Source organism: Ruegeria sp. AD6 (assembly GCF_056542325.1).
In genome coordinates, this window is the sequence record NZ_JBQFZQ010000004.1 from 115,344 (window position 1) to 173,014 (window position 57,671).

At 60.9% G+C, this 57,671-nt stretch carries 46 protein-coding genes, 1 pseudogene and 1 riboswitch (2 of these 48 cut by a window edge); of the genes and pseudogenes, 25 read left to right on the plus strand and 22 right to left on the minus strand.

Annotation, left to right across the window (positions count from 1 at the left end; all coding sequences use genetic code 11):
• From ACR0KJ_RS10845 to ACR0KJ_RS10855, 3 genes are all read right to left on the minus strand, one after another.
• Window positions 1–1,205, minus strand: partial view of an HlyD family type I secretion periplasmic adaptor subunit gene (locus ACR0KJ_RS10845; RefSeq protein ID WP_480626659.1) — the 5' portion only. The gene continues 166 nt to the left of window position 1, outside the view; 1,205 of the gene's 1,371 nt are visible here — the first part of the coding sequence; it begins with the start codon at window positions 1,203–1,205; the stop codon falls past the left edge of the window.
• Window positions 1,202–2,944, minus strand: a complete 1,743-nt coding sequence (locus ACR0KJ_RS10850) for a type I secretion system permease/ATPase (protein ID WP_480626660.1) — start codon at window positions 2,942–2,944, stop codon at window positions 1,202–1,204. Before ACR0KJ_RS10850 ends, ACR0KJ_RS10845 begins: the two co-directional genes overlap by 4 nt.
• 63 nt (window positions 2,945–3,007) lie before the next feature.
• Entirely contained in the window at window positions 3,008–6,745 is a 3,738-nt protein-coding gene (locus tag ACR0KJ_RS10855) for a beta strand repeat-containing protein (RefSeq protein WP_480626661.1), read from the minus strand.
• 326 nt (window positions 6,746–7,071) lie between these two features.
• Between ACR0KJ_RS10855 and ACR0KJ_RS10860 the strand changes: the two genes are divergently transcribed.
• Together ACR0KJ_RS10860 and phnY are read left to right on the plus strand one after the other, a co-directional pair.
• The gene (locus ACR0KJ_RS10860) at window positions 7,072–8,070 is read left to right on the plus strand and encodes a LysR family transcriptional regulator (RefSeq protein WP_480626662.1); all 999 of its coding nucleotides are present in this window, start codon (window positions 7,072–7,074) and stop codon (window positions 8,068–8,070) included.
• A 76-nt stretch (window positions 8,071–8,146) separates the two neighbouring features.
• Window positions 8,147–9,592 (plus strand): phosphonoacetaldehyde dehydrogenase, encoded by a 1,446-nt coding sequence (gene phnY, locus ACR0KJ_RS10865; protein WP_480626663.1) that lies wholly within the window; start codon window positions 8,147–8,149, stop codon window positions 9,590–9,592.
• Here phnY and ACR0KJ_RS10870 read toward each other — a convergent pair.
• On the minus strand, window positions 9,586–10,287 hold the full coding sequence (locus tag ACR0KJ_RS10870) for a GntR family transcriptional regulator (protein WP_480584762.1): 702 nt from the start codon (window positions 10,285–10,287) through the stop codon (window positions 9,586–9,588). The genes phnY and ACR0KJ_RS10870 overlap by 7 nt on opposite strands.
• Window positions 10,288–10,361: 74 nt before the next feature.
• Window positions 10,362–11,726, minus strand: a complete 1,365-nt coding sequence (locus ACR0KJ_RS10875; RefSeq protein ID WP_480626664.1) for a formimidoylglutamate deiminase — start codon at window positions 11,724–11,726, stop codon at window positions 10,362–10,364.
• An 80-nt stretch (window positions 11,727–11,806) separates the two neighbouring features.
• Between ACR0KJ_RS10875 and hutI the strand changes: the two genes are divergently transcribed.
• From hutI to ACR0KJ_RS10925, 10 genes are all read left to right on the plus strand, one after another.
• Window positions 11,807–13,015, plus strand: coding sequence for an imidazolonepropionase (hutI, locus tag ACR0KJ_RS10880; RefSeq protein WP_480626665.1), 1,209 nt, complete (start codon window positions 11,807–11,809; stop codon window positions 13,013–13,015).
• A complete protein-coding gene (gene hutH / locus ACR0KJ_RS10885) occupies window positions 13,012–14,550 on the plus strand; it encodes a histidine ammonia-lyase (protein ID WP_480626666.1) in 1,539 nt (512 codons plus the stop codon). Before hutI ends, hutH begins: the two co-directional genes overlap by 4 nt.
• Complete coding sequence (gene hutG / locus ACR0KJ_RS10890; RefSeq protein WP_480626667.1) at window positions 14,547–15,341, plus strand: N-formylglutamate deformylase; 795 nt, start codon at window positions 14,547–14,549, stop codon at window positions 15,339–15,341. Before hutH ends, hutG begins: the two co-directional genes overlap by 4 nt.
• Window positions 15,338–17,020 (plus strand): urocanate hydratase, encoded by a 1,683-nt coding sequence (gene hutU / locus ACR0KJ_RS10895; RefSeq protein WP_480626668.1) that lies wholly within the window; start codon window positions 15,338–15,340, stop codon window positions 17,018–17,020. The genes hutG and hutU overlap by 4 nt, the downstream gene beginning before the upstream one ends.
• A gap of 145 nt (window positions 17,021–17,165) precedes the next feature.
• On the plus strand, window positions 17,166–18,146 hold the full coding sequence (gene bioB / locus ACR0KJ_RS10900; protein ID WP_170453854.1) for a biotin synthase BioB: 981 nt from the start codon (window positions 17,166–17,168) through the stop codon (window positions 18,144–18,146).
• Complete coding sequence (locus ACR0KJ_RS10905) at window positions 18,143–19,276, plus strand: 8-amino-7-oxononanoate synthase (protein WP_480626669.1); 1,134 nt, start codon at window positions 18,143–18,145, stop codon at window positions 19,274–19,276. Before bioB ends, ACR0KJ_RS10905 begins: the two co-directional genes overlap by 4 nt.
• A complete protein-coding gene (bioD, locus tag ACR0KJ_RS10910; protein WP_170453851.1) occupies window positions 19,273–19,893 on the plus strand; it encodes a dethiobiotin synthase in 621 nt (206 codons plus the stop codon). The genes ACR0KJ_RS10905 and bioD overlap by 4 nt, the downstream gene beginning before the upstream one ends.
• Complete coding sequence (gene bioA / locus ACR0KJ_RS10915) at window positions 19,890–21,176, plus strand: adenosylmethionine--8-amino-7-oxononanoate transaminase (RefSeq protein WP_170522689.1); 1,287 nt, start codon at window positions 19,890–19,892, stop codon at window positions 21,174–21,176. The genes bioD and bioA overlap by 4 nt, the downstream gene beginning before the upstream one ends.
• Window positions 21,173–21,790 (plus strand): pimeloyl-ACP methyl esterase BioG family protein, encoded by a 618-nt coding sequence (locus ACR0KJ_RS10920; RefSeq protein ID WP_480626670.1) that lies wholly within the window; start codon window positions 21,173–21,175, stop codon window positions 21,788–21,790. The genes bioA and ACR0KJ_RS10920 overlap by 4 nt, the downstream gene beginning before the upstream one ends.
• Complete coding sequence (locus ACR0KJ_RS10925; protein WP_480626671.1) at window positions 21,787–22,548, plus strand: methyltransferase domain-containing protein; 762 nt, start codon at window positions 21,787–21,789, stop codon at window positions 22,546–22,548. Before ACR0KJ_RS10920 ends, ACR0KJ_RS10925 begins: the two co-directional genes overlap by 4 nt.
• On the opposite strand, the gene ACR0KJ_RS10930 is transcribed toward ACR0KJ_RS10925, so the two are convergent.
• Window positions 22,545–23,327, minus strand: coding sequence for a DeoR/GlpR family DNA-binding transcription regulator (locus ACR0KJ_RS10930; protein ID WP_480626752.1), 783 nt, complete (start codon window positions 23,325–23,327; stop codon window positions 22,545–22,547). The two genes, ACR0KJ_RS10925 and ACR0KJ_RS10930, sit on opposite strands and share 4 nt — an antisense overlap.
• A gap of 202 nt (window positions 23,328–23,529) precedes the next feature.
• Here ACR0KJ_RS10930 and ACR0KJ_RS10935 point away from each other — a divergent pair, with 202 nt between their 5' ends.
• The 10 genes from ACR0KJ_RS10935 to ACR0KJ_RS10980 all read left to right on the plus strand — a co-directional run bounded on the left by ACR0KJ_RS10935 (window position 23,530) and on the right by ACR0KJ_RS10980 (window position 36,438).
• Complete coding sequence (locus ACR0KJ_RS10935; protein WP_170453845.1) at window positions 23,530–24,471, plus strand: ABC transporter substrate-binding protein; 942 nt, start codon at window positions 23,530–23,532, stop codon at window positions 24,469–24,471.
• Window positions 24,472–24,547: 76 nt separating this feature from the next.
• Window positions 24,548–25,570, plus strand: coding sequence for a quaternary amine ABC transporter ATP-binding protein (locus ACR0KJ_RS10940; protein WP_480626672.1), 1,023 nt, complete (start codon window positions 24,548–24,550; stop codon window positions 25,568–25,570).
• The gene (locus ACR0KJ_RS10945) at window positions 25,567–27,558 is read left to right on the plus strand and encodes an ABC transporter permease subunit (RefSeq protein WP_170522704.1); all 1,992 of its coding nucleotides are present in this window, start codon (window positions 25,567–25,569) and stop codon (window positions 27,556–27,558) included. The genes ACR0KJ_RS10940 and ACR0KJ_RS10945 overlap by 4 nt, the downstream gene beginning before the upstream one ends.
• A 1-nt stretch (window position 27,559) precedes the next feature.
• Window positions 27,560–28,441, plus strand: a complete 882-nt coding sequence (locus ACR0KJ_RS10950) for a phosphotransferase (RefSeq protein ID WP_480626673.1) — start codon at window positions 27,560–27,562, stop codon at window positions 28,439–28,441.
• An 8-nt stretch (window positions 28,442–28,449) separates the two neighbouring features.
• Complete coding sequence (locus ACR0KJ_RS10955; RefSeq protein ID WP_480626674.1) at window positions 28,450–30,894, plus strand: GcvT family protein; 2,445 nt, start codon at window positions 28,450–28,452, stop codon at window positions 30,892–30,894.
• 27 nt (window positions 30,895–30,921) lie between these two features.
• Window positions 30,922–31,695, plus strand: coding sequence for an inositol monophosphatase family protein (locus tag ACR0KJ_RS10960; protein ID WP_480626675.1), 774 nt, complete (start codon window positions 30,922–30,924; stop codon window positions 31,693–31,695).
• 16 nt (window positions 31,696–31,711) lie between these two features.
• The gene (locus tag ACR0KJ_RS10965) at window positions 31,712–32,461 is read left to right on the plus strand and encodes an N-formylglutamate amidohydrolase (RefSeq protein ID WP_480626676.1); all 750 of its coding nucleotides are present in this window, start codon (window positions 31,712–31,714) and stop codon (window positions 32,459–32,461) included.
• Window positions 32,458–33,819 carry a glutamine synthetase family protein gene (locus tag ACR0KJ_RS10970; protein ID WP_480626677.1) on the plus strand — a complete coding sequence of 454 codons (1,362 nt, stop codon included), beginning with the start codon at window positions 32,458–32,460 and terminating at the stop codon, window positions 33,817–33,819. Before ACR0KJ_RS10965 ends, ACR0KJ_RS10970 begins: the two co-directional genes overlap by 4 nt.
• Before the next feature lie 94 nt (window positions 33,820–33,913).
• Window positions 33,914–35,296, plus strand: coding sequence for an aldehyde dehydrogenase family protein (locus tag ACR0KJ_RS10975; RefSeq protein WP_480626678.1), 1,383 nt, complete (start codon window positions 33,914–33,916; stop codon window positions 35,294–35,296).
• Window positions 35,293–36,438 (plus strand): iron-containing alcohol dehydrogenase, encoded by a 1,146-nt coding sequence (locus ACR0KJ_RS10980; protein ID WP_480626679.1) that lies wholly within the window; start codon window positions 35,293–35,295, stop codon window positions 36,436–36,438. Before ACR0KJ_RS10975 ends, ACR0KJ_RS10980 begins: the two co-directional genes overlap by 4 nt.
• A gap of 48 nt (window positions 36,439–36,486) precedes the next feature.
• Here the strand turns inward: ACR0KJ_RS10980 and ACR0KJ_RS10985 are convergent, their stop codons facing one another.
• Together ACR0KJ_RS10985 and ACR0KJ_RS10990 are read right to left on the minus strand one after the other, a co-directional pair.
• Window positions 36,487–38,898, minus strand: coding sequence for a DUF2309 domain-containing protein (locus tag ACR0KJ_RS10985; protein ID WP_170453829.1), 2,412 nt, complete (start codon window positions 38,896–38,898; stop codon window positions 36,487–36,489).
• A 14-nt stretch (window positions 38,899–38,912) separates the two neighbouring features.
• Window positions 38,913–40,463 (minus strand): proton-conducting transporter transmembrane domain-containing protein, encoded by a 1,551-nt coding sequence (locus ACR0KJ_RS10990; protein WP_170453828.1) that lies wholly within the window; start codon window positions 40,461–40,463, stop codon window positions 38,913–38,915.
• Between the two features lie 116 nt (window positions 40,464–40,579).
• On the opposite strand from ACR0KJ_RS10990, the gene ACR0KJ_RS10995 reads away from it, so the two are divergent.
• Window positions 40,580–41,494, plus strand: coding sequence for a LysR family transcriptional regulator (locus ACR0KJ_RS10995; protein WP_170622185.1), 915 nt, complete (start codon window positions 40,580–40,582; stop codon window positions 41,492–41,494).
• Window positions 41,495–41,515: 21 nt separating this feature from the next.
• Here ACR0KJ_RS10995 and ACR0KJ_RS11000 read toward each other — a convergent pair whose 3' ends face one another.
• The 5 genes from ACR0KJ_RS11000 to ACR0KJ_RS11020 form a co-directional block, all read right to left on the minus strand.
• Window positions 41,516–42,517 carry an endonuclease/exonuclease/phosphatase family protein gene (locus tag ACR0KJ_RS11000; protein ID WP_480626680.1) on the minus strand — a complete coding sequence of 334 codons (1,002 nt, stop codon included), beginning with the start codon at window positions 42,515–42,517 and terminating at the stop codon, window positions 41,516–41,518.
• A complete protein-coding gene (locus ACR0KJ_RS11005) occupies window positions 42,514–43,560 on the minus strand; it encodes a sn-glycerol-3-phosphate import ATP-binding protein UgpC (protein ID WP_170453824.1) in 1,047 nt (348 codons plus the stop codon). The genes ACR0KJ_RS11000 and ACR0KJ_RS11005 overlap by 4 nt, the downstream gene beginning before the upstream one ends.
• Window positions 43,561–43,572: 12 nt before the next feature.
• Window positions 43,573–44,466, minus strand: a complete 894-nt coding sequence (locus tag ACR0KJ_RS11010; RefSeq protein WP_480626681.1) for an ABC transporter permease subunit — start codon at window positions 44,464–44,466, stop codon at window positions 43,573–43,575.
• Between the two features lie 12 nt (window positions 44,467–44,478).
• Window positions 44,479–45,360, minus strand: coding sequence for an ABC transporter permease subunit (locus tag ACR0KJ_RS11015; protein ID WP_170453821.1), 882 nt, complete (start codon window positions 45,358–45,360; stop codon window positions 44,479–44,481).
• Between the two features lie 72 nt (window positions 45,361–45,432).
• Entirely contained in the window at window positions 45,433–46,737 is a 1,305-nt protein-coding gene (locus ACR0KJ_RS11020) for an extracellular solute-binding protein (protein WP_480626682.1), read from the minus strand.
• Between the two features lie 231 nt (window positions 46,738–46,968).
• On the opposite strand from ACR0KJ_RS11020, the gene ACR0KJ_RS11025 reads away from it, so the two are divergent.
• Window positions 46,969–47,982 (plus strand): LacI family DNA-binding transcriptional regulator, encoded by a 1,014-nt coding sequence (locus tag ACR0KJ_RS11025; RefSeq protein WP_480626683.1) that lies wholly within the window; start codon window positions 46,969–46,971, stop codon window positions 47,980–47,982.
• 2 nt (window positions 47,983–47,984) lie between these two features.
• On the opposite strand, the gene ACR0KJ_RS11030 is transcribed toward ACR0KJ_RS11025, so the two are convergent.
• The 9 genes and pseudogenes from ACR0KJ_RS11030 to ACR0KJ_RS11070 all read right to left on the minus strand — a co-directional run bounded on the left by ACR0KJ_RS11030 (window position 47,985) and on the right by ACR0KJ_RS11070 (window position 56,457).
• Window positions 47,985–48,995 carry an iron ABC transporter permease gene (locus tag ACR0KJ_RS11030; protein ID WP_170522738.1) on the minus strand — a complete coding sequence of 337 codons (1,011 nt, stop codon included), beginning with the start codon at window positions 48,993–48,995 and terminating at the stop codon, window positions 47,985–47,987.
• 1 nt (window position 48,996) lies between these two features.
• The gene (locus ACR0KJ_RS11035) at window positions 48,997–49,947 is read right to left on the minus strand and encodes an ABC transporter substrate-binding protein (protein ID WP_480626684.1); all 951 of its coding nucleotides are present in this window, start codon (window positions 49,945–49,947) and stop codon (window positions 48,997–48,999) included.
• Window positions 49,948–49,959: 12 nt separating this feature from the next.
• Complete coding sequence (locus ACR0KJ_RS11040) at window positions 49,960–50,736, minus strand: ABC transporter ATP-binding protein (protein ID WP_170522741.1); 777 nt, start codon at window positions 50,734–50,736, stop codon at window positions 49,960–49,962.
• The gene (locus ACR0KJ_RS11045; RefSeq protein ID WP_480626685.1) at window positions 50,733–51,089 is read right to left on the minus strand and encodes a DUF1636 family protein; all 357 of its coding nucleotides are present in this window, start codon (window positions 51,087–51,089) and stop codon (window positions 50,733–50,735) included. The genes ACR0KJ_RS11040 and ACR0KJ_RS11045 overlap by 4 nt, the downstream gene beginning before the upstream one ends.
• Before the next feature lie 99 nt (window positions 51,090–51,188).
• A riboswitch (cobalamin riboswitch) is annotated at window positions 51,189–51,392 on the minus strand.
• Window positions 51,393–51,451: 59 nt separating this feature from the next.
• Window positions 51,452–52,117, minus strand: coding sequence for a D-lyxose/D-mannose family sugar isomerase (locus ACR0KJ_RS11050; RefSeq protein WP_170736077.1), 666 nt, complete (start codon window positions 52,115–52,117; stop codon window positions 51,452–51,454).
• Window positions 52,118–52,135: 18 nt separating this feature from the next.
• Window positions 52,136–53,062: a carbohydrate kinase family protein gene (locus tag ACR0KJ_RS11055; RefSeq protein ID WP_170736078.1), complete on the minus strand. Its 927-nt coding sequence runs from the start codon at window positions 53,060–53,062 to the stop codon at window positions 52,136–52,138.
• A gap of 34 nt (window positions 53,063–53,096) precedes the next feature.
• Window positions 53,097–54,104 (minus strand): glucokinase, encoded by a 1,008-nt coding sequence (locus ACR0KJ_RS11060; protein WP_480626753.1) that lies wholly within the window; start codon window positions 54,102–54,104, stop codon window positions 53,097–53,099.
• A gap of 18 nt (window positions 54,105–54,122) precedes the next feature.
• Window positions 54,123–55,424 (minus strand): annotated as a pseudogene (locus tag ACR0KJ_RS11065) (GH1 family beta-glucosidase); the annotation flags it as partial.
• A gap of 4 nt (window positions 55,425–55,428) precedes the next feature.
• On the minus strand, window positions 55,429–56,457 hold the full coding sequence (locus tag ACR0KJ_RS11070) for a LacI family DNA-binding transcriptional regulator (RefSeq protein WP_480626686.1): 1,029 nt from the start codon (window positions 56,455–56,457) through the stop codon (window positions 55,429–55,431).
• Window positions 56,458–56,677: 220 nt separating this feature from the next.
• Between ACR0KJ_RS11070 and ACR0KJ_RS11075 the strand changes: the two genes are divergently transcribed.
• Window positions 56,678–57,671, plus strand: the 5' portion of a protein-coding gene (locus ACR0KJ_RS11075; protein ID WP_480626687.1) for an ABC transporter substrate-binding protein. 365 nt of this gene lie beyond the right edge of the window; only the first 994 of its 1,359 coding nucleotides appear in the window; it begins with the start codon at window positions 56,678–56,680; its stop codon lies off the right edge, out of view.

The following is a 57,671-nucleotide window of genomic DNA, read 5'->3' on the forward strand; positions in this document are numbered from 1 at the left end:
TAATAGGGCTCGCCCGTCCGTTCATCCTCCAGCACGTCCGCTGATATATCGAAGATCTGGCCATGGGCTTCGGGTACATCGGCCTGCGCAAAGGCCGACAGGCGGATGCGCGTGGATTGTCCGACATGCAGCTTGTCGATGTCAGCGGTTTTCACCCGCGCTTCGACGATCAGCGCTTGGTCGGCGGGAACAATGTCCATGATATGCTCACCCGGCCGGATCACACCGCCCGTGGTCGAGGCGGTCAGGTTCACCACGCGCCCGCTGTCCGGGGCCACAAGCTCGATCCGGCTGCGTCGTTCGGCGGTGCCTGCATATTGCGGGCGGATCAGGTCCAGTTGCGCCTCGACCACCGCAAGTTCACCGGCAATGACCTCATCGCGCAGCTTTTGCTGGCTGAGCAGGGTCAGTTGTAGCTCATGAATCTGGTTCTCAGCCTGCGCGATCTGTGTCCGAAGCGAGGCATCGACGCCCGAAAGACGCTCAAGCTCGATCTGGCGGGCGCTGACACGGGTTGCGGCAACCAGACCCTTGTCCAGCAAGCCCTGCAGGTTGTCCAATTCGACCTGCGTGATCGTGATCTGGTTTTGGGTGCTCAGGCGCTGTTCGGCCAGCCCGGCGATCTGATCGCGCAGCCCTGTGATGCGTTGGGCATTGATGTCGGCCTCGGTCCGGCGGGCGCGGGCTTCGGCGTCGAACAGTTGTTTCTGGGTCAGATAAGCCGGGAACCAGTGCAGCCGGTTCATGTTGGCAGAGAACTGGGCAAGGGCTGCGGCCTCGTCAAAGCTGTCCTCGCCCGACATCTGTGCGATCAACCGCGCGCGGCGGACCGACAGCTCTCCCAATTGGCTGCCCAGCACGTTCAGATCGACGTCGATCTCAGTGCTGTCGAGCCGGATCAAAGGTTGCCCCTGTTCGACGAAATCCCCGTCCGCGATCAGGATCGAGCGGATGATGCCGCCGTCCAGATGCTCGACCGTCTTGCGGTCGCCCTCGACCACGAAAGAGGCCGGGGCCACTACCGCCCCGTCGAGCTTCGAGGCAAAGGCCCAGTAGACGCTACCAGCCCCAAAAGCCACCATTGCCAAAAGTCCAAACAGGACATAGCGCGCAATACCGGGCGATGTGTCGGTGATGTCGATCATCTGCCCGTCATTCAGGGTCAGAGTAGTCTGCGATTGGGTGTGTGGAACAAGCTGTCTCATTGTGCGGCTCCTGTGACTTGGGGTGCGGGGGCGGGCTGGGGTGTGGATTTCGCTTGCGTCTCCAATACGTTGCGGCGGTTGACCTTCAGCACATCCTCTTTGTCACCAAACTGAGTCTGGGCCCCGTTGCGCATGACCATGACCTTGTTTGCGGCCTGAAGGGTGGCGGGGCGATGGGTCATCACGATGGCAATGGCACCGCGCGCCTGAGCGGCCAGAATAGCCTCACGCAATGCGTGTTCGCCTTCGGCATCCAGATCGGAATTGGGCTCGTCCAGGACCAGTACAAACGGATCGCCATAGAGCGCGCGGGCCAGTGCCAGACGTTGCCTCTGACCGCCGGACAGGAAGAATCCCTGACCGATGCGCGTTTCATAGCCGTCGGGCAGGGCGTTGATCATCTCGTGAATGCCCGCCTCGCGCGCGGCGCGCAGAACCTCGGCATCGTCGATGGCGACCGAGAAGCGCGCGATGTTTTCGCGGATCGTTCCGTCGAATAGCTCAACGTCTTGTGGCAGATAGCCGATCTGCTTGCCCAGATCCTCGGCATTCCATTTCGACATCGGGCTGCCATCCAGCAGAACCTCGCCCCGTTGCGGGTGCCAGATCCCGGCCAGCATCTTGCCCAGCGTGGTCTTGCCCGAGCCGCTATGGCCGATGACGGCCAGCACATCGCCCGCGTCCAGGGCGAAATCGATCGACCGGATCGTGGCGTTGATGGCGCGGGGCGGTCCGGCCTGTGCGATGCGGACGTTCAGGGATTTGAACGCGCGGGGCAGGTGCAGGTTGGGCGGGGTCTCGGCAAACTCATGGGTCAGGGCCTTGATCTTGGCATAGGACCCGCGCGCCGCCAGAAAGCCGCGCCATTGGCCGATCAACTGGTCGATGGGCGACAGGGCGCGGGCCAGAACGATGGTGGCGGCGATCATCACGCCTGCGGTGGATTCTCCGGTGATCGCAAGGGCGGCACCCAGTCCGAGAATCGCGGATTGCAGCCCCATGCGGATAGTTTTGGACATGACCGAAAAGCTGGCGATCCGGTCAGCGGCTTTGGTCTTGTGCCTGTGCGCATCGATCTGCAGCGCGGTCCAGCGGCGCACCAGATCGGATTTCATCCCCAGCGCGTGCACTAGTTCGGCATTACGGTCGCTGGTGTTGAACAACGCATCCGAGCGTCCCCGCGCCTGCGCGGCGTTTTGCATCGGCGCATGGGCGCGGGCGTTGTTGATCACCGCCATGAGGGTCAGGGTTACGGCTCCGGCCAGCCCCAACAGACCCAGCAGCGGGTGCAAGACGTAAAGGACCAGCAGATAGATCGGTATCCATGGCGCATCAAAAAAGGCGGTCAGGGTGCTGCCCGAAATGAATTCGCGAAATCCGTTGACGTCTTCGACCAGATTCTCACCGGCCTGACCGTCGCCCTGAACCCGGCGGCGCATGGCGGCACCCAGAACGGGCGCGCCGACAGACATCTCGAACCGGGCGGCAAGACGGCCAAGGATGCGCATCCGCATCAGGTCGAGACAGGCGATCACGACAAACACGCCGCCCAACAGCAGCGTCAGTGCGATCAGTGTGTCCATGTTCTGGCTGGTCAGCACACGGTCATAGACCTGAAGCATGTAAAGCGGTCCGGCCAGCATCAGCAGATTCAGAAACAGGCTGAACAGCGCGGCGGCGACAAAGCCTTTGCGCAGCGCGGCCCAAGCGGTTTCGACGGGGTTGGATTTCTTGAACATCGGATAGCCCTTTCCGGTTGATCAAAAACGGGGCGACCCGAAGGCCGCCCCGATTGAGGTTGGTTACGCGACGAAGTCGTCGTCACTCAGGTCGGTGCTGTTGACACCGGCCAGACGGACCGAGCCTTCGCCTCCGAACGAGATGACAGCGTCGTTGCCATCCTGAGCGACGCTCAGCGCGCCGCCGAAATCCGGGCCGAAGTCCCCGAACTGAAGCTGGTCGAGACCAACTTCGAAGTCCTGGATCACGTCGTTGCCGAAGTTCGAGCCGAACGAGAAGGTGTCTGAACCTGCGCCGCCGATCAGGATGTCATCGCCACCCTCACCGTTCAGCAGGTCGTCGCCTTCGCCACCGTTCAGAACGTTGGACAGATCGCTGCCAAAGATCACGTCACCATCGTCCGAGCCGATGACGTTCTCGATGGATTGCAGGATGTCTGTCTCGATCTGGTTCTCGATGACGTCCTGACCGATGACACCAATGCCACCCACGGCATTGACGTCCAGCGTCGCTCCTGCATCCACCAGCGTATCCTGTACGACCGGGCCGTTGATGCCCGCCGGTGCATTGTGCAGATGGATGGCCGAGACAACACCCGGGATCGGCGTGTTCAGGTCGGCTTCGTTCAGACCCACAACGCTGAGTTCGCTAGAATAGGTGACCTCGCCTGTCGCTAGGTTCTGGGTGATGACAACGGTTGCGTCACCGGTGGCTTCGCTGTCCGAGGTCGGCCCAGGCTCTTGCGCCGCGTCCAGACCGCCGCTCAGCGAGACTGTGCGGATGCCGTTCTCGGTCACGTCGCTATCGACCAGCAGTTGCCCGCGGATTTCACCGCCCGGGAACTCAGAGGTGTGGATGTTGTAGTACAGGTTGCCTTGAACCGCTTGTTCCACGAACTGCGCGCCGTCTTCGATGGCCGAACCGAACTGATCCGGTGCTGCGACAACCGCATCGACGACCGAGATGTTGAAGCCGGTGTCGCGCGTGGCGGTGCCGTTGCCATTGGCGTCCAGACGAACCTCGACCGCGACATCCAGATCCGAGAAGTCGGCTGTGTCGATGCCGTCGCCACCGTCGATGAAGTCATTGCCCAGACCGCCGGTCAGAACATTGTCCGCATCGCCTGCGATCAGCACGTCATCCCCTGCGCCGCCAACAATATCACCGTTGGTGGTGCCCAGATCGACAAAGATGTCGTCGCCATCGCTCAGCAAGACGTTGCCGTTGATCACACCTTCGTCGTCGTTGACAATGGTCACGCTGGCTGCGTCCGAGGCGTCGATTGCGTTGACCGTGCCGCGAATCTCACCTTCGTTCAGGATCGCGCCCAGCAGGTTCAGGCCGCCATCGATACGAATACCGGCTGCCGCGTCCGAGTCCTCGGACCCTGCGATCAGACCTTCGTTGACAACAACACCCGCGAAAGAGGCGTCATCCTGGCTGGTGAACAGGCGCAGACCGTCGCCGACCTGGTTGCCCTCGATCGCGTCGCCACGACCTTGCAGCGTGCCTTCGTTCAGGATCGCGGCCGAAACCACATCGCCCGAGACGTCACCAGTTTGCAGCGAAACGGCAGACCCGTTGTTGCCTTCACCTGCATCCACCACACCGGAGTTGTTGAAGGTGTAGTTGTCGGCGGTGCCATCAGCGTAGACAGTCCCGTTGCGCTGGTTGCCGGTGCCGAGGATGGTGCCTTCGTTGACAACCTCTAGACCTTCACCGTCGATATTCACCGCACGGCTGTCCGAGGTGACAGTCCCACGGTTCACAAACGATCCGCCCGTGTGATCACCCGTGCCAAAATACACACCGTTCTGGCCACCTTCGAACAGACCGCCTTCTTCGTTGATCAGCTGACCCTGGAAGTTGACGTTGTTCACCGCGCGGAATGCGCCGACGGTGCCGTTAGCACCTTCCGAGGCGACCACGCCCGCGTTGATGATGGTGCCCGAGAAGGTCCCGGCGTTGCCGACATTGCCAATGCGGATACCGTCACCGGCTGCGTTGGTGCCTGCGGCGGCGTTGCCCCGACCCTGGATGGTGCCGTCATTGTTCAGCTCGAAGGAATTCTCGCCTGCAATCTCGGCACCAAAGCCCGAACCTTCGTTGCCTTCGCCTGCGTCCACAACACCGGTTTCCAGGTTGTTGAAGGTGAAGTCTTGCGCGGTGCCGTCAGCGTAGACCGTGCCGTTGCGCTGGCTGTCAGTGCCGATAATTTCACCGGCGTTGTTCACCTCAAGGCCAATGCCATCGATGTTGAACGCCCGGCTGTCCGACGAAATGGTTCCGCCTTCCAGGTTGTTGAACACACCGCCGGTGTGATCTGCGCCTTCGCCTGCAACGGGGTTGCCGAAATAGACACCGTTTTGAACGCCCGAGATATCGCCCGAGTTGTTGAACTCACCCTGGAACGAAACACCGTTGACGAAACGCACACCCGCAACGGTTCCGTTTGCGCCTTCCGAGTCGATGGTGCCGGTGTTGTTGATGATCGCGTCAGTGGTGCCGACATTGCCGACGTTGCCGATCCGGACGCCATCACCCGCCGCATTGGTGCCTGCGGCTGCGTTGCCACGGCCCTGAATCGTACCGGCGTTGTCAAGGGTGAACGAGTTCGCGCCATCCTCGGCCCCGCCGATTTCGACACCAAAACCCGATCCCTGATTGTGCTCGCCCGCATCGATGGTCCCGGTGGTCAGGTTGTTGACCGAGAAGTCGTCGGCCGTACCGTCCGCATAAACGGTGCCGTTGCGCTGATCGTCAGTGCCGAGGATATCGCCGCCGTTGACCAGGTTCACACCCGTGCCGTCGATGTTGACCGCGCGGCTGTCCGACTGAATGGTGCCAAAGTTCAGAACGTCCAGATCATGCGCGCCCTGACCGATATACAGGCCGTTCGCGGCCCCTTCGATCACACCGGTCGAGGTGTTCAGGATCTCGCCTTCGGTGTTTGCACCGTCAGCGATCCGGATACCCGCGGCGGTGCCTTGGGTGCTTTCCGAAGAGATCAAACCGCTGTTAACAATCTCGGTGTCCAGAATGGTGCCTTCGGCGCCATTGTCGATGCGGATACCGTCGCCCGCCAGCGCGGTGTTCGACGCCGCCTGACCCCGGCCCTGAATGGTCGCGCCGAAGCCGTTGAATACATCGGTTTCCACACGGTCGCCGATCTCATCACCGATCTGAAGCGAAACGCCTGCGCCCTGATTGCCCTCACCGGCATCTACGGTCCCGCCCGCGAAATTCGAGATCGAGATATCCTCGGCAGTGCTGTTGGTGTAGATCGTGCCATTGCGCTGGTCGCCGGTGCCGAGGATGTCGCCGAAATTGCGCACATCGATGCCTTGGCCCTGAATGTCCACGGCACGGCTGTCGGAACTGATCACGCCGCCCCGGAAATTGTCCAGGCTGCCCGAGCTGTCTGCGCCCAGGAATTGAACACCGTTGAAGTCGCCCGAGATTGCACCAAAGTTGCGCACAGCGGCGCTGCCGGTGACCTGAACGCCGGTTGCCAGCGCATCAGGGCCGCTATTGGCGTCGATCACGCCCGAGCGGAAGTTGAAGATGTCAACATCCTGCCCCTGCGCCTGAACAGCGGCAACGGCGTTGTTGGTGACGATCTCGCCAAAGTTCAGCAGGCGCGAGAAATCATTGGCCAGAACAAAAGCGGGGGTGTCATCTACCACCGTGCTCTGGAAGAAGTTGTTGAAAAGGGTTTGGCCGTCGCGGGTCGTCTCTTGCGCCAAGGTTGACGTGGTCAAGAGACGGGCGCGCAGGCTTTCTACGAATTGGGACAGCATGGGTCACTCCGTCAGGTTTGTTGCGTGGTGCAGGCGGCCCGAATGCTTGGGCAGCCGACGCATCAAAGGAGTAGGCCCCACCCCGAGGCAGCGGAAATTCATGGTCCAAATCGGGGCTATAACCGATGCAAATAGTCACAAAACGCGTGAGGTCTGAAACCTTCAAACCCTGCAAAACAAGGCGCTTCACGAATACACGCCACGCGGTTTGCCCTATTCATTTTCGAAAGTTGACAGATTTGTTAACGGAAGTGAGCGTTTATTCCCCCGGATTTCGGGCGCAGGTCTTCTGAATCCGGCCCCTCAGGCGTATTTTGACGGCATGAATGCTCCCATTTCCAATTGTGACGTTTGCCAAAATGAATATCCGTGATCTGGAATACGTCCTTGCGATTGCCAAACACGGTCAGTTCAGTCAGGCCGCGCAGGCGTGCAACGTGTCCCAGCCAGCGATGTCCAACCAGATCAAGAAGCTTGAGAATGAGCTTGGCACGGAATTGTTCCTGCGGCTGAACAATGAGGTACGCCCTACCGCCTGCGGTGCGCGGATCGTGGACATCGCCGCACGCATTCTGGCCGACGCGCAAAAGATCCGCGATACCGCGACCGAGTTCCGCGACCCCGAGGCTGTGCCCTTCACCATCGGCATGACCCCAACGCTGGCCCCCTATCTGACGCAGTATTTCTCGGATCTGTTCAATGCACTGTTCCCACGGATGCGCGTTACCATGATCGAAGACCTGCCGCAGAACATGCTGCAAATGGTCGAAGATCATGCGCTGGACATGGCTCTGGTGGCCAAGATCAATAACAGTGCCGCGCTGGATTTCACCTCGATCTGGTCCGAGCCGCTGTTTCTGGCGCTGCGACAAGGGCATCCGCTGTGTACTTTAACATCCATCACACCGGAAGACGTGCCGCCGCATGATTTCATCCGCCTGCCACACAGTTTTGGCTATGAGCTTGAGGAGCGGTTGCCCAAACATGACCCCTCAACCCGGATCAGCAAGCGCTTTGACCTGACTGCCCTGCGGTTCGAAACGATCTGCCGCCATATCTGCCATTCGGATGACTGCACCATTGTCTCGGCTTTGGCGGCCGAGCAATTCAAGCGCGACAACTGGCCCTTGTGCTTCATCCCGTTCGACGCGCCCGGCCATCTGCGCGATCTGGGGGCTGCCACACGCCCCAATTGCCCGAGAAAACCGATGTTGGCGCGAATAGGGGAGTATATCCGGGAAAAGCCGCCGGTTGGGGTTATTCCGACCTATCGGTCTGAGCTTCCGGTCGATCAGGGGCAGCGACCCGCACTTGCCCAAGCCTGAGTTTTCTCGAAACCCATTGTTGACGCAGGGCGGAGGGCAGCTCTATCCGTTGACCCGTGGCAATTGGGGTAGGCAGATGGCAGTGGACATTCGGAACGAAGGCATGCGCATCGGCGGGCAGGTGGTGTTCTCTGAGGCCACCATTCCGGTTCATTATCCCTACACGAACGAGGTGGTCGGCACTGTTCCCGCAGGCACGGTCGATCACGTGCGGCAGGCCTTCGAGATTGCCGCCAATTACACACCCCGCCTGACCCGCTATGAGCGCAGTCAGATCTTGCAGCGTGCAGGCGACCTGATCGGTGAGCGGCGCGAGTACCTCGCGAAATGGCTGACGCTGGAGCTTGGGATTTGCCATCAGCACGCGGTTTACGAAACCAGACGCGCGCAGGATGTGTTTCAGTTCGCCGCCTCCGAGGCGCTGCGCGATGATGCCGAGGTCTTTTCCTGCGACCTGACCCCCAACGGCAAGCCCCGCAAGATTTTCACCAAGCGCGAACCCGTTCGTGCGATCAGTGCGATCACGCCGTTCAATCATCCTTTGAACATGGTCGCCCACAAGATCGCGCCGTCGATTGCGACGAATAATTGCATGGTCTGCAAGCCGACCGAACTGACCCCCCTGACCGCGCTCAGCCTTGCCGACATTCTGTATGAAGCCGGTTTGCCGCCCGAGATGTTTCAGGTTGTCACGGGCTGGCCGCAAGAGATCGGGGATGAGATGGTCACCAATGACCATATCGACATCATTACCTTCACCGGGGGCGTGCCCGTCGGCAAAAGTATCGCGGCCAAGGCGGGGTACAAACGGCAGGCCTTGGAACTGGGTGGAAACGACCCGCTGATCGTGCTGAACGATCTGGGCGACGCCGATCTGGACAGGGCCGCGGCCATCGCGGTTGCCGGGGCAACGGGCAATTCCGGGCAGCGCTGCACCGCCATCAAACGTATTCTGGTTCAAAACAGCGTGGCAGATCGTTTTGTGCCCTTCGTGCTGGACAAGGCTAAAGCCATCCGTTTTGGCGACCCGCAGGACCCGGAAACGGAACTGGGCTGCGTGATCCATGCAGAGGCTGCGGCGCTGTTTGAAACCCGCGTGATGGATGCCGAACGGCAGGGCGCGCAAGTTCTGTATCACCCCGGGCGACAGGGGGCCTTACTGCCCCCAATCGTGGTTGATCACGTGCCCTACAATAGTGCGTTGGTGATGGAGGAAACCTTCGGCCCCATCATCCCCATCCTGCGTGTCCCCGACGATGACGACGCGGTGATGGCAATTTCCAATGGCACGCCGTTTGGCCTGTCATCGGGCGTTTGCACAAACGATCTGAACCGCGCGATTGCCTATATCAACGGGCTGCACGTCGGCACCTGCAATATCTGGGAGCAACCGGGCTACCGGATTGAGATGTCTCCGTTCGGGGGCATAAAGGACAGCGGCAATGGTGTGAAAGAAGGTGTCATCGAAGCGATGAAGTTCTTCACCAATGTCAAAACCTACTCGCTGCCCTGGCCTCAGTAAGTGGTGCGCATCTGGTATCCCTGATGGAAGGTCATGCGCACGAATGTCACCGGTTTGGCCTGAAACCATGTCGTGCGCTCCAACTGGAACAGCGGCGTTCCGGGCGGGACGGACAGGAAATCCTGCAAATGCCCCGTGGCCGGAACCGCCGACAGGGCGATCTCCGCGTTTGAAAAGGGCACCTCGGCCAGCAGCCATTCGTTGGGTCCGGTTGCAAGGAAATCCTCGTCCACCACATGGGGGACCGCCTCGACATTGATCCAGCGTTCCTCGAACTGAAAGGGGCGGTTGTCGGCGTGGTGCATGCAGTGCAGGTGAAGGACCTGAGCCCCCTCGGCCAGACCCAGCTTGGCCTGCAACCATGCGGGACAATCAATCAGGGTCCGACTAACCAGAGCATAGCGGTATTCGGCATTCATATCCTCGATGGTTTGGCGAACCACGGTGATCGGCAGCTTGGCCTGCTTGACCGGAGTGGTCACGACGCGCGTGCCGCCCTTGCGCTTGCGGGTGATGATCCCTTGCTCGGACAATTCCCGCAGAGCGCGATTGACAGTGGCGCGGGCGCAACCGAACTCGGCTGCAAGCTCCAACTCGGTCGGCAAAAGGCTGCCTTGTGGCCAGATGCGGGTCTGGATGCGGTTCAGAACCTCGTCGCGTATGTCCTGAAAGCCCATTGTCTTTGGCACGGTCACGGGTTGCTCACTTAATATCTGCCTCTATTCATATTATGTCCGGATTAAATCTGGATGCAAAGTTATCAACCTAATCACAGCGCGGACAAAAGCCCCTCTATCGCGGTTCGGTAAGTGGCGATGATCCGGTCGCGATGGATATGGCGACCGTTGCGCACCTGATGCCGCCCGGCGGACCAAAGGTCGGTCACGACCGAGTCCCTGGACGCAAAGACCAACCCGTCCAGCACCTGATCGGATCGCAGTGCACACAGCGCCGGGTTTTGGCTGTCTATGGCGACCAGATCGGCCAGCTTGCCCTCGGCGATCTGTCCTGCATCGCGATCCAAGGCTTGCGCGCCACCCATGGCCGCGCCGCAATAGAGCGTTTGCCCGACCGAGCCTTCGCCCACAACCAGCACATTGCGCGACAGATCGCGCAGCCGCTGGGAATATTCCAGGGTGCGCAGCTCTTCGGTCAGGGAAATCAGCACATTGGAATCCGAGCCGACCCCGAACGCCCCGCCAGCGGTCAGATAGGTGGGGCCGTTGAAGGGACCATCACCCAGATTGGCCTCGGTGATGGGGCACAGGCCTGCAACGGCCCCGCTGGCGGCCATGGCGCGGGTCTCGGCCTCGGTCATATGGGTGGCGTGGATCAGGCACCAATTGGCATCGACGGGGGCATTGGCCAGCAGCCATTCCACCGGGCGGGCGCGCAGACCGGCCTGTACTTCGGCCACCTCTTTGGGTTGCTCGGCGATGTGGATGTGGATCGGACCAGTGCCTTGCGCGGCGATCACCTGCGCCAGATCGGCGGGTGAGGTGGCGCGAAGGGAATGCGGCGCGATGCCAACGCGGCAATCCCCGGGCAGAGACCCAAGCGCGCCCCGCGCCTGATCGACCAGCGTGCAGAACCGGTCCACATCATTGCCAAACCGCTGCTGGCCGGGTTCCAGTGGTTTTTCCCCGACGCCCGCGTAGCTGTATAGCACCGGCAGGTGGGTCAGCCCGATCCCGGTCTCACCAGCGGCAGCCATGATCCGGTCGCTGAGCTCGGCAAGCCGGTCATAGGGCTGCCCGCCGGGTTGGTGATGCAGATAGTGGAACTCTCCGACCGCGGCGTACCCGGCCTCCTGCATCTCAAGATACACAAGCGCGGCGATGGCCTGCACCTGATCCGGGGTCAGATGCGCGGTAAAGCGGTACATCAGCTCGCGCCAGGTCCAGAAACTGTCGCGACCCGCCAAACGGTATTCGGTCATCCCGGCCATCGCGCGTTGAAAGGCGTGGCTGTGCAGATTGGACAGCGCGGGCAGCAGAGTATCGACGCGGGTGTCTCCCTGCATGGCCGCCGCGTTTGGTGTCAGGCGTGAAATGCGCCCGTCCCGAACCTCCAGCCGCAGGTTTTCGGCCCATCCATCCGCCAGCAGGGCGCGGTTTGCGAATATGGTGGTCATATTTGCCTCCGGTTTTATGGATAGACATAAAGCATAAACACCTGTACCAGAAAAGAGAGAATTTCACGAGAGGGATTCGAATGCAGGCCCCCGACCACCTGTTCACCGATCTGAATGCCGCAACGATGGCGGGACAGGCCGCATATGGGCTGGTCCATGGGGCCGCGATTGCCGTTCAGGGCGGTCGGATTGTCTGGGTCGGTGCTCAGACGGAATTGCCTGCACAGTATTCGGCGCTGCCCAGAACCTCACTGGAGGGCCGTTTGGTGACGCCAGCACTGATCGACTGCCACACCCATGTGGTGCATGGTGGCCATCGCGCGGCCGAATTCGAAATGCGCCTGAACGGGGCCAGTTATGAACAGGTCGCGCGGGCCGGGGGTGGCATCATCTCAACCGTGAAGGCGACGCGAGCGGCCAGTGTCGATGACCTGATCGCGCAGGCGCTACCCCGCGTCGACGCGATGCTGGCCGAGGGCGTTTCGGTGATCGAGGTCAAATCGGGTTACGGGTTGGATCACGAAACCGAGTTGACCATGCTGCGCGCGGCCAGGGCTTTGCCCGAACACCGCCCGGTGCGGGTTGTCACCAGTTTTCTGGGTGCCCATGCTGTGCCTGCGGACTATGCCGGTCGGCCCAAAGATTACATCGCCGAAATCTGCATTCCGACCCTGCGTGCCGCCCATGCCGAGGGTCTGGTCGATGCGGTGGATGCGTTCAGCGAAGGAATAGCCTTCCTGCCCGACCAGTTGGTGCCGTTGTTCGATGTGGCGCAGCAGCTTGGTCTGCCGATCAAGGTTCACGCCGAGCAACTGTCCAATCTGGGTGGTGCAAAGCTGGCCGCCTCATATGGCGCGTTGTCCGCTGATCACATCGAGTATCTGGATGAAGACGGCGTTCAGGCCATGGCCGAGGCAGGCACCGTGGGCGTCATCCTGCCCGGAGCGTTCTATACGCTGCGCGAGACACAGGCCCCGCCGATCGACCTGCTGCGCAAATACAATGTGCCGATGGCGCTGGCGACCGATTGCAATCCGGGCTCTGCCCCGATGACGTCTTTGCTGCTGGCGATGAACATGGCCTGCACCTTGTTTCGCATGACGCCCGAAGAGGCATTGCAAGGAGTCACCACCAACGCTGCCCGCGCGCTGGGTCTGAGCGATTGCGGCCAGATCTCCCCCGGCCTGCGCGCCGATTTCGCGGTCTGGAACGTCTCGCACCCGGCGGAACTCGCCTATCGCATCGGCTTCAACCCGCTTCACGCCCGCATCATCGGAGGTGCGTTTTGACCCCGCTGACACTAACCCCCGGCGCTGTCTCGCTGGCGCAACTGGAACAGGTTTACCGCGAGGAATGCGCGGTGCGGCTTGACCCGGCCTGCCGCCCCGGCATCGAAGCGGCGCAGGCGCGCATTGCCGAGGCTGCGGCGGGTGAGGCGGCGGTTTACGGGGTCAATACGGGCTTTGGCAAACTGGCCAGCGTCAAGATTGCCGCCGAGGATACGGCGACCCTGCAACGTAATCTTATCCTGTCTCATTGCTGTGGTGTCGGTCCTGCGATCCCGCGCGCGGTTGCGCGGCTGATGATGGTGCTGAAACTGCTCAGCCTTGGGCGTGGCGCGTCCGGTGTGCGGCTGGAACTGATCGACCTGCTTGAAGCCATGCTCGACAAAGGCGTCACCCCGGTGATCCCGGCGCAGGGCTCGGTGGGCGCTTCGGGCGATCTGGCACCGCTGTCGCACATGGCCGCTGTCATGATGGGCGCGGGTGAGGCCGAATATGGCGGCGGGGTGATGCCCGGCCACAAGGCGCTGATCGCCGCCGGTTTGACCCCGGTGGAACTCGGCCCCAAGGAAGGGTTGGCGCTGATTAACGGCACCCAGTTCTCGACCGCTTTTGCGCTGGCGGGTCTGTTTGGTGCGTGGCAAGCCGCACAAAGCGCGTTGGTGACTTCGGCGCTGACCACGGATGCGATCATGGGGTCCACGGCCCCATTGCAACCGGAAATCCACACGCTGCGTGGCCATCGCGGCCAGATCGAGGCCGGGGCCACCATGCGCGCCCTGTTGGCCGGGTCGGTGATCCGCGAAAGCCATCGTGAGGGCGACACACGGGTTCAGGACCCTTATTGCATCCGGTGCCAACCGCAGGTCGTGGGTGCGGCGATGGATGTGCTGCGTCAGGCGGCCACCACGCTGGAGATCGAGGCAAATGCCGCCACCGACAACCCTCTGGTCCTGTCCGGGGCCGGGCTGATCGTCTCCGGCGGCAACTTTCACGCTGAACCGGTGGGTTTTGCCGCCGACATGATCGCGCTGGCCGTGGCCGAGATCGGGGCGATTGCTCAGCGCCGCATTGCGCTGATCGTCGATCCGGTGCTCAGCTTTGATCTGCCGCCTTTCCTGACGCCCAATCCGGGGCTGAACTCGGGGCTTATGATTGCCGAGGTCACCACGGCCGCGCTGATGAGCGAGAACAAGCACCTGGCCAACCCTTGTGTGACGGACTCAACGCCCACCTCTGCCAATCAGGAGGATCACGTCAGCATGGCCGCCCATGGCGCGCGGCGTCTGGGGCAGATGGTGACCAATCTTGAACGCATTCTTGGGGTCGAACTGCTCTGCGCCACGCAAGGCGTCGAATTCCGCGCGCCGCTGCCGACCAGCGAGACCTTGCAGGGCGTGATGGCGCGCCTGCGCGCTGTGGTGCCGCCCCTGGGCGACGACCGCTATACCGCGCCGGATATCGAAGCCGCCTATGCACTGATTGCCAACGGTGAGATTGCCCATGGCACAGGTATAGACATGCCGGAGCTTGGCGCATGATCGACTCGGTTGAAATCGCGCGGGGCGACAGCCCCATCGTGCTGGGCCTGCCTCATACCGGCACCTATGTTCCGCCCGAGATCGAGGCCAGGCTGAATGACCGGGGCAGGGGGCTGGTCGATACCGACTGGCATATCCATCAGCTTTATGACGGGTTGCTGCCCGGTGCCACAACAGTGCGCGCCACTTTCCATCGTTATGTGATCGACGCCAACCGCGACCCGTCGGGCGTGTCGCTATATCCCGGTCAGAACACCACCACGCTGGTGCCGATGACGGATTTTGACGGGCGGGATATCTGGGGTGATCCGCCCTCTGAGGCAGAAATCGCCGCCCGCCGCGCCGCCTTCCACGCGCCTTATCACGCCGCGCTTGAGGCCGAACTGGCGCGGGTCAAGGCGATCCACGGTGTTGCGGTGCTGTATGATTGCCACTCGATCCGCAGTCATATCCCCTTCCTGTTTGACGGAACACTGCCGGACCTGAACCTCGGAACGAATGACGGCACGACCTGCGCGCCCGAGATTGAGGCCATCGCCCATGAGTTTGCGGCCTCATCGCCCTATAGCACAGTGCTGAACGGGCGGTTCAAGGGCGGCTGGACGACCCGCCATTATGGCCGCCCTGCCGAAGGGCTGCACGCCATTCAGATGGAACTGGCGCAATCCACCTACCTGACCGCCGAGCGCCCGCCGTGGTCCTATGACGAACGCAAAGCCACGCGCCTGCGCCGCTGGCTGAAAGATATACTCGACGCTATCCACGACACCGCATTGGAGCTTGCCCGATGACTGACCCTCGCAAAAACACCCGTGACGTGTACCCGCCCGCCGGGCCCGAACTGAACGCCAAAAGCTGGATGACCGAGGCTCCGCTGCGGATGTTGATGAACAACCTGCACCCGGATGTGGCCGAAAACCCGCATGAGCTGGTGGTCTATGGCGGTATTGGCCGCGCGGCGCGGACGTGGAAGGATTTCGACACCATCGTCGCCAGCCTCAAGGATCTGGAAGAGGATGAAACGCTGGTGGTGCAGTCCGGCAAGCCGGTGGCGATTGTGCGGACCCATTCGGATGCGCCTCGGGTGCTGATCGCGAACTCGAATCTGGTGCCGCATTGGGCGAACTGGGATCACTTTAATGAGCTCGATAAGAAGGGCCTGATGATGTATGGCCAGATGACCGCTGGCTCGTGGATCTATATCGGCACGCAGGGCATCGTTCAGGGCACCTATGAGACCTTTGCCGAGGCCGGGCGTCAGCATTATGACGGCGACCTGACCGGCAAGTGGATTCTGACCGGCGGTTTGGGCGGCATGGGCGGCGCGCAGCCTTTGGCGGCGGTCTTTGCCGGGGCCTGCTGTCTGGCGGTCGAGTGCAACCCGGACAGCATCGATTTCCGTCTGCGCACCAGATATCTGGATGAGAAGGCCGAGACGCTGGACGAAGCGTTGGAAATGATCGACCGCTGGACCAAGGCGGGTGAGGCGAAATCGGTCGGCCTGCTGGGCAACGCAGCCGAAATCTTCCCCGAAATCTATCGGCGGATGCAGGAAGGCGGCATGCGCCCCGACATCGTCACCGACCAGACCAGCGCCCATGATCCGGTCAACGGCTATCTGCCATTGGGCTGGACCATGGCGCAGTGGAAGGACAAGCGCGAAAGCGATCCCAAGGCGGTTGAAAAAGCCTCGCGCGCGTCGATGAAGCAACACGTGGCGGCGATGGTCGATTTCTGGAACGCAGGCGTGCCGACGCTGGATTACGGCAACAACATCCGGCAGGTGGCGCAGGATGAGGGGCTGGAAAACGCCTTTGCCTTCCCCGGCTTCGTGCCTGCTTATATCCGCCCGCTGTTCTGTCGTGGCATCGGCCCGTTCCGCTGGTGCGCGCTGTCGGGCGACCCGGAAGATATCTACAAGACCGACGCCAAGATGAAAGAGCTGTTCCCCGAGAACACACATCTGCACAACTGGCTCGACATGGCGCAGGAGCGGATCGCCTTCCAAGGCCTGCCCGCCCGTATCTGCTGGATCGGGTTGGGCGACCGCCATCGCGCCGGTTTGGCGTTCAACGAAATGGTTCGCAACGGCGAATTGAAAGCACCGGTGGTGATCGGGCGCGATCATCTGGATTCGGGCTCGGTCGCAAGCCCGAACCGTGAGACCGAGGCGATGAAGGACGGCTCGGATGCGGTTAGCGACTGGCCGCTGCTGAATGCGCTGGTCAACACCGCCTCGGGGGCGACATGGGTGTCGTTGCACCATGGCGGCGGGGTCGGTATGGGGTTCAGCCAGCACGCAGGCGTGGTGATTTGCGCTGATGGCACGGATGAGGCTGCAAAACGGCTGGAGCGCGTTCTGTGGAACGATCCGGCCTCGGGCGTTTGGCGTCATGCCGATGCGGGGTACGAGGATGCCAAAGCCTGCGCGCGCGAACACGGGTTGCGGCTGCCGGGCATTCTGGGCTGACACCTTGTTTCTCAATTGCGTACGAGATCGTCACAGAACGACGATGCGTCATATTGGGGTGATTGGCGTATAGAGTGTTGCGTCAAAACATTTTATCGATAATAACTCCAAAGCAACGCAAGCTGCAGGAAATTTTATAGATAAAATGATCATCCCCCATTCCGGCTGGACCCGCAAAACTGCGCAAGCTGTCTATGACCTTCCGTTGATGGATCTTCTGTTCCGGGCACAAACCGTGCATCGCGAGAACTTTGATCCCAATAAGGTTCAGACCTCAAAGCTGTTGTCGATCAAAACCGGCGGCTGTGCCGAGGATTGCGCCTATTGCTCGCAATCGGCCCGCAACGGCTCGACCCTGCCGGCGTCGAAACTGATCGAGATCCAGCGCGTTCTGGCCGAGGCGAAGAAAGCCAAGGATGGCGGCGCGACGCGGTTCTGCATGGGTGCGGCGTGGCGCGAGCCCAAGCCCCGTGACATGCCTGCACTGGTCGCCATGGTCGAAGGCGTCAAGGCGATGGGCATGGAAACCTGCATGACGTTGGGCATGCTGGATGACACTCAGGTCGTACAACTGCGCGATGCGGGGCTGGACTATTACAACCACAATATCGACACCTCGGAACGCTATTATTCCGAGGTCATCACCACCCGCACCTTCAGCGACCGGATCGACACCATGAACCGTGTGCAGGAAGCCGGGATCAAGGTCTGTTCGGGCGGTATTCTGGGCATGGGTGAGCATTCGGGCGACCGCATCGACATGTTGCTGACGCTGGCCAACATGCAGCCCGCACCGGATTCGGTTCCGATCAACATGCTGATGCCGCAGGCGGACACGCCCCTGGCCGATGCCGAGCCGATTGACCCGATTGAGTTTGTGCGGATCATCGCTCTGGCCCGGATCCTGATGCCGAAATCCTATGTGCGTCTGTCCGCCGGTCGCAGCGACATGAGCGATGAGATGCAGGCCATGTGTTTCTTTGCCGGTGCGAACTCGATCTTTGTGGGTGAGACGCTGCTGACGGCCGAAAACCCCGAAGAGGATGTGGATTCGATCCTGTTCGCCAAGCTGGGTATTCAGCCCGAGACGGCAGAAGATCACGCGCAGACGGAAGCTGCCGAATGACAGCAGTCGATCGGCTGGAGTCGATGCTTGGCACGCTGGATGCGCGCCATCGTCGTCGCCATTTGGCGGCGGCGAAAGGGCTGGACTTTGCGTCGAACGACTATCTGGGGCTGGCGAGCTCGCAACTGTTGCGGGACGCCGCGCAGGACGCGGTGGCGCGTGGCGTGCCAGTGGGGTCCGGCGGGTCGCGCCTGCTGCGCGGCAACCACCCCGAACACGAAGTGCTGGAGCATGAGGCCGCCGCGTTTTTCGGTGCCGAGGCTGCCCTGTTCATGGGCGGCGGGTTTCAGGCCAATCAGGCGATCTTTTCCACCCTTCCGGCGGCAGATGATCTGGTTCTGCACGACGCGCTGGTCCATGCCAGCGCCCATGAAGGGATGCGCGCCAGCCGCGCGGATCTGCGGTCGTTCCGGCACAATGATGTAAGCGATGCCCGGGCGGTGGCGGCAGAATGGCGTGCGGCAGGGGGCACCGGGCAAATCTGGCTTGCCGTCGAAAGCGTCTATTCGATGGAGGGTGATCTTGCCCCGCTATCGGATTTCGCGACCCTTGCACGGGAATTCGATGCGATTCTCGTTGTGGACGAAGCGCACGCCACCGGCGTCTATGGCGCGCACGGAGAAGGTCTGGCGCATGATCTGGACGCGCAACTTTTGACATTGCACACTTGCGGCAAAGGGTTGGGTGTCGCCGGGGGATTGATCTGCGGACCTCGGGTGATGATCGACGCGTTGATCAACCGCGCACGACCGTTCATCTTCGCAACCGCTCCTTCGCCGCTGAACGCAGCGCTGGTGCGCGCAGCTTTGCAGGCGCTGGTCTCGGACGAAGGGCTGATACAGGCCGCGCAGGGCCGCATTCGCCATGCGCATTCGGTTGCGCGCCAGCAGGGCGTCGCCGAAACCGCCCTGAACAGCCAGATCATCCCGGTCATTCTGGGCGATGAGGCGCGCACGATGGCTATGGCCTCGGCCCTACAAGAGCGAGGCTTTGACGTGCGCGGCATCCGCCCGCCCACCGTTCCGCGCGGCACGTCGCGCCTGAGGATCTCGATCACCGGCAATGTGGATCACACCGACATCTCGGCCCTGTTCACCGCGCTGGCCCAACAGCAATCGGAGGCCGCATGAGCGCGCTGATCGTCACCGGCACCGATACGGGTGTCGGCAAAACCGTCTTCTCTGCCGGGCTGACCGCTGCCTTGTGTGCGACATACTGGAAGCCGGTGCAGTCGGGGCTGGAAGACGCCACTGACACCGACATCGTTCGGGACCTGTCCGGTGCCGAAGTTCTGCCCGAGGCCTACCGACTGAACATGCCCGCCTCACCCCATCTGTCCGCCGAGGATATGGGGCTGGAAATCGATGCAAAGCGCCTGTCCCTGCCGCAGGTTGACGGGCCCTTGGTTGTCGAAGGGGCAGGGGGCCTGATGGTGCCGCTGAACCGCAAGCTGTTCTATCTGGACCTGATCGCGCAATGGGAGGCCCCGGTTGTACTGGTCGCGCGGACCGCTTTGGGCACGATTAACCACACCACTTTGTCTCTGATGGCGCTGCGAAATGCAGGGTGCCAGGTGGTGGGCGTGGCTTTTGTGGGCGAACCCGAGCCGGATGTGGAACAGACCATCGTCCAGATGTGCGATGTGCGCCATCTGGGGCGTCTGCCCATGCTGCCCGACCTGTCGCGTGACGCTCTGGCCAACGCATTCCAGGCCATCGATGTCGATGCCATCCGGGGGGCGCTATGACCCCGCTGGATTTTGACGCCCGCCACCTGTGGCACCCCTATACCAACGTGGCTGATCCCGGCCCGATGCACCTGATCGACCGGGCCGAGGGGGTGTATCTGTACCGCGAAGACGGGGCGAAGATGATCGACGCCATGTCCTCATGGTGGTGCGCGATCCATGGGCATAAGCACCCCGTGATTACCTCGGCCATGCAGCGCCAGCTGGAGAAGATGCCGCATGTGATGTTCGGCGGTCTGACCCATAACCCGGCCATCGATCTGGGGCGCAGGATGGTTGACATGCTGCCCGAGGGGCTGGACCGGATTTTCTACTGCGACAGCGGCTCGGTCTCGGTCGAAGTGTCGATGAAAATGGCGGTGCAGTATCAGATGGCCCATGGCCGCACCGGCAAGGTCGAGTTTGCCACCGTCCGGGGCGGCTATCACGGTGATACGTGGAAAGCGATGAGCGTCTGTGACCCGGTCACCGGGATGCATGGGCTGTTCCGTGGTGCCTTGTCGATCCAGCACTTCCTGCCGCGCCCGCATGTGCGGCTGGATGACGAATGGCCTGAGGATTCGGCGCAAAACGGTCTTGAACCGCTGGAACGCCTGCTTGACGAAAAGGGCGACCAGCTTGCGGCACTGATACTTGAACCCGTCGTGCAGGGCACTGGGGGGATGTATTTCTATCACCCCGAATGGCTGCGCGCGGCGCGGGCCTTGTGTGACGCCCACAACGTTCTGATCATCTTTGACGAGATTGCAACCGGCTTTGGCCGTACCGGCAAACTGTTTGCCATCGATCATGCGGGTGTAACACCTGACATCCTGTGTCTGGGCAAGGCGCTGACGGGCGGGCATATTTCGTTCGCGGCGACGGTGACCAGCGAGAAAATCGCCTATGGAATCGGCAACAGCGAGGCGGGCGTTTTCATGCATGGCCCGACCTATATGGCCAACCCGTTGGCCTGTGTCGCGGGTTCGGCCAGCCTTAGCCTTCTGGCCGAAGGTCATTGGACAGGGCAGGTGGCTGCAATCGAAAACCAGATGCGGGCTGAACTGGAGCCCGCCCGCCACTTGCCGGGTGTTGCCGATGTCAGGGTCCTGGGCGCGATTGGCGTGATTGAGATGAAGGATACGGTTGATCCCCGGGTCGCGCACCGCCTTGCCCCGCAAACCGGCGTCTGGCTGCGCCCCTTTGCGCGCAACATCTACACGATGCCGCCCTACATCATCTCGGCTGATGAGCTGAGCCGCGTCACGGCGGCCATGGTCGCGCTGGCCGGAGGTGCACAGTGAAGCATCAGTGGCTGTCACGCTCGGACGGAACCGACCTGACCCTTGTCTTCGGGGGCTGGGCACTGGGGGCTGCGCCTTTTGATGGTCTGACCGATGCGGACAACCTGTTGCTGATCCAAGGCTACACGCAGATTGACGCGCCCCTGCCGCTTGAGCGGTTTGAGCGCGTTCACCTGCTGGCCTTTTCCTTCGGGGTCGCCTCGGCAGCGCATTGGCTGGCGCAGACCGGTTTCCGGCCTGACCGGCTGGTTGCCGTCAGCGGGACGTTGAACCCGGCCAGCGCTGAATTTGGCATCGCACCCGAGATGATCCGGGCAACGGCGGATAACCTGTCTAATGCGAGTTTCACCAAGTTCTGCCGCCGGGCCGGATTGGTCGGGTCTGCGCCCGCGCTGGACATTGCCGCCGCACGTGACGAACTGCTTGCCGTGATCGATCGGGGCGCGGCCCACGATCCCGGCTTTGACCGCATCTGGATACCGCAGCGGGATCGCGTCATCCCCACCACCGCGCAAGAGGCCGCATGGGCGGATCGGTCAGACATTATCCGGCGCGTCGATACCCCTCATGTCCCGTTTGCGGCGGGTCAAAGCTGGGCGGAGTGGTTTGCATGACAGTCCATCTGACAGACAAGGTGCAACGCAGTTTCAGCCGCAGTTTTCACACCTATCACGATGCGGCAAACCAGCAGGCCTGGGTGGCCGAGAAGCTGGTGGACGAGTTACACCGGCTGGGCGCGCCCAATCAGTATCGGGCGGGCTTCGAACTTGGCTGCGGCACCGGGCATCTGAGCCGTTTGTTGCGCGCGCAGTTCTCGGTTGATCACCTGAGCCTGAACGACATCGCCCCGCAGGCCCGCGAAACGGCACATGCGGTGGATGCCGGATTTATCGAAGGTGACGCGCGGCAGGTATCCTGGCCCGCGCATATCGATCTGCTGGTATCTGCCTCGATGATCCAGTGGATGGAGAACCCGGCTGATCTGTTGCGCAAAGCGGCCAAGGCTTTGGCCCCCGGCGGTTGGTTTGCCGTGTCTGGTTTCGGCCCCAAACAGTATCAGGAACTGCGGCAGATCGGATCCGCTGCGCAGGCACCGGGCCTGTGTGGGGCGGAGGAACTGCGCGCAGCTATCGAAGATGTACTGATCGTCAAATCCGCCGGTGAGAGCCTGCGGCCCTCCTACTTTGCCACCCCGCGCGACATGCTGCGGCACCTGCGGAATACCGGCGTGAATGGCCGCGCGCAGCGTGCCTGGACCAAGTCGACGCTGGCCCGGTTCGAGCAGGAATACTGGTCGGAATTCGGCCACGGGCAGGGCGTGCCGCTGACCTACCATCCGGTCTGGATCATTGCCCAGAAACGCGAAGGCTAGTCCTTTACCACCAGATCAATTTCGTTCTCGGCCAACATGTCGCGAATGCCCTGCGACGGCTGGGTGTCGGTGAAAAACAGGTTGATCTTCGACGGAACCTCAAGCGTCACGGGGGCCCGTTTGCCCAGCTTTTCGCCATCGGCCACCACCACACGCACCTGAGCGTTGTCGATTGCGATCCGCGCCAGGTTGGCCTCCTGCAAATCATGCAGCATGAAGCCCAGATCGGCGTTTACCGCCCCGACCGACAGGATCGCAAAGCGGACGTTCAATCGCCTGATCAACTCCTGCGCTTCCACCCCGAACGCGCCGCCGTCATGGGGGCGCAGCTCACCCCCGGCCATGAACACGCGGTTGTTGTTATGCGCGGCCAGCGTGTTGGCCACGACAACTGAATTTGTCACCACAAACAGGTCCTTATGATCCCGAAGGGCCTGCGCCACATATGCTGTCGTCGACCCGATATCGAGGAACAGGGAATCCCCGTCGCTGATGATCTCGGCGACGGCTTTGGCCAGTTTTTCCTTGGCGTCGACCTTACTGTCCAACCGGCTTTCCAGCGAAGGTTCCAGCAAGTTTTCGACCAGATGAACGCCGCCATGGACTTTGCGGACGATACTGCGCTCTTCCAGATTGCGCACATTGCGGCGGATGGTTTCCAGCGTCACGCCAAGTTCATTGGCCAGCACGCTGACCCGACAGGATCCGCCCGACCGGAACAGGGCGCGCAAAATCTCATCTTCTCGCTGATTTGTGGTTTTTAGGTTCATTGGGTCCATGGTAATGGCAGTAGTTGGCACTAGGGGTACCACAACTACCACATAAAGCAACGCAATTGCCAGAATTTGCGCGGTTAAGTTTTAATTTGAGAGTATTTGTGTGGCTTAACGTGGTTTTTATTGACACAAAACCCCACAATGTGGTCGTCTTTCAATAATACCACCGATTCACAAAGAAAAACCACGACAGGGAGATGGTATAATGCAACTCAAACTGGGACTTAGCGTATTGGCTTTGGCGGTTGCGGGCGTGACCTCGGCGGGGGCTGTGGAATCCTCGGACCCGATCAAGCTGACGCTGCATGACTGGTCAGGGCAATTGATCAACACCAAGATCATGGGCTCGATCCTGCAAGAGGCGGGGTATAACGTCGAATATGTGCAGGCTGATTACATCGCGCAATTCGCGGGCCTGAAAACCGGCGATCTGCATCTGGCGATGGAGATCTGGGAAACCACCGGGCGCGAGGCGCTGGATGAGGCGACAGCCTCGGGCAACGTCGTGAACGTGGGCGAAACCGGGCTGATGGCGATCGAGGAATGGTGGTATCCGACTTACATGAAAGACCGCTGCCCTGGCCTGCCGAACTGGGAGGCGCTGAAAGACTGCGCCGAGGAATTTGCCACCGCCGAAACCGCGCCGAACGGGCGCTATGTGGGCGGCCCGGTAACCTGGGGCGGGTTCGACGAAGAGCGTGTCGAAGCGCTGGAGCTTGAGTTCGAGGTTGTCCACGCAGGCACCGATGCGGCTCTGTTTGCCGAATTGGAATCCGCCTATCAGCGCGAAGATCCAATCATGCTGTGGGTCTACGTTCCTCATTGGGCACCGGCAAAATATGATGGCGAATTCGTTGAATTCCCGCCGTTTTCCCCGGAATGCTACGCAGATCCGTCAGTCGGGGTGAACCCCGATCTGGCCTATGACTGCGGCAAGCCGCGCGGCCCGATCTGGAAGGCGGCCTGGTCCGGTTTGCAGGAAAAATGGCCGGGTGCGTATGACATCATCGAAGCCTACAGCATCAATAACGATGAGATGAGCGCGATGGTCGGCAAGGCAGATTTGGACGGCGTAGAGATTGATACCGTTGTTGCAGATTGGATGGGGGCCAATAAAGACCGCTGGTCTGGCTGGATCTCCAAGTAATCTGCATTGGCCGGAGCGGTCACCCTGTTCTCCCCAACCGCTCCGGCTTACCCGGCCTTTCAATCGGACGTCCCAGATGACCCCCAAGACCAAATTGTCCTGCCGTAACGTGTGGAAACTCTACGGTCCGAATGCGGATGCGCTGTTGCGGCAAAATCCGAACCCGTCAGCTGATGACATCCGCAAGGCGGGCGTGATCGGCGCGGTGCGCAACGCCAATATCGACATCGCCGAGGGTGAGATTTTCATCATCATGGGCCTGTCCGGCTCGGGCAAATCCACCTTGGTCCGCTGCCTGTCGCGGCTGATCGAACCCACGGGCGGAGAGGTTCTGTTCGACGATGCCGATCTGCTGCGCGCCAGCGACAAGGAGTTGATCGAGATCCGCCGTCACAAGATGGGCATGGTGTTCCAGCATTTCGCCCTGCTGCCGCATCTGACCGTTTTGCAGAACGTGATGTTCCCACTGACCATTCAGGCCACACCCAAGGCTGAGGCCGAGGTCAAAGCCCGCGAAGTGGTCGAACTGGTCGGGCTGAAAGGGCGCGAGGATTATTATCCGCGCGAATTGTCAGGCGGCCAGCAACAGCGCGTCGGCATCGCCCGCTCGCTGGTGACGGAACCGGATCTGTGGTTCTTGGACGAGCCGTTCTCGGCGCTCGATCCGCTGATCCGGCGCGAAATGCAGGATGAGTTTCTGCGCCTGCAGGAGCGGCTGCATAAGACAATCGTCTTCATCACCCACGACTTTGAAGAGGCTGTCCGTCTGGCCGACCGCATCGCCATCATGAAGGACGGAGAGGTGATTCAAATCGCCACGCCAGAAGAGCTGGTGATGCACCCGGCCACTGATTATGTGGCTGAATTTACGAAACATATACCCCGCTCGAAGGTTCTGACCGTTGGCGGCGTGATGGCCGCCGGTGCGGATGGTCAGGGCGACCCGATCCCGCAATCTACCCGCGTCTCGGACGTGGCGGAACGGATCATCGCGGCCGATGCGCCGATCCCGGTTTCAGACGACACCGGACGGATAGTCGGGGCCATCGACCGCAAGGCCGTGGCGCATGTGCTGTTCGGTGACGGGGACGCCGCATGATCCGCCCAAGCCGCAGCCAGATCGTCATCCTGTCGCTTGTGCTGATCACGATCCTGCTGGGCTGGTTCGGTCGTGATCTGGGCAAGGCGCTGGATGCGCGTTGGCTGACCAAGTTCCCCTCGGCCTGGGTGATCCCATTCAAGACCTATATCTCGTCGGCAATGACATGGCTGATCGAGGATGCCGCCCTTGGCCCGGTCTCGTTCACCGATGTCACCCGCGCCATCGCCTGGCTGATCGAGCAGCCCTATAATCTGGTGCTGGCCCTGCTGGCTGACGGATTTGTCAGCGGTCAGGGCAATGACGCGCAGGTCATCCTGCCCGCGATCAGCTGGGTCGTGGTGATCACTGCCGTGATCGCTCTGGGGCAATACTGCCGTGATTGGGGGCTGGCGGCGCTGGTCGGCGCCTGTTTCATCTATCTGGCCGTCTTTGGACAATGGGACAGCGCGATGGTGACACTGGCCTCGGTCCTGATCGCGGTGCCGATTGGCGCGGGCGGAGGGTTGATGCTGGGCATTCTCGCCTATCGCCATCCGTTGTTTGAAAAGATCATCTCGCCCGTTCTGGACCTGATGCAGACGATCCCGATCTTTGCCTATCTGGTGCCGATCCTGTTCATGTTCGGCTTTGGCCCGATCTCGGCTTTGGTTGCCACGATCATCTACGCCACCCCGCCGATGGTGCGGATTACCACGCTGGCGCTGAAAGGCGTGGACCCTGAGATTCTGGATTTCGGACGTATGGCAGGTACAACCCAGCGGCAATTGATGTGGCGCGTTCTGGTGCCATCGGCCAGTCACAGCCTGATGGTCGGCGTCAATCAGGTGATCATGCTGACGCTGAACATGGTCATCATCGCCTCGATGATCGGGGCTGGGGGGCTGGGGTTCGACGTCCTCGCCGCGCTGCGCCGTCTGGACATCGGTGCCGGGTTCGAGGCCGGGATTGCCATCGTGGTTCTGGCTATTGCCGTGGATCGGCTAAGTCAGGCTTTTGCCGAGCGCATGGGGCAGGTGCATCATGAACAGCCGGGCGCGTGGATCGCGCGCCATCGCCGCACGGTTCTGGTGCTGATCCTGCTAGTGCTGACATGGGTGCTGGGCCAGTTCTCGCCCCTGCTGCTGGAATATCCCGAAGGCCAGACCATCACGACGGGCGCGTTCTGGGACAACACGGTCGAATACCTGAACGTCAACTATTTCGACACGTTCGAGGCGATCAAGGTCTTTTTCCTGACGTGGTTCATGATCCCGATCAAGACGGTGCTGCTGGGCATCCCGTGGCCCTGGGCGATTGCGATGCTGACCCTGCTGGGCTGGCACGCGGGGGGCTGGCGGCTGGCGCTGCTCTGCGGTGGCATGGCCTCGCTGATCCTTGTGTCAGGCCTGTGGTCCAAGGCGATGGTGACGGTCTATCTGTGCGGCGCGTCGGTGATTTTGGCGACGTTGATCGGGGTGCCTCTGGGCGTGTTGGCGGCGTTGAACAAACGGGCGGGCGCTGTGATCAACCTGCTGATCGACACGCTGCAAACCCTGCCCAGCTTTGTCTACCTGATCCCCGTTGTGATGTTGTTCCGGGTCGGAGATTTCACTGCGCTGATCGCCATCGTCCTTTATGCGCTGGCCCCGGCGGTGCGCTATGCCGCACACGGAGTGCGTTCCGTCAGTGAGGAGTTGATCGAGGCCGGTCTGGTCTCGGGATGCACCCGCGCGCAACTGCTGCGCCATATCCGCCTGCCTATGGCACTGCCGGAAATCCTGCTGGGCATCAACCAGACCATCATGCTGGCGCTGTCGATGCTGGTAATCACCGCCCTCGTCGGCACCCGCGATCTGGGGCAAGAGGTCTATATCGCGCTGACCAAGGCCGATACAGGCCGGGGTCTGGTGGCCGGTCTGTCGATTGCCTTCATCGCCATCATCGCCGACCGGCTGATCAACGCCAGCGCCCGTCAGGCCCGCATCCGCTTTGGACTGGAGAGTTGACATGAACCATTCCGACCTGATGACTCGCATCCGCGCTCTGCCGATCTGGCAGGGTGAGATCGCAGCCGAACCGCTGACCGGTGGCATCACCAATGTGAATTACAAAGTGACGGATACCAGCGGATCTTATGTGGTCCGTGTCGGCGACGACATCCCGCTGCATCAGGTGATGCGCTTCAACGAGCTCGCCGCGACGAAAGCCGCCCACGCCGCAGGTCTTTCCCCTGCGGTGGTCCATGCCTCGGGCGATCTGACGGTGCTGGAATTCATCGAAAGCCGCACCCTGACGGAAGAGGACGTGCGCCACCCCGACATGCTGCCTCGTGTGCTGGATCTGGTAAAGCGATGCCATACGGAGGTGCCCAAACACCTGCGCGGCCCGTCACTGGTATTCTGGGTGTTCCACGTCATCCGCGACTACTCCGCCACGCTGACCGAGCGCAGCAGCGCCCACTCGGCCGTGATCCCGGAACTGGTGCAAACCGGGAACGGGCTTGAAACCGAGGCCGGGCCATATGACATGGTCTTTGGCCATAACGATCTGCTCTGCGGCAACTTTCTGGACGATGGCACCCGCCTGTGGCTGATCGATTTCGACTATGCCGGGTTCAACTCGCCGCTGTTCGATCTGGGCGGGCTGGCCTCGAACAACGGGCTTTCACCGGATCAAGAAGATTGGATGCTGGAGGCCTATTTCCAGACCCCCGTCACCGACGACCTGCGCCACCGCTATACGGCGATGAAATGCGCCTCGCTGCTGCGCGAAACGATGTGGAGCATGGTGTCCGAGATCACCTCGGATATCGACTTTGACTATGCGGCCTACACGGCTGAAAACCTCGCGCGGTTCCGCGCGGCCCTTACCGATTTCAAAAATACCTGAGGACAGACATGACCGACCTTCCGACAACAGCCAAAGCCGTCATTATCGGCGGCGGGATCATCGGCTGCTCGACCGCGTATCACCTGGCCAAGCTGGGCTGGACCGACACGGTGCTGCTGGAACGCAAGAAACTGACCTCGGGCACCACCTTTCACGCCGCCGGGCTGGTGGGGCAATTGCGTTCGAACGCCAATATCACGCAATTGCTGGGCTATTCGGTCGATCTGTACAACAAGATCGAAGAGGAAACCGGCCTCGGTACGGGGTGGAAGATGAACGGCGGGTTGCGGCTGGCCTGTAACGAGGAACGCTGGACCGAGGTCAAACGACAGGCCACCACCGCGCATTCCTTTGGTCTGGACATGCAATTGCTCACGCCCTCCGAGGCGCAGGAACTGTGGCCGCTGATGGACGTCTCGGACGTGATCGGTGCGGCCTATCTGCCGACGGATGGGCAGGCGAACCCCTCAGACATCACGCAGGCGCTGGCCAAAGGTGCCCGCATGGCCGGAGCGAAGATTTTCGAGGACACCAAGGTCACCGATATCGAGATCGAAGATGGCAAGATCCGCGCCGTGATCACCGAACATGGCCGCATCGAATGCGAAAAGGTAATCTGCTGTGCCGGTCAGTGGACCCGCACCTTTGCCGGGCGCTTTGGGGTGAACGTGCCACTGGTGCCGATGGAGCATCAGTATATGGTGACTGAGCCCTTTGACGTGCCCGGTAACCTGCCGACCCTGCGCGACCCCGACCGGCTGACATACTACAAGGAAGAAGTCGGCGGGCTGGTCATGGGCGGGTACGAGCCGAACCCGATCCCGTGGGCCACGAAGGGCATTCCGCAGGGCTTCCACTACACGCTGCTCGACAGCAATTTCGACCATTTCGAACAGTTGATGGAACTGGCGCTGGGTCGTGTGCCCGCTTTGGAAAACGCAGGGGTCAAAACCCTGACCAACGGGCCGGAAAGCTTTACGCCTGACGGCAATTTCATCATCAGCGAAGCGCCCGAATTGAACAATTTCTTCGTCGGCGCGGGCTTCAACGCCTTTGGCATCGCCGCAGGCGGCGGCGCGGGTATGGCGCTGGCTGAATGGGTGCACAAGGGCGAGCCGCCGTTCGACCTGTGGTCTGCCGATATTCGCCGCTTTGGCCGCCCGCATTTCGACACCGACTGGGTCCGCACCCGCACGGTCGAGGCATATGGCAAGCACTACACAATGGGCTGGCCGCATGAGGAGCATGACTCGGGCCGCCCCTGCCGCAAGTCGCCGCTCTATGACACGCTGAAATCACAGGGCGCGTGTTTTGGTGAGAAACTGGGATGGGAGCGTCCCAATTGGTATGCGGATACCTCGCTGGGTGAGACGCCCAAAGACGCATACAGCTTTGGTCGCCAGAACTGGTTCGCCGCTGTGGGCCGGGAACACAAGGCAGCGCGGGAGGCAGCGGTGCTGTTCGACCAGACCTCATTTGCCAAATTTGCCCTGAAGGGGCCGGATGCACTGGCCGCGATGAACTGGATCTGCGCCAATGACGTGGACAAGCCGGTGGGCGCGCTGACCTATACCCAGATGCTGAATGACAAGGGCGGGATCGAATGTGACCTGACTGTGGGCCGCGTTGCACATGATGAGTTCTACATCGTCACCGGCACCGGCTTTGCCACCCATGATTTCGACTGGATCAGCCGCAATATCCCCGAAGGCATGAATTGCCAGCTGTTCGACATCACCTCATCCAACGCCGTGCTGTCGCTGATGGGACCAAAGGCGCGGGATATACTGGCGGCGGTGACGCGCGATGATGTCTCGAATGACGGGTTCAAATTCGGCACGATCCGCACCATCGGCATTGCCGGTTGCCCGGTCAAAGCCCTGCGCGTGACCTATGTTGGGGAACTTGGGTGGGAGTTGCACCTGCCGGTGGAATACGCCCAGGCGGTATACGCCGCGCTGATGCAGGCGGGTCAGCCCCATGGTCTGGTCAACGCAGGCTACCGCGCCATTGAATCGCTGCGGCTTGAAAAAGGCTATCGCGCCTGGGGGGCGGAAATCGGGCCAGATCATACGCCGTTCGAAAGCGGGCTGGGCTGGGCCGTGAAACTGCGCAAGGATGTCGATTTCAAAGGCCGCGCGGCGTCTGAAAAACAAAAATCCGAGGGCGTCAAAAAGATGCTCGCCTGTTTCACCGTCGACCCGGATGTGGTTCTGCTGGGCCGCGAGACGATCTATCGTGATGGCAAGCGCGTCGGCTGGCTGACCTCGGGCGGCTATGGCTACACGGTGGGTAAATCCATCGGCTACGGCTATGTCCGCAATCCGGACGGCGTTGATGCGGAGTTTGTTACCTCTGGCACCTATGAGCTTGAGGTTGCGACCCGGCGCGTGCCGTGTCAGGTCTCGCTACAGCCGCTTTACGATCCGAAAATGGACCGGATCAAGGCGTGACCCGAATGCAGTCAAAAGGAACCTGACATGCTGGATGCCATGGCGCTTGAAGACCACGCAAAGGCGATCTCGGATATCGCATCGCAGGCGGCGATGCGGTATTTCCGGGGCACGCTGGGGGTGGAATTCAAACAGGATGAAAGCCCTGTTACCCAGGCCGATCGGGGCGTGGAAGCCGAGGTGCGGGCCTATCTGCGCCGGCACTTCCCGGATCACGGTATCTTCGGTGAAGAACACGGCAAGGAAGACGGTGACGGGCGACATCTATGGGTGATTGACCCGATTGACGGCACGCGTTCGTTCCTGTCTGGGCATCCCCTGTTCGGGTTCCTTCTGGCGCATCTTGTCGATGGTCAGCCGCAGCTTGGCATCGTCGGTATGCCTGCGATAAATGAAACCTTTGTGGGCACGCGTGGCAGCGGGGCCACGCTGAATGATCGGGCCATTCAGACCTCGGACGTGGCACGTCTGGATCAGGCGATCCTGTATGTGAATGAGGGCGACAAGATATACCGCGATCAACCGTCGATCTTTGACCGTCTGATGCGGGCCGGGCAGACCCGCCGCTTTGCGTATGATTGCTACCCTCATGCGCTGCTGGCTGCGGGGCATGTGGATGCAGTGGTGGATTATGAGCTTCAACCCTATGATTACCTTGCACTCTGCCCGCTGATCGAGGCGGCTGGCGGGGTGATGACCGATTGGAAGGGGCAGGCCCTGACCATGCAATCCGACGTGGCGGTTGTGTCAGCCGCAACCCCCGAATTGCACGCCGAGCTTTTGAGCCTGCTGAACGCCTAACCGATGGAGCCGAGAATTGAAAAGCCGCCCTACTGTTGAGATCATTAACCCCGATGGGGCGGGGCGCGTGGTGTTGCTGTGCGAACATGCCAGCGCGTTTATCCCACCTTATTACGAAGGGTTGGGACTGGCCGAGGCGGATCGCGAAAGTCACGCTGCCTGGGATCCCGGTGCGCGCGACCTGACAATGCGTTTATCGCAGGCACTGGATGCGCCCGCTGTGGCCTCGACCGTGTCGAGGCTGGTCTATGACTGCAACCGCCCGCCTGAAGCCGCCAGTGCCATGCCGGTGAAATCCGAGCTGATCGAGGTGCCGGGCAATGTTGCTCTGAGCCCCGAACAGCGCAGGCTGCGCACGACAACCGTGTATGATCCGTTCTGCAACGCCGTCGCGCGGGTTCTGGGCGTGCGCGGGCCTGACACGGTGTTGGTTACGGTCCATTCATTTACGCCTATCTATTTCGGCCAACCCCGCGCCGTCGAAATCGGCTTGCTGCATGATGAGGACAGCCGTCTGGTCGATCTGATGCTGGATCACGTGGATCAGGTCTCGGGCCGCCGGATCGAGCGGAACGAGCCCTATGGGCCGTTAGACGGCGTGACCCATTCCCTGCGCCTGCACGCGATCAGCCGGGGACTGGCGAATGTCATGATCGAAGTGCGCAACGATCTGTTGCGTTCGGATCAACAGGTTGCCACGGTGGCGGATGAAATACTGGCGCTGCTCAGACCCGCCATTCAGGAACTCAGGGAGGACGCATCTTGACCGCAACACTTACCTTCGAACATCTCAAGACGCAGGTCGCTGCGGGCGAAGTGGATACGGTTCTGGTCTGCATGGTCGATATGCAGGGCCGCCTGATGGGCAAGCGGTTCCATGCGGGCCACTTTGTTTCGGGCGCGTGGGAAGAGACCCATTGCTGCAATTACCTGCTGGCGACCGATCTTGAGATGGGCACACCGGACGGCTACGCCTCGACCAGTTGGGAGAGGGGCTATGGCGATTATGTCATGAAGCCGGACCTGAGCACGCTGCGCCCGGTGCCGTGGCTTGAGGGCACCGCAATGGTTATGTGCGATGTGCTGGATCATCATACGCATGAAGAGGTGCCGCACGCGCCGCGTTCGATCCTGAAGAGACAGGTGAATCGCCTGAAGGCGATGGGCTACGAGGCGATGTGTGCGACCGAATTGGAGTTTTTCCTGTTCGAGAAGAGTTTCGACCAGATCCGCAAGGAAGGCTTTCGCGATCTGGAGCCGATCTCGGGCTATAACGAGGATTACCACATCCTTCAGACCACCAAGGAAGAGCATGTGATGCGTCCGATCCGCAACCATCTGTGGGACGCGGGGATACCGGTCGAGAATTCGAAAGGTGAGGCCGAGACCGGGCAGGAAGAATTGAACATTAAATACGCACCGGCGATGGCGACAGCGGAATATCACTCGATTGCCAAAAACGCGGTGAAAGAGATCGCGTGGCAGCATGGGCACGCAGCGACCTTCCTGCCGAAATGGCATCATGAAAAGGTGGGCAGTTCTTCGCATGTGCATCAGTCGCTGTGGATGGATGGGCAGCCTGCGTTTTATGACCAGTCGGATGCGTTGGGCATGTCTGCGCTGATGAAAAGCTACATGGCGGGTCTTTTGAAATACGCCGCCGATTACACTTATTTCATGGCGCCTTACATCAACAGCTACAAGCGGTTCATGAAGGGGAGTTTTGCGCCGACACGGATCATCTGGTCGGTGGACAACCGCACCGCAGGGTTCCGCCTGTGCGGCGATGGCACCAAGGCGGTTCGGGTGGAATGTCGGATTCCGGGGTCGGACATGAACCCCTATCTGGCGATGGCCGGGATGCTGGCCGCCGGGATTGCGGGGATCGAAGAAGGTTTGGAGTTACAGTCGCCCGCCACAGGTGACGTCTATCAGGGCGATACGGGCATGATCCCGGGCAACCTGCGCGCGGCGCGGGATGCGTTGCATGGGTCGGCAATGCTGCGGGCTGCCATGGGGGATGAGGTGGTGGATCACTATGCGCGCGCGGCTGAGGTTGAGATCGAAGAGTTCGAGCGTGTGGTGACCGACTGGGAAATTGCGCGCGGGTTTGAGCGGGCGTAAAGGGCAGGAGCGAGGGGCCAGCCCCTCGCGCTCCCCGAGGTATTTTTGAACAGAAGAAGCAGGGGACCCTGCGTTTCTGGTAGATGGAGTGGATATGGGGCAGATGTTGCGATGTGTCTCGCCGATTGATGGGTCGGTTTTTGCGGAACGCGAAGTGCTGTCGCCGGCTACCGCGTTCGAAGTTGCTGGTCGGGCACGGGCGGCACAGGCTGGCTGGGCTGCGCGACCGTTGCAGGAGCGGATTGATTTGGTGATGGCCGGCGTGGCCGCTGTGGGCGCGATGAATGATGAGATTGTGCCGGAACTGGCGCATATGATGGGCCGGCCGGTGCGCTATGGCGGCGAGTTTGGCGGCTTTAACGAGCGGGCCAGCCATATGGCGGAGATTGCTGAAGGCGCACTGGCGGATATCGCGGTGGGCGAGGATGAGACGTTCAGACGCTATATCAAGCGCATTCCGCATGGGGTGGTGTTTGTGGTGGCGCCCTGGAACTACCCTTACATGACCGCGATCAACACGGTCGCTCCGGCGTTGATCGCAGGCAATACGGTGGTGTTGAAACACGCCACGCAGACCCTGTTGGTGGGTGAACGTATGGCGCAGGCCTTCCATGCGGCGGGTGTGCCCGAGGATGTGTTCCAGAACGTGTTTCTGAGCCATGACGTGACCAATGACCTGATCGCAGGCAATACGTTTGATTTTGTGAACTTCACCGGCTCGGTCGGTGGCGGTCAGGCGATGGAGCGCGCGGCGGCGGGGACATTCACCGGCGTCGGGACAGAACTGGGCGGCAAGGACCCCGGCTATGTCATGGAGGATGCCGATCTGGATGCGGCGGTCGATACGCTGATCGATGGGGCGATGTTCAACTCGGGCCAGTGTTGCTGTGGGATCGAGCGGATTTACGTGCATGAGAGTCTTTATGATGATTTTGTCGCCAAGGCGGTTGAGATCGTAAAGGGCTATAAGCTGGGCAATCCGCTGGACAGCGAGACCACTCTGGGTCCGATGGCCAATGTGCGCTTTGCCGATGAAGTGCGGGAGCAGATTGCCGAGGCCGTGGCCGATGGCGCTGTGGCCCATATTGACACTTTCGCCGAAGATGATGGCGGGGCCTATCTGAGCCCTCAGATCCTGACCAATGTGACCCACGATATGCGGGTGATGCGGGATGAAAGCTTTGGTCCCGTGGTGGGCATCATGAAAGTGTCCGGCGACGAAGAAGCGATCGCGCTGATGAATGACAGTGAGTTCGGCCTGACCGCCAGCCTCTGGACCCGCGACGTGGATCGCGCGGCGCGGGTAGGGGACCAGATCGAGACTGGTACCGTGTTCCTGAACCGGGCCGATTATCTGGATCCCGGCCTGTGCTGGACCGGCTGCAAGAATACCGGGCGGGGCGGTGGCCTTTCGGTTATCGGCTATCACAACCTGACCCGTCCCAAATCCTACCATCTGAAAAAGGTGACATCATGAGCCTTGTTGGAAACTGGTCCTACCCGACCGCGATAAAATTTGGTGCTGGCCGCATCCGGGAATTGCCCGAGGCCTGCGCGGCGGCCGGGATGAAGCGCCCTCTGCTGGTGACCGACAAGGGGTTGGCAGATCTGCCGATTACCGTCGCAACGCTGGATATCATGGAGGCCGCCGGTCTGGGGCGCGGGTTGTTTGCGGATGTGGATCCGAACCCGAATGAAAAGAACCTCGACGCCGGGGTCGCGGCCTATAACGCGGGCGGCCATGACGGGGTGATTGCGTTCGGCGGCGGCTCGGGGCTGGATCTGGGCAAGATGGTGGCCTTCATGGCCGGTCAGACGCGGCCCGTCTGGGATTTCGAAGATATTGGCGACTGGTGGGCCCGCGCCAATGCCGACGTGATTGCGCCGATCATTGCGGTACCGACCACCGCCGGAACCGGGTCCGAAGTGGGCCGCGCCAGCGTCATCACCAATTCCGAAACCCATGTGAAGAAGATCATCTTCCACCCCAAAGTGCTGCCCACGGTGGTGATCTGCGACCCGGAACTGACCGTGGGGATGCCCAAGTTCATCACAGCAGGCACCGGTCTGGATGCCTTTGCCCATTGTGTCGAGGCCTATTCCAGCCCGCACTACCACCCGATGTCTCAGGGTATTGCGCTGGAGGGGATGCGGCTGGTCAAGGACTACTTGCCGCGCGCCTATGCCGATGGAACCGATATCGAAGCCCGCGCCCAGATGATGAGTGCAGCAGCCATGGGCGCGACCGCCTTTCAGAAGGGTCTGGGTGCGATCCACGCCATGAGTCACCCGATCGGCGCGCATTTCAACACCCATCACGGCACCACCAACGCCGTCTGCATGCCCAGCGTTCTGGAGTTCAATGCCCCTGCCATTGCTGACCGGTTCCAGTCGGCTGCAGCCTATCTGGGCATCGAAGGCGGGTTCGACGGGTTCAGGGACTTTGTGCAGGAATTCAACGACTCGCTCGGCATCCCACGCACGTTGTCCGAACTGGGTGTGACCGAGGCGGCGATCCCGGAACTGGTCGAAGGTGCGATCATTGATCCGTCCTGTGGCGGCAATCCGATCAAACTGACCAGGGAAAACCTGACCCAGCTTTTTAAAGCGGCGCTGTAAAGCACAAGGCCCGGCGGGGAAACACGCCGGGCCTTTCATGCGATGCGGTTATTCCGCTGCGATGGCGTTTTCGCTGATCTCGGACTTCACCATAGGGACCCATTCAAGGTCTTTCGTGTAGCGCCAGGCAAGATCGCCGTTTTCGTCCATGGCGATCAGGTGCAGCCAGCGGTTGTCGAACAGCTCTTTGACGCTTTGATGGCGTCTCAGGATGTCGTTCATTGCTTCACGCGGGGCTTCGATGACCACCGACAGGCGCAGCGGGTCGTGCTGATAGGTTTCGCCATCATGCACCGATTGCCAAGGCAGGCCGGGGCGCAGCGCACCGCCATTGCCCTCGACCACGCCGATGCCTCCTACCACGTTGTGCAGCAGCTTGTTGCCGCCGCCGAACAGGGTCGGCGCAACGGTCGAGCCATAATATTGCAGGCTGATCCAGCTTGCGACCACGACCGGGGCGGTCATGATCAGTTCCAACACGCCAAACCCGGTATCGTCCCGCCAGTCATAGCTGTGCAGGAAGGTTTGACCTGACAGGCCGGTTCCATCCGTCCGGGACCGGGGTGCGGCGATGAAGGCCCGGCATCCGGCCAGACCCCATTCGGGGCGCAACTCGGCCCAGTCTGTGGCGCGGCGGGCGATGTCGCGGGCCCCTCGGGCCCGAGGCAGACGTGTTGAGCGTTCGGTTCGGGCTAGCCGCCCTGCCGATTGCAGCCACATCTTCAGTTGCGCGATATTCTGCGCCCATTGGCCGGTCGACTGGTCCTGATCGAACAGTGTCACCTCATCCGTTGTCGTGTGGTGCATGGCGGCCAGGAACAGCGTGTCCCTGGGGATGTCGATCCCTTCTTCGCGCAGCCCGTTGCGCACGGCTGGATCGTTCAAAAGACCTGCCAGAAGGCGGGCGCTGACATCTCCGGCATGGCCGCCGCACGCGCCGCATTGCAAAGCGCTTTCATGCGGGTTGTTGGTCACATCCGCGCCATGACCGGCCAGCATGACGATGTGGCCAAAGTTGCTGGTCAGGGACATGGCACCAAGGATGGCTTTTGCCGATGCGATCCGTGTGGGCAGGTCAATTGATGGATCCAGCTTGGGTGCAGGATCGAACGTAGCCCCTCCATGCCCTTTCCCCAGCGCATCCCGCAGCAGCTTTCCGGCATAGACCGGCCCCGTCGCCTCGACAAAGGCAAAAGAGGACACCGCGGCCAGCTTAAACCGGCCCCAGGCGCGCTTGGCCCGCGCAGAGTAGCGGCGGTTGAGGTCTGCCTGCGTATCCTCAGCCGCATGCGAGCGGACACCGGGGTTCAGCAGCACGGGACCCCGCAGTTCGGTGACATCCGAACCCGCCGCCTTGTGGGCGCTGGCGAGGCCGAAGAAGCCTGCGAAACCGAGGGTTTCGATCCCTTCGCCCTGCGCTTCCAGTGCGCGGCGAAAGACCTCTGACCGGACGTCGATGCAGAACGCGGCCTGAACCATCGGGCGGCCCGCGAACTTGCGCGGCTGCCGCTTGGCAAGCGACTGTCCCAGCTGGCGTTGTTGCGCGCGTTCAGCGGCATCCTGCAGCACCGCGTCGATCACCATATCGCGGGATGGTGTAACCGGAGTTTCATGTTGCGCGACGGTCTCGGCCCAGCGTTCGGCAATCTGATCGCGATAAAGGTCGAACAGCGCCTCTTCAAACACCATGCGGATGGCCAGCAACTCGGTCGTGGTTGTGTCGGTCTTGCCTTCAAGTTCAGCCTGCCACAGCAGATAGCGCGCATATTGCGCCCATCCGCCCAGCGTCATCAGCCAGCGGTGGAAGGCGGTTCCAGCGGCCTTGGGCGTCACCCCCAGCGCCTCGGACGCCCGGCCAATCGCCCGCCATTGCGAGCGGTTGGTACCGGCAACAAAAGCGCCAAAGCCTTTCAGGCCGTGTATCTCGAGCGTCAGATCACGTGTGGCGAATTCACGCCAGGCAATATGGGCCCCGCCGGTGCGGTTGGCCTGCCACAGCGCCTGACCCTGATCAAAGTGGCTGGCGGCCCAGGCTCCGATCCGTTCGTCAATCAGGCCGGGCCAGTCGATCCCCGAAACTTCTGCGGCCAGATCAGCGACAGTGGGCAGAGGTGCGGGATGGGCCGCCTGGGTTTCAAGCGCTGCTGCCAAATCCTCTGGCGACGGTGTGTCAAACGGGCTGTCGATATGGGCCAGTGCTTCAAGCAGATCACCCTCGGTGATCTCTCCGGCGTTCAACTTTTCTGCAAACGCCGTGCGATCCGGCATGATCCGCGTTCCCGCAACCCGGCCAAGCCGGGCCGCGGTTACGGCCAAAGGCTCGTTGGTTTGCCCAAGAAACGGGTTCACCGCGACATTCGAGGACAAGGGAAACAGAGGCGGGATCTGACGGGCCGCGTCATTGGCCAGTGCGACCAGTTCCAAAAGGGCTGCGGGATAGCTTTCGTGCTTCATATACATCTTGGGAACCCCTCTTACACAGTCTGCCGCTTGGACCATCCGTCCAACAGCCGGTCAAAGATTGCATTGGCATAAAGCCCGTTCGACAAATGCACCCGGATGCCCGCCGCAGCAGGATGCGAGGCCCAAAGCGGGAAGGTGGATTGCGCCAGCGCGACCGCGCCAAAGCTGATCAGGGCGAGGATGATCAGCGCCCATTCCAACGGTCCCGGAACCGGGGTCGCGGGCAGGGTACCTGCGGTCAGTTTTTGCGCGATGATTTGCAGCACGAAGTAGCTGACCGAGGTGACGCTGGCGTAGATCACCGTGCGACGGGTCAGTGCTCCGGGCGCTGCATCTGCAAAACCCTGCGCCAGCAGGTAAGCGACACCGAAGATCAGGATGACGCCAAGTGCAATGGCCTGGACCGACTTGCCGTCGATGCCAAACACCGCCGCCACGATGCCGTAGATCAGGATGCCCGTGGCAAAGGCCAGCACCACATTCCGTGCGCTTGGCACCGCAACCGGGCCGGGGCGGCGAATTGCGGCCACGTTCCGCACGGCCTCACCCGCGCTGAGAAAGGCGTGCGCCTTGTACAGTGAGTGCGCCACGATATGCAGCAGGGCCAGCGGGAACAGCGCCAGACCGCACTGCATGATCATGAAGGCCATCTGCGCGATGGTGGACCACGCCAGCGAGGTTTTCACAGCCGGTTGCGTCAGCATGACCAACCCGCCGAACAGCGCGGTGAACCCGCCCAGCATAACCAGCATTGCCATGATCCCCGGGGCGACCAGCATGACGTCCGCGAAGCGGATCAGCAGGAAGCCACCGGCATTGATGACACCTGCATGCAACAGGGCGGATACCGGGGTCGGGGCCTCCATTACTTCGGTCAGCCAGCCATGGATCGGGAACTGGGCCGAGGCCATGACCGCAGCCAACGCGATCAGCAAGGCCGCGACGATGGTCAGGGCGTTTCCTTGGGCCGAAGACAGGATCGTCGCAATGTCAGTGGTGCCGTAGCTGGCAAGCAGCAGTACGACCGCAACGGCCAGCGCGCCTTCGCTGATCCGCGCCACCACGGCCTTTTTACGAGCAGCACGTCGAGCGGTGGTGCGTTCTGGATAAAACAAAAGCAACTGGTGCAACATCAGGCTGGTCGCGATCCAAGCCGCCAACAGTTGGACCAGATTGCCCGACATCACCAACAGCAGGACAGCCGCGAGCGTGGCAGACATCCAGCCGGTGAACGCACCTTGCCGTGCTTCACCGTCCATATAAGTGGCTGAGTAACGCAACACGATCCAGCCGATAAAGCTGACCAGCACCAGCATGATGGCGCTGACTGCATCCAGTCGCACTGATAACCCCAGGCCCAAAAAGCCAATCAGCGGCGATGTGCCGGAACCCTGCGTCACCAGCAGCAGCGCCGAGATAGCAGCCACCGCAAAGGCGGCCAGGGCGGCCCATTCGGACAGTTTCGCGACATTGCCCGGCCGCAACCCCGGATGGCGACTGGCGTAATACGCCGATGCCAGCAGAATCAGCGGGCTTAACAATGGAAGAAACAGATGAAGCATTTTGCGCGTCCCTTTTGGTCTTGGGCTGACTCGGCCCGTTTCGCAGGACATATTGCGCGTGCAGCCCAATGAAAAATTCATTGTTCTGAGGTTTTCGTTCATTTAAATAGAACGATATGCCGTTGAACTATCATCACCTGCGCTATTTCTGGGCCGTTGCCCATGATGGGAACCTGACCCGAACAGCCCAGCGACTGAACCTGTCGCAATCGGCGCTTTCGGTTCAGATCAAAGAGCTGGAGGAGAGGCTGGGTCACCCGCTGTTCGAACGGCGCGGGCGCAAACTGCACCTGACCGAGGCCGGGCACATCGCCCTGGACCACGCGGACGCAATTTTTGCGGCAGGGCAAGAGCTTGTGGCAACGTTGCAGGATGCCGGAAACGCCAGGCAGGCGCTGCGTGTCGGCGCACAGTCGACCTTGTCACGCAACTTTCAGATCGGGTTTCTGCGGCCCATTCTGGCCCGTACGGATGTCGAGGTCATCTTGCGTTCCGGCAGCCCCAGTGAGTTGCTTGAGGGGCTTGAGACACTGAATTTCGATCTGGTCCTGATGAACCACGAACCGGCCAGTGACAGCCTGACCAGTTTCGTCACCCATCATCTGGCGGAACAACCGGTCAGCATTGTCGGCACCCCGGCGCGGCTGGATCCCAAGCGCCCCATCAAGGCGCTGCTCGAAGAACAACCGTTCATCCTGCCGACCAGCAAAAACAGTGTGCGCACCGCTTTTGACGCAATGGCCAGCCGGATGTCCGTTCGTCCGCAGGTGGTGGCCGAAGTGGATGACATGGCGATGATGCGCCTGCTGGCACGTGAAGATATTGGGTTGGCCCTTGTGGCCCCGATTGTGGTGCGGGATGAGTTGTCCTCGGGCCGGTTGATCGAGGCGCAAGAGCATCCGCGCATCAAAGAGAACTTTCACGCAGTCACGTTCAAGCGGCGATTCCCCAATCCGCTTGTGCAGGAATTGCTTTCGAACAGTCAGGGTTTGGACGGCGCAGTAGTAGTACGGGAAAAGACCGGGGGTTAACCCGGCCTTTGTCCAAATCGTCTAAAGGCTGGCGCGACACCAGACGCAGTCATGATCGGACAGCGGCGTGCCCTCATCCGAGATTGATGTCAGCAGCCCTTTGTCGATGCAGCTCAGATCCCGGCCTGCGAGCCAATCTAACTTCATCACCCGCTGCGGGTGCGGGGTGATCAGGCTGGGCCGAGTGGTGGGGCCATCGATCGTGAAACCCCAGTCGTATCCGTGCGTTTCGGCCAAGCTGAACAGGCTTTCGTCCTGCCAGTTGAAATCCGGGGGCAGGTGGTTGCCGGTGTTCAGGTCGCCGCCGATCAGAACCGGCAGGCCCGGCGCAAACCTGTCGATTGCATCCAGCAGAAGAACGAACTGGGTGTGCCGGTGCGCAGCATCCGCATTGCTTTCCAGATGGGTCGAGATCACACAGATTGGTCCGTTTTCCGTCGGCACGATGGCGGCGAGTGCCATACGGCCCCCGACTCGCGGCTGATCCGGGTCGGCAGCCCCTTCGTCGCAGGAAAACCAATGGCCGTGATCGTCCAGACGGATCAGGGCCGTGCGCTGGAACGGAACCGAGGACAGAATGGCGTTGCCATGCCAACCCAGCGTATTGAAGTCGTCTTTGCAAAAACTGCGTTCGGTCGGGCCGCCAAGGTCCAGTTCGTGGAACTCGACACCAAAGGCATAGACCATGCCCAAGGCCTCGGCCATGGCTTCGGTCGTGTGCCGTTGCGAGGTGCGGGCCATGCCGTGATCGACCTCGGACAGCAAAACAATGTCCGGTCGGATCGGGCGCAGATGGGCGGCAGTCGCCTCGGGGAAGAGGCACCGTTCCACATTCCATGCCGCGACATTGAATTGTGCCGGCAAACGCGTGGCGGTTGCCTGACCGCCAATTTGCAATGCGTTCATCGCGGGTATGTCACCCAGCAATTCGCGATGCGCGGCAGCCGTGCGGGGTGCCGACAGGATGCGCGCCCGCTGATCCGCTGTCACAGCGGGCAGGGCGTCCAAAACGTCTGTAATCAAATGACTTTTCCCGTTTCCACATCAAACAGACGCAGCGCGTCGGGTTTCAGGGTGATATGTGTCTCACCCGTCTGTGCATCGTGGTCCTTGCTGACCAGAACGGTAAAGGGCTGCCCGCCCAACTGACCGTGCAGCAGTCGGTGTGCGCCCAGTTCTTCCAGGATGTCGACCTGAAACGGAACCGAGCCCTGCCCGTCCAGTTCAATATCTTCGGGCCGGATGCCCAGCGTCACAGGGCCATTGGCCGAGGCCGGGGCAGTCATGATCCCGTCATAGCCATTGATCCGCACCTGACCCTGATCCACTTGCGCCTCGATCAGGTTCATTGGCGGCGCGCCCATGAAAGAGGCCACAAAGGTCGAGGCCGGGTTGTGATAAATTTCGGACGGGGTGCCGATCTGTTCGATCTTGCCTGCGTTCAGGACGATGATGCGGTCGGCCATGGTCATCGCCTCGACCTGATCGTGGGTCACATAAACCGCCGTGGTACCAAGGCGGCGTTGCAGAGCCTTGATCTCGATCCGCATCTGATTGCGCAGTTTGGCGTCTAGGTTCGACAAGGGCTCGTCAAACAGGAACAGCGCGGGATCGCGCACCACGGCGCGCCCCATGGCAACGCGCTGCCGCTGACCGCCCGACAGTTGCGCCGGTTTGCGATCCAGATACTCGGTCAGGTTCAGCATCTTAGCCGCGTCTTCGACCTTGGCCGCGATCTCGGAGGCAGGCGTGCCCCGGTTCTTCAGCCCGTAGCCGATATTCTTCCGCACGGTCATATGCGGATACAAAGCGTAGTTCTGGAACACCATCGCAATGTCGCGATCCGCTGGGTCCACATCGTTCACCACCCGGTCGCCGATTTTCAGCGTCCCTTCGGTGATGTCTTCCAGCCCCGCGATCATCCGCAGAAGCGTGGACTTGCCACAGCCCGAGGGGCCGACCAGAACGACAAACTCGCCGTCCTGAATGGTGAAATTGGTGGTCTCAACGGCCTGAAAGCCGTTGGGATAGACCTTGCGGATGCCCTCTAACGAGACCTGAGCCATGCGCGTATTTCCTTATTTATCGGATTCTGTGAGGCCCTTGACGAACCAATTCTGGAAGAAGATGACGATGGCCACCGGCGGGATCATCGCAACGATCGCCAGCGCCAAGGCCTGCCCATGTTCGGGGATCTGACTGTCGGTATAGGTCAGCACGATCTGCTTGATGCCCCGGACCAGCGTGAAGAAGCTTTCATCCGTGGTGATCAGCGTTGGCCACAGATACTGGTTCCAGCCGAAGACGAACATGATGATGAAGATCGCAGCGATCATCGTCCGGCTGAGCGGGACGAGGATGTCGATGAAGAACTTCCACGGCCCTGCGCCATCGATCCGGGCGGCCTCGGCCAGTTCCTCGGGGACGGACATAAAGAACTGCCGGAAGAAGAACGTGCCGGTCGCTGACGCGATCAGCGGGACGATCAGGCCGGTATAGGTGTTCGTCAGGCCCAGTTTCTGGATCGCTTCGTAGGAGGGCAGAATCCGCACCTCAAGCGGCAGCAGTAGCGTGGTGAAGATGATCCAGAAGGCCAGCGTGGCAAAACGCAGGCGGAAATAGACAATGGCATAAGCGGCCATCATCGAGATGATGATCTTGCCCACCGCAAAGCCAATGCCAAGGATGAACGAGTTCATCAGCATCAGCGTGCCATCGACGGTTTGGGTAAAGCCGCCTTTCTCAAACATGGCGGCGTTGAAGTTCTTGCCGAGATCGTCGCCAAGGCCCAGTTGAATGCCCTGCCGGTGGATGGTCACCGCATCATGGCTGGCCGTGGTCAGCGCCAGCAACGGCGGCAGCATCATCAGCAGCGAGCCCAGGATCAGGACGGTATGATCGCCAACCGCGCTCCATTTGATCTTGCGGGGGCGGCGGGTGGTTTCGGTTGTCTCAAGGGTTGTGTCAGCCATTTTGCGCCCCCATCACGTATAGTGGATCCGGCGTTCAACCAGCCGGAACTGAAAGACGGTCAGGATCAGAACAAGAACCATCAGGACAACGGATTGCGCGGATGAGCCGCCAAGGTCATTGCCCCGGAACCCGTCCAGATAGACCTTATAGACCAGCGTCATTGGGTTGTTCCCCGGCTCGCCCTTCATCAGCGCATCGATGATGCCGAACGTGTCGAACAGCGCGTAGGTGATGTTGATGATCAGCAGGAAGAACGCGGTCGGGGCCAGCAACGGAAAGGTGACCTGCCAGAACCGACCGGTGGCCGAGCGGTTGTCGATCATCGCCGCCTCGCGGACCGAACGCGGGATGGATTGCAGGCCGGACAGGAAGAAGATGAAGTTGACCGGGATCTGTTTCCAGACAGCCACGATGATCATCGCGGTTGCGGTGGCGTTGTAATCCACGCCCAGTTTGAAATCCCAGCCAAACATCTGGAAGAACTTGGTCATCGGGCCAGTGCTTTGGTCAAAGAACAGAATGCCCAAAAATCCTGCGACCGGCGGCGCGATGGCATAGACCCACATCAGGAGCGTGCGATAGGATTTGGCACCCCGGATGACCTTGTCGGCCTTGACCGCCAGCAGCAGGGCGATGGACAGCGAAAAGAATGTGACCAGGACCGAGAAGACAATCGTGAACCACGCGATGCGCTTGTACTGATCGTTACCCAGCAACGAGGTGTAGTTATCCGCCCCTACAAAGGTCGAACCGAAGCCAAACGGGTCCTGCAGAAAGAAGGACGATTGCAACGCCCAACCCGCAGGCCAGTAGAAGAAGATTGCGATGATCATCAGCTGTGGCAGCAGCAATGCCACAGGAAGCCAGATAGTGTCGAAGCCCGCGCGTTTCATGACCCGTCCAGTTGCGAAAATGGGGGATGGCCGCGCCCGGAGGCGCGACCATCTTGGGGGTGATCCCGGGGTTTAGCCCTGGGTTTTTGCGAAGCGGGCCAGCAATTCGTTGGCTTCGTCTTCGATTGTCTGGAACGCAGTGTCCACGTCGGTTTCACCGGTCAGGATACGGCCATATTCGCGGTTCATGATGTCGCGAATCTGCACGTAGAAGCCCATGCGATAGCCCTTGGTGTTGTCACCGGCTTTCGCCTGCAACTGGTTCACACCGACTTCGGCTGCCGGGAAACGGTCATAGTGGCCGTCTTTCTTGGCAACGTCATAGGCGGCCTCGGTGATCGGCACATAGCCGGTTTCCTGATGCCAGAAATACTGGGTTTCAGGCGCGGTCAGGAAGCGGAAGAACTCGGCAGTTGCTTTGTTTTCTTCGTCCGATTTGCCGGCCATCGCGAACAGGGCAGCACCACCGATGAAGGTTTGGGTTGGTTCGGGCGTCACGGCTTCCCAATAGGGCAGCTCGACCGCGCTGAATTCAAAGCCCAGATTTTTTTGCAACAGACCGCCGAACGAGCCCGACGAGCCCAGCCACATGGCAACCTTGCCTTCTTCAAACGGTTTGGCGTTGTCACCCCAACCGGTGCCGTACCACTCGAACAGGCCATTGTCCTTCCACTCGGTCACGGCGGTAAAGTGCGCCTTGATTGCGTCGTTGTTGACCAGGATCTCGGTATCCATGCCGTCATAGCCGTTGTTGTTGGTCGCAAACGGCAGGTTGTGGCGCGACATGAAGTTCTCGGTGAAGATCCAGGGCAGGTGCGACTGGCTGAGCGGGATATAGCCCGCCTCTTTCAACGCCGGGGCGGTGGTCGACTGGAATTCTTCCCATGTCTTCGGCGGGGTCACGCCAGCGGCTTCCAGCGCGTCGACATTGTAGTACAGAATCGGGGTCGACGAGTTGAAGGGCATCCCGATCATCTTGCCATCGCTGTCGGCATAAAAATAACGCACACCGGCGATGTAGTCGTTGATGTCGAACTCAACACCATTGTCGGCCAGCAGGTCCTGAACCGGAACGGTTGCGCCCTTGGCGGCGATCACGGTGGCAGCGCCCGCGTCAAAGACCTGCATGATGTTCGGTTGTTCACCGGCGCGGAAGGCCGCGATACCAGCGGTCAGCGTCTCTTCGTAGCTGCCTTTGTAGATCGGAGTGATTGTGTATTCGTCCTGCGACGCGTTGAATTTCTCGGCCACCTTGTTGACGGTTTCCCCCAATTGTCCGCCATGGGCGTGCCACCAGGTAATTTCTGTTTCTGCAAAAGCCGCAGTCGCGGTAAACGCGAGGGCAGCAGCCGTTGCGCAAAACTTCAGATTGGTCATGTTTTCCTCCGGTTCGGTGTCGGCCCCTTGCAGCTAAGAGACCGTTGGCACTTTGTGCCAGTTTATTGTGCAGGCTCCCCTGCGGCGTATGTCGCGCGCAGCCTCCGCCCCGCATTGCATGGGCACGTCTGGATTCTGCACACGTGCCCACATAATGTTAACGTATGACAGTTCGGTGAATGATTTCTAGCAATATTGACAAATTCCACCAAATCGAAGGACAGGTTGAGCGTGGTTCAGGATCGTGACAAACCCGCCGAAAGGCGCCGCAGGGTCACTGCGCAGGCCGTCGCAGACGCGGCCGGAGTGTCCCGTTCGGCCGTTTCCCGCGCCTTTACGCCCGGCGCGTATCTTGATGAAAATAAAAGAAAAATAATCGAAGATATGGCCGAGCGCATGGGCTATCAGCCCAACGCTTTGGCCGCCGGTCTGAAGGACGGACGCTCGCACCTAGTGGCGGTGTTTGTCGGAAATATGCGCAGCGATTTTGATTCCGAATTTGTCCGCGCTTTGGTCGGCAAACTGAACGCGTTGAACAAATGGCCGATTCTCATCGACGGTGGGGATCAGCGTGCAGAAGACGCGATCGAGCAGGTTTTGCGCTATCCGCTGGATGCTTTGATCCTGCGCGGGGGCAGTATGCCTCAGGCGCTGGTCAAACGATGCAGCAAGCTGGGCGTGCCGATGATTTCTGCCGGGCGCATTGTGCAGGCGCCAGGGGTCGACAACGTGTGCTGCCGCAATGCCGAAGGTACGCGACTTGCGACTGAGGCGTTGATCCGGAAAGGTCGGAAACGGTTTGGATTTCTGGGTGGTGCGCCCAGTTTCTCATCCTCGGCCGAGCGCAGGGCGGGTGTGATCGAGGTTCTGGAACGCGCGGGCCTTGGGCTGGTGGCAGAAGAGACCGGAGATTTCACGGTTGAGACCGGGCGGGACATCGCGCTGACCTTGCTGGGACAGCACAGGCTGGACGCGCTGATCTGCGCCAATGATGCCAGCGCAATCGGGGCACTGACAGCGGCCCGCGAGATGGGTCTGGACGTTCCAAACGAGCTGTCGCTGGTCGGGTTCGACGACATCGAAATGGCCAGATGGCCGATCTTCAACCTGAGCACGGTCAACAACCCGATTGCTGAGGCTGTCGATCAGGTCATTGCGCTGCTGGAATGCAGGCTGGCCGATCCCGCAAAAGCCAGCGAGACGATCATGGTCGATCCCTATTTCGTACCACGCGGCACGCACTAGGCTTAGTCGTTTCGGGCGGATTTGAACAGGTACAGGAAGACGAACAGCGATCCGATGGATGTGGTGACGATGCCGACGGGAAGTTCCTGAGGAGCCAACAACAGGCGCGACAGGATGTCGGACAGGGTCAGCAGGATCGCACCCACGATGGCCGAGGTCACCAGAAGGTTTCGATGCAACGTTCCGGCAATACCGCGCGCGATATGAGGGACCATCAGGCCGACAAAGCCGATGACGCCCGCGACCGAAACAAAGCTTGCAGTGGCCAGAGCAGCAACAAAGAACATGCGAAACCGCAGGCCCTGAACCGGAATACCCAGCGTCGCTGCGGTGAAATCCCCGGTCAGCAGCGCGTCCAGCCAGCGGCTGCGATAGAGCGAATAGCCCAGGATCATCGCAAGCCCGATCAGGACAAGGGGAAAGGTCTCCCACCGCGCGAGGCCAAGACCGCCCAGCATCCAGAAGATCACTGAATGCGCAGCACGACTGTCGCCGGAAAAGATCAGATAGTTGGTGATGGCAGAAAACAGGAACGAGACCGCAAGCCCGGCAAGGATCAGCTTTTCGGGCGCGCTTGTGCGCAGGCCCTGAACCAGCGCGAGAACGATGCCTGACGCGATCAGACCGCCACAGAAGGCGGCAAGCGGCAGGGTCCAGAAACCAAGCACGTCCCCGGTTACCGTGATGACCAGAACCGCCCCGGCGGCGGCGCCCGAGGACAGGCCAAACAGGAAGGGGTCGGCCAGATCGTTGCGTGTGGTGGTTTGCAGCACCACGCCGACCACACCCAATCCGGCACCGATGACGGCCGCGAACAAGGCGCGGGGCAGGCGCAGGTCAAATACGATCCGGTGCAGGGGCGACATCTCGCCTTCGGTCAAGCCGGTGCCCAGCATGATCGCTGTGCCTACGTCTGCGACAGGAATGGATGTCGTGCCATAGACAACGGACAGCAGCAAAAGGGCGGTCAGAATGACCGCCCCCAGCAGGACCGCCCGGCCCGTTTGAGCCATGTCAGTTCAGCCCCGGATGCATGGCCGAAACCATCTTTTCGATGGCGTCTATGTTTGCCGGTCCCGGTGTCAGCTCTTCATAGCGCAAACCGATCCAGCGTTCGTTCTTGACGGCATCAGTCAGGGACATGGCCGGATGCTCTTGCAGGAACTTGAACGTGTCCTCGGCGCCGTTTCCGGTCTGATAGTCTAGCAGGACCAGAAATTCGGGGTTTGCGGCGGCCACTGCTTCCCATGAGGTGCGGCCCCAGCTGGTGTCCATGTCGTGGGTGACGCTGACACCGCCTGCGGCCTCGATCATGGCGTCGGGAATGGCGAATTTACCGGCGGTAAAGGGCGCATCGGCGGGACCGTCCAGCAGGAAGACGCGGGGTTTCGGCAGGTCTGCGGTTTTGGATTCGATGGCCGCCAGCTGGTCTTTCCAGCCCGAAACCAACGCTTCGGCCTTGTCTTCCACATGCATCACCTTGCCCAGACGCAGCACGTCATCGAACAGAAGGTCCATGCTGGCTTCGGGGCGGTCCTTGTTCAGGTGAACGCAGCTTTCGGTCAGGACCATGGTTTTGATGCCAAAGGGTTCCAGCGTGTCGGGGGTGACTTCGCCACCCGGCTGCATGCCGTAATACCAACCGGCAAAGAACATATCCGGCTCGACCGCGACCAGATTTTCGACGGTGGGGTATTTGGGCGCCAGTTCCGGGATGTCACCGCGTTTTGCATCGAAATCCGGGCTGGTCTTGTACCAGCCGGTAATGCCGGTCAGGCCGACAATCTTGTCCTGCAAACCCAGCGCAAAGGCCATGTCGGTCATGTTCATGTCGTGCACGACAATCCGCTCGGGCGTGCCGTCGAACACCAGTGGTTCTCCGCAATTGTCGACGGTCACTTCATGTGCCGCCGCACCACTCGCGAGGCCCGAAACAAGGACTACGGACCAGAATTTCTGCATCATCAAATTCTCCTGTTAAGATGACAGCTTTCGTTTTCGGATATCCAGCGCCGGGATCACGCGCCCTTCGTGCTGGAAACACAGGTAGTCAACGCCAAACGTATCGCGCACACGCTCGGGTGTTAGAACTTCGGGAACCGGGCCGAAGCCGGTCATGCGGGTTGCCTTCATCAAAGCGACATGGGTGGCGAATTCGGGGATCATGACCAGATCGTGCACGATCATCACAACCGTCACGCCCAGTTCGGCCACCAGCGACAGCATGTGGCCCTTGGCGTCGGGGTCGAGGTGGTTTGTCGGCTCGTCCAGAAACAGCAGCGATGGCCTTTGCGCCAGGGCCCGTGCGATATGCGCCCGCTGACGTTCGCCGCCGGACAGACGTTGCATCGGTTTATCGGCCAGCGGGACCAGTTCGGCGATCTGAAGCACCCGCTCCAGATCGACCTTATGATCCTCGGCGGACCGGTCGGCCTGAATCGGGATCTGCCCAAGGGCCACATAGTCGCGCAGTTTCAACCTGCCGTCAGGCAGTTCCTGCTGCCCGACCACGGCGATGGTGCGTGCCCGTTCCGGGGCAGACAATTGGCGCAGGCTTTGCCCCTTGATCGTCACATCACCAAGGGCCAGACGTTCGAGGCCGCAAAGCAGGTTCAACAGCGTGGTTTTCCCGGCCCCGTTCGGCCCGGCAATGGCCAGGATCGACCCCTCGTCCAACGAGAAGTTGACATCCTGTAGCAACACATCCCCATTCAGGGCGTAGTATTCGAGCCCCTTGGCAACTAGAAAACTCATATCTCGCCCTTTGTCGAAAGGCGCGGCAGACGGGCCAGAGTTTTGTAAAGCAGGTCAGGGGGCCGGTCGGTTGCGCTGGTCCAGCCGTCGTTGCTGTCGCGGAACTGACGGGCGAAGGCGGCAATCGCGTCCAGATCGGCGGGGCTTTGGATATCGCCGAACAGATACTGCGCCTTGCCTTCGGCTTGCAGCCCAACGGTCATGGGGCGTTCGCACCCTGCCATGCAGGCAATCAACCGGGTCGCAAACTCCGGTGGTAGGGTTGCGTCCAAACTGGCCTTGGCTGCCTTGGCTTCGATTTCACCCTGACAGGTCGAACAGATCAGGACGAAGTGGTCAGCTTGGGATGACATGGCTGTCCCCGCTGCGGAAACCGCGCGAAAAGAAGACGCCACGCCCGCAGGCGAAAAATTGAGCCATCAAATCCTCCTTCCAGGACGCCCCGCCCCGGGTTGGTTGCACAGGTGATGGCAGGTCTCCTGACTTGCGGGTCGTGGCTTGGCCAACCTTCCCGACCTGTTCAGGCCAGTGGTGATTTGGCGTCGCTCTGCGCTTACAGTTGCGGGGGCAGTCACGGATTTGGCCGCAGGGCCGCACCGTATTCCCATTTTCATCCCGCAGGCATCGCTACGGGAACCATCGCTGGTCAGCTAGTCTGTCGCGGATTTAATTGTCAAGCGTTCTGGCCGAGATTTTGGCGACGCGGACTGAGTGTTTAGTAGTCCGCAACCAGCAAAAATTCCGGCGCTGCGTCCTCTTCAATGGTCGCGAACCGGGGGATCGGTTGCTCGAACACATTGTCCGTGTGGTCGTCATTGACGGTTGAGACTTCACCGATCAGACAATCGTCACGCTCGGCCCAGAAGGCATGCCAGATACCGGGCATCAGGGTAACGCTTTCGCCGGGTTTCAAGCGCAGCAATTCGCCGGGCGTGATGGTCACGTCGCAGCCATCGCTGGGCACAACAACCGGATTGTCGCGATCAATGCCGCCTTCGGGGTCTGAGGCGTAGATCTCCATCACCAGATCACCGCCACCCCGGTTGATGATGTCCTCGGCCTTGATGATATGGCGGTGCATCGGAGACAATTGTTTGTCGCGCGAAATCAGCAGTTTCTCGGCATAGAGCATACCGCGACCCTGGTTCAGATCATTCACGTCGCCATTGCGCAGGGTGAACAGGAACAGGCCCAGCTCATCAAACTTGCCCTGACCGTAATCGGTAATGTCCCAGCCCAACCCTCGGGCGCGGATCGTGTCGGCCTTTGCGCTGCGCATCTGATCAGGGGACCAGTCGGCGAAGGGCGGCAGGACCGCGCCGAAGGATTTGATGAAGGCCTGCGCCTCGGTCTTGATGTCGTTGATGTCGGATCGTTTCATGTCGGTTCCCTCGTGGGATCAAAGCTCATGCGCCCAGGGCGGATTTGCCCCGGCGCGGGATACGGTGACGGCGGCGACATCGGCGCCCAGGGACAAAGCCGCGCGCAGGCTATCAGGTGTCAAGGCGCGCAGGCCCTCTTTGCTCAGGTGCCCGGCGCGGTGGAGTTCGGCCAAAACGCCCGCGTTGAACGTATCGCCGGCGCCCACAGTATCGATAACCTGCACCGGTTTGACCGCCACCGAGGTCTCGGACCCGTCCGCCAGATAGCCTGTCGCCCCCTGACTGCCGCGTGTCACAATCACCACGGACGGCCCGGCCTTCAGCAACAAGGGCACCTTCTCGGCATGGGTTTCCGGCCCGGGAATGATCCAATCCAGATCCTCGTCCGAAACCTTAACGATATCGGCCTGAGCGATCATGCGATTCAGGCGGGTGCGATAGCGGGTCTGGTCCTTGATGAATCCCGGCCGGATATTTGGGTCCAGCATCACCGCGCGGTCGCCGCCATGACGGTCGAGCAGCGCGGCATAGGCATCGGCACAGGGTTCACAGGCCAGACTGATCCCCCCCAGATACAGGGTCGAGGTCGCCAGCAATTGCTGCGGCACATCCTCGGGCTGCAACATTCGCCCCGCCGTGTTTTCATCAACAAAATTGTACGAGGCATGCCCATCCACCAGCTTCACAAAAGCCAAAGTGGTCGGGCGGTCGCTGACAATCACATGCGAGGTGTCCACATGGCTTGCCTTCAGCGTGTCCGCCAATTGCGCGCCAAACATATCCGAGGACAGGCCCGTCAGCATCCCCACCGGCGCGCCCAAGCGCCCCAGCGCGATGGCCGTGTTGAAAATTGCGCCGCCGGAATGGGGCACATAGCCCTGCGCGCCCGAATTGGTCGGTTCGGCGATCATGTCGATCAGGGCTTCGCCACAACACAGGATCATCCCGCGGTCCTTCTTTGGAAATGGTCACACGGTTTTACCGCATGAGCGCATTTTTGCAGAAGTTGTTAGCGCCAACAATGCCAAATTCGACCTGTTCCGAGATATAAAGGTTCATCCCTTGCCGCAAATCGCTGAATCGCCCGCCGTGATTGAAGGCGTCCAGAAAGCGCTCGCCAAACAGCCAGCGGTTCTTCTCTGCCACGCCGCCCACCAGGAACACGCCGCCCCGAGGGATCAAGGTGACGGCCAGATCACCCAGCAGAGCGCCCAGATGGGTCGTGAACATCTCTGCCGCTTTGATGGCATGGGCATCCGATCCGATGCGGGCGTCGTGAAGGATATCCTTTGCCGGACGGTGCGCTGGGTCAGTCTGACCGGCGGCCAGTGCGATGGATTGATAGAGGACAGGCAGACCCGTTCCGCTCAGGAACATTTCAGCTTCAAGCGTCAGGCTATCGCCAAAGAAACAGTCCGGCGTGATGTGGCGGGCAGCTTCGAAAATATCAACCTCGTCCCGGTGGCGCGGGGATACACCGACATGACCGCCTTCGCCCGAGGCTGTGTGGTAATGTCCTTCCGAATACAACAGCGCCCCGACGCCCAGACCGGTCCCGGGGCCGACGACCAGACGGGTGCCGGTCGGCGGTGTAGGGTCGCCCTGCAGCACGGCCACATCGGCTTTCGTTGCCTCGGCCACGGACCATGCTGCAGCGGTGAAGTCGTTGATCACATAGGTATGCCGCGCACCTGTGGCCTTGGCCAGCTCGGCCTCGGACAGGTCCAGATGGGCGTTTGTCAGTTGAATGACGCCATCCCGAACCGGGCCTGCACCTGCGGCGACAACGGCCTGAGGGTCGGTGCCGATGTCATCGCGCAGGCTGTGGAACGCGTCAAGCAGATCGGGTAGGGTGCCGGTCGGATGCTTGCGCAGATCCGTCAGCTCTCCGTTTGTGATGACCCCAAGCCGGGTGTTGGTGCCGCCGATATCTGCCACCAGGTTCCAATGCGCGTGCACGGCACCTGCCGGTTGTGCCAGGGGCACCGCAACGGGTTCACCCTGCGCCAGCGCCGATTTCAGCGCGTTAAACGAGGCTTTGGGTCTGCGCTCCAGCGTGTCGAAATCCACATCGACCAGCCCGAACCGCTTTTCATAGCCGAACGCCCATTCGTAATTGTCCAGCAGGGACCAGATGAAATAGCCCTTGACCGGAACGCCCTGTTCCAGCGCAGTCTGCACCGCCGTAAGATGCTGATTCAAATACCCTATCCGGTCGTCATCCTGCTGCCGCTCGGGGCTGGCCATGCCGTTTTCGGTGACATAGATCGGCAGATCCCCGGTGTAATCCCGCGCAGTGCGGGTCAGAAAACGAGAAAGGGCCGTCGGCTCGATCTCCCACCCCATCTGCGTTTTTGGCAGCGGGCCGGGCATCTCTTTCAGGCTGGGCCATGCGGCGTCGGACGGGGCGATCAGCTTGCGGGTGTAATAGTTCAGCCCACACCAATCGACTGGCGTTCCGATGATTTCGAAATCGTCCTGCCAACCGGTTGGCAAGTGCTTTTCCAACCCGTCCAGCACATTCTGCGGGTAGGCTTTCTTGAAGACGCCACCCAGAAAGAACCGGTTGTAAATCCCATCATAAAGATCGGCGGCCTCGCGCGCCTTTGGGCTGCTGTCGGCGGGTTCGGCCCATTCCAGATTGAACACCGCACCCAGATTGTTCATGCCCAGCCCCCGCATGGCCTGAATGGCGCGCCCATGGGCCAGCAGAACATGGTGCATGGCGCGCGCGGCTGCACGAATGTCGCGCATGCCGGGGGCGTGGTGCCCTTCGAAATGGCTCAACCAGCTCACGCACCAGGGTTCGTTGATCGGGGCGACACTGTGCATGCGGTCGCCGATGCGGCCCATGATGACCTCGGTGAAATCGGCGAACCACCCGGCAATATCGCGGTTGCGCCAGCCGCCGAGGTCGGCCAGGGCCGAGGGCAGTTCCCAATGATAAAGCGTGGCGCAGGGGCGAATGCCGCGATCCAGCAGCTCATCGGTCAGCCGGTCGTAGTAGTCCAGCCCGGCCTGATTGACCTGACCGCGCCCCTCGGGCATGACCCGCGCCCAACTTGTTGAAAAGCGATAGCAATCAAACCCGGCCTCGCGCACCAGATCGAAATCCTGCGGGAACCGGTTCAGGTGATCGCAGGCCAGATCGCCGTTTTCGCAGCGCACGACATTGCCGGGCGAGGCGGCGAAGGTGTCCCAATGGGTCTGGCCAGCGCCGCCCTTCGCGTGGCCTTCAATCTGATAGGCCGAAGTTGCCACACCAAAGAGAAAATCCTTGGGGAAATCAGCGCGGGTGTATTTCATTTTGTTACCTGCTTGGCACCGGGCCGGTTGATCTGCCTACGACCAGTTCCGCCTCGAGCAATTTGGTTTTGGTCGGATCGTTCGGGGACTTGATGCGCTCGATCAGCATGTCGGCGGCCAGTTCCCCCGCCTGACGCACGGATGAGCGTGTGGCTGTGAAAATGGGCACGTCCTGCCCGTTCTTGAGGTAGGACAGGTCGTCATCATGGGCAATAACGGACACATCGCGGCCCATCTGCAAGCCAGCCTCCTCCAAAGCGCGGCGCACACCGATGGCCGAGATCATGGAGGAGGTCAGGATTGCGGTGGGTGGATTGTCCAGCGCCAGCATGGCGCGGGTTTCGTGATGGCCGTAAACTTCGGTCATTTCGGCGCTGCGCATCAGGTCGGGGTCCGGCACCAGCCCGGCCTGGGCCAGCGTCGCAAGATAGCCGTCGCGGCGGCGATGTGCGAAATCCATATCCTCAAGCCCGTTGATCAGCGCGATGCGGTCGTGGCCCAGATCCAGCAGAAACCGGGTCGCGCGCTGAAACGAACTTTTGTTGTTCACGTCGATCCAGTCATAAGGCAGGTCCACCCCAGTTGAACGTCCGTGCACGATAAACGGCACGGACATGCGGCTGAGCACTGAAATCCGATGCTCGTTCACCTTGGGACCTTGCAGCACGACCCCGTCCACCGCGCCGCGTTGAAACAGACTGCGATAAGCTTCTTCGATCGAGGTGTCGTCGGCGTTTGTGAACATCATGTCATAGCCATGCTCGGCATATTTCTTTGCAGCACCGGCGACGAAATCCCCAAAAATCGGGTTCACCATTTCATGCTGGGATGAGCTGGGGATCACATGCCCGATCACCATGGACTTGCCCGTCGCCAGCCCTTTGGCCCGGCTGTTCGGTCGGTATCCATGTTTCTGCGCAGCGGCCTGAACCCGAACCCTCGTATCCTCGCTCACCTCCGGATAGCCGTTCAGCGCGCGGCTGACGGTTGTCTGTGAAAGACCCAGGATTTCCGAGAGCTGTTTCAGGTTCATGAGCAGTTCAAAGCGCCTTCAAATGAGGTGTTAAACTTGTTTTGTGGCCAAATCGACCATTCGTCAACCTGTATTCCGTCAATTCGAACTCTGCCAACCATAGTGCAGTGTCAGAAACAGATTATTGACAGAGACTGAATGTTAGCGGATAAAGTTCCGCATCCAAAGCGCTTTGAAAAACGAATCTCAGAAGCGCGTTGTTGTCTTGGGAGGATTATTGATGAAACACTCGCTATATGCAGGCGCGGCGGTGCTCGCCCTGATGGCCGGGTCCGTGCATGCCGAAGGTGAAATGATTCATGCTGTCGGCGATGGAAACTTTGATTGGGACGGGTTGCAGGCTTTTGCCGATGCTCATGACCTGACCGGTCAGGACCTGACGATTTTCGGGCCATGGCTGGCGGGTGAGGGCGATTCTTTCGAGAACCTCGTGGCCTATTTCATCGATGCAACCGGCGCCAATGCCAGCTATGTCGGGTCGGATTCGCTGGAACAGCAGATCCTGATTGACGCTGCCGCCGGGTCGGCCCCCAACCTGACTGTCTTTCCGCAGCCCGGCCTTGCCGCCAACATGGCAAAGAACGGGTATCTGACACCTCTGGCCGAGGGTTCGGCGGATTGGATCAAAGAGAATTTTGCCGCCGGGCAGTCCTGGGTTGATCTTGGGACATTCGAGAATGCCGAAGGTGAAGACGAGTTCTACGGCTTCTTCTTCAATGTGAACGTGAAATCCCTGGTCTGGTACATCCCCGAGAATTTTGAGGATTTCGGTTACGAAGTGCCCCAGACCATGGAAGAGTTCAAAGCACTGATGGACCAGATGGTCGAAGATGGCGAAACGCCGCTTTGCGTTGGTCTGGCGTCTGGTGGTGCCACTGGCTGGCCCGCGACCGACTGGGTCGAGGATCTGATGCTGCGCACCCAGCCGCCCGAGGTTTATGACCAGTGGGTTTCGAACGAAATGAAGTTCGACGATCCGCGCGTGATCGCCGCGATCGAGGAATATGGCAGCTTCACCCGCAATGACGACTACGTCGTGGGTGATGCCGATGACACCGCCGCGATTGATTTCCGCGACAGCCCCAAGGGTCTGTTCGACAGCCCGCCGGCCTGCATGATGCACCGTCAGGCCTCGTTCATTCCGGCCTACTTCCCGGAAGGGACCGAACTGGGTGTGGATGCCGATTTCTTCTACTTCCCGGCCTATGCCGAGA

What these genes read in the sequence shown, in the direction of transcription:
- ACR0KJ_RS10875 (WP_480626664.1), bottom strand. Translation starts at nt 11,726, where the DNA reads ATGACCACCATATTCGCAAACCGCGCCCTGCTGGCGGATGGATGGGCC.
- ACR0KJ_RS10990 (WP_170453828.1), bottom strand. Translation starts at nt 40,463, where the DNA reads ATGCTTCATCTGTTTCTTCCATTGTTAAGCCCGCTGATTCTGCTGGCA.
- ACR0KJ_RS11035 (WP_480626684.1), bottom strand. Translation starts at nt 49,947, where the DNA reads ATGATGCAGAAATTCTGGTCCGTAGTCCTTGTTTCGGGCCTCGCGAGT.
- phnY (WP_480626663.1), top strand. Translation starts at nt 8,147, where the DNA reads ATGGCAGTGGACATTCGGAACGAAGGCATGCGCATCGGCGGGCAGGTG.
- ACR0KJ_RS10950 (WP_480626673.1), top strand. Translation starts at nt 27,560, where the DNA reads ATGAACCATTCCGACCTGATGACTCGCATCCGCGCTCTGCCGATCTGG.
- ACR0KJ_RS11005 (WP_170453824.1), bottom strand. Translation starts at nt 43,560, where the DNA reads ATGGCTCAGGTCTCGTTAGAGGGCATCCGCAAGGTCTATCCCAACGGC.
- ACR0KJ_RS10925 (WP_480626671.1), top strand. Translation starts at nt 21,787, where the DNA reads ATGACAGTCCATCTGACAGACAAGGTGCAACGCAGTTTCAGCCGCAGT.
- ACR0KJ_RS11010 (WP_480626681.1), bottom strand. Translation starts at nt 44,466, where the DNA reads ATGGCTGACACAACCCTTGAGACAACCGAAACCACCCGCCGCCCCCGC.
- ACR0KJ_RS10975 (WP_480626678.1), top strand. Translation starts at nt 33,914, where the DNA reads ATGGGGCAGATGTTGCGATGTGTCTCGCCGATTGATGGGTCGGTTTTT.
- ACR0KJ_RS10935 (WP_170453845.1), top strand. Translation starts at nt 23,530, where the DNA reads ATGCAACTCAAACTGGGACTTAGCGTATTGGCTTTGGCGGTTGCGGGC.
- hutU (WP_480626668.1), top strand. Translation starts at nt 15,338, where the DNA reads ATGACTGACCCTCGCAAAAACACCCGTGACGTGTACCCGCCCGCCGGG.
- ACR0KJ_RS10985 (WP_170453829.1), bottom strand. Translation starts at nt 38,898, where the DNA reads ATGTATATGAAGCACGAAAGCTATCCCGCAGCCCTTTTGGAACTGGTC.
- ACR0KJ_RS10980 (WP_480626679.1), top strand. Translation starts at nt 35,293, where the DNA reads ATGAGCCTTGTTGGAAACTGGTCCTACCCGACCGCGATAAAATTTGGT.
- ACR0KJ_RS10860 (WP_480626662.1), top strand. Translation starts at nt 7,072, where the DNA reads ATGCTCCCATTTCCAATTGTGACGTTTGCCAAAATGAATATCCGTGAT.
- ACR0KJ_RS10855 (WP_480626661.1), bottom strand. Translation starts at nt 6,745, where the DNA reads ATGCTGTCCCAATTCGTAGAAAGCCTGCGCGCCCGTCTCTTGACCACG.
- ACR0KJ_RS11020 (WP_480626682.1), bottom strand. Translation starts at nt 46,737, where the DNA reads ATGACCAATCTGAAGTTTTGCGCAACGGCTGCTGCCCTCGCGTTTACC.
- ACR0KJ_RS10905 (WP_480626669.1), top strand. Translation starts at nt 18,143, where the DNA reads ATGACAGCAGTCGATCGGCTGGAGTCGATGCTTGGCACGCTGGATGCG.
- ACR0KJ_RS10945 (WP_170522704.1), top strand. Translation starts at nt 25,567, where the DNA reads ATGATCCGCCCAAGCCGCAGCCAGATCGTCATCCTGTCGCTTGTGCTG.
- ACR0KJ_RS11015 (WP_170453821.1), bottom strand. Translation starts at nt 45,360, where the DNA reads ATGAAACGCGCGGGCTTCGACACTATCTGGCTTCCTGTGGCATTGCTG.
- ACR0KJ_RS11030 (WP_170522738.1), bottom strand. Translation starts at nt 48,995, where the DNA reads ATGGCTCAAACGGGCCGGGCGGTCCTGCTGGGGGCGGTCATTCTGACC.
- bioD (WP_170453851.1), top strand. Translation starts at nt 19,273, where the DNA reads ATGAGCGCGCTGATCGTCACCGGCACCGATACGGGTGTCGGCAAAACC.
- ACR0KJ_RS10850 (WP_480626660.1), bottom strand. Translation starts at nt 2,944, where the DNA reads ATGTTCAAGAAATCCAACCCCGTCGAAACCGCTTGGGCCGCGCTGCGC.
- ACR0KJ_RS11070 (WP_480626686.1), bottom strand. Translation starts at nt 56,457, where the DNA reads ATGAACCTGAAACAGCTCTCGGAAATCCTGGGTCTTTCACAGACAACC.
- ACR0KJ_RS11050 (WP_170736077.1), bottom strand. Translation starts at nt 52,117, where the DNA reads ATGAAACGATCCGACATCAACGACATCAAGACCGAGGCGCAGGCCTTC.
- ACR0KJ_RS10955 (WP_480626674.1), top strand. Translation starts at nt 28,450, where the DNA reads ATGACCGACCTTCCGACAACAGCCAAAGCCGTCATTATCGGCGGCGGG.
- ACR0KJ_RS11055 (WP_170736078.1), bottom strand. Translation starts at nt 53,062, where the DNA reads ATGATCCTGTGTTGTGGCGAAGCCCTGATCGACATGATCGCCGAACCG.
- bioB (WP_170453854.1), top strand. Translation starts at nt 17,166, where the DNA reads ATGATCATCCCCCATTCCGGCTGGACCCGCAAAACTGCGCAAGCTGTC.
- ACR0KJ_RS11040 (WP_170522741.1), bottom strand. Translation starts at nt 50,736, where the DNA reads ATGAGTTTTCTAGTTGCCAAGGGGCTCGAATACTACGCCCTGAATGGG.
- ACR0KJ_RS10930 (WP_480626752.1), bottom strand. Translation starts at nt 23,327, where the DNA reads ATGGACCCAATGAACCTAAAAACCACAAATCAGCGAGAAGATGAGATT.
- ACR0KJ_RS10940 (WP_480626672.1), top strand. Translation starts at nt 24,548, where the DNA reads ATGACCCCCAAGACCAAATTGTCCTGCCGTAACGTGTGGAAACTCTAC.
- ACR0KJ_RS11045 (WP_480626685.1), bottom strand. Translation starts at nt 51,089, where the DNA reads ATGTCATCCCAAGCTGACCACTTCGTCCTGATCTGTTCGACCTGTCAG.
- hutI (WP_480626665.1), top strand. Translation starts at nt 11,807, where the DNA reads ATGCAGGCCCCCGACCACCTGTTCACCGATCTGAATGCCGCAACGATG.
- ACR0KJ_RS10960 (WP_480626675.1), top strand. Translation starts at nt 30,922, where the DNA reads ATGCTGGATGCCATGGCGCTTGAAGACCACGCAAAGGCGATCTCGGAT.
- ACR0KJ_RS10995 (WP_170622185.1), top strand. Translation starts at nt 40,580, where the DNA reads ATGCCGTTGAACTATCATCACCTGCGCTATTTCTGGGCCGTTGCCCAT.
- bioA (WP_170522689.1), top strand. Translation starts at nt 19,890, where the DNA reads ATGACCCCGCTGGATTTTGACGCCCGCCACCTGTGGCACCCCTATACC.
- hutG (WP_480626667.1), top strand. Translation starts at nt 14,547, where the DNA reads ATGATCGACTCGGTTGAAATCGCGCGGGGCGACAGCCCCATCGTGCTG.